Annotated in this window: 45 protein-coding genes; 23 read left to right on the top strand and 22 right to left on the bottom strand. The window is 59.7% G+C overall.

The features are described from left to right. Window positions 1–189: hypothetical protein (locus tag AC07XF_RS24040; protein ID WP_495028457.1), on the top strand; the 189-nt coding region annotated here is incomplete at its 5' end. Window positions 190–199: 10 nt separating this feature from the next. On the opposite strand, the gene AC07XF_RS24035 is transcribed toward AC07XF_RS24040, so the two are convergent. Continuing rightward, a complete protein-coding gene (locus tag AC07XF_RS24035; protein ID WP_495028456.1) occupies window positions 200–1,420 on the bottom strand; it encodes a CaiB/BaiF CoA transferase family protein in 1,221 nt (406 codons plus the stop codon). 13 nt (window positions 1,421–1,433) lie between these two features. Further along, a complete protein-coding gene (locus AC07XF_RS24030; RefSeq protein WP_007992884.1) occupies window positions 1,434–2,615 on the bottom strand; it encodes an acyl-CoA dehydrogenase in 1,182 nt (393 codons plus the stop codon). 157 nt (window positions 2,616–2,772) lie between these two features. Between AC07XF_RS24030 and AC07XF_RS24025 the strand changes: the two genes are divergently transcribed. The 11 genes from AC07XF_RS24025 to AC07XF_RS23975 all read left to right on the top strand — a co-directional run bounded on the left by AC07XF_RS24025 (window position 2,773) and on the right by AC07XF_RS23975 (window position 12,933). After that, on the top strand, window positions 2,773–3,672 hold the full coding sequence (locus AC07XF_RS24025; RefSeq protein WP_495028455.1) for a LysR family transcriptional regulator: 900 nt from the start codon (window positions 2,773–2,775) through the stop codon (window positions 3,670–3,672). 435 nt (window positions 3,673–4,107) lie between these two features. Further along, a complete protein-coding gene (locus AC07XF_RS24020) occupies window positions 4,108–5,229 on the top strand; it encodes a Re/Si-specific NAD(P)(+) transhydrogenase subunit alpha (RefSeq protein ID WP_495028454.1) in 1,122 nt (373 codons plus the stop codon). An 11-nt stretch (window positions 5,230–5,240) separates the two neighbouring features. Beyond that, on the top strand, window positions 5,241–5,597 hold the full coding sequence (locus AC07XF_RS24015; RefSeq protein ID WP_007992881.1) for an NAD(P) transhydrogenase subunit alpha part 2: 357 nt from the start codon (window positions 5,241–5,243) through the stop codon (window positions 5,595–5,597). Then, window positions 5,594–7,027 (top strand): NAD(P)(+) transhydrogenase (Re/Si-specific) subunit beta, encoded by a 1,434-nt coding sequence (locus tag AC07XF_RS24010; RefSeq protein ID WP_495028453.1) that lies wholly within the window; start codon window positions 5,594–5,596, stop codon window positions 7,025–7,027. The genes AC07XF_RS24015 and AC07XF_RS24010 overlap by 4 nt, the downstream gene beginning before the upstream one ends. Window positions 7,028–7,240: 213 nt before the next feature. After that, the gene (gene scpC, locus AC07XF_RS24005) at window positions 7,241–8,734 is read left to right on the top strand and encodes a succinyl-CoA:acetate CoA-transferase ScpC (protein WP_495028452.1); all 1,494 of its coding nucleotides are present in this window, start codon (window positions 7,241–7,243) and stop codon (window positions 8,732–8,734) included. A gap of 319 nt (window positions 8,735–9,053) precedes the next feature. Beyond that, a complete protein-coding gene (locus AC07XF_RS24000) occupies window positions 9,054–9,269 on the top strand; it encodes a DUF1127 domain-containing protein (protein WP_018927231.1) in 216 nt (71 codons plus the stop codon). Between the two features lie 258 nt (window positions 9,270–9,527). Beyond that, complete coding sequence (locus AC07XF_RS23995; RefSeq protein ID WP_495028451.1) at window positions 9,528–9,737, top strand: DUF1127 domain-containing protein; 210 nt, start codon at window positions 9,528–9,530, stop codon at window positions 9,735–9,737. A gap of 144 nt (window positions 9,738–9,881) precedes the next feature. Continuing rightward, entirely contained in the window at window positions 9,882–10,202 is a 321-nt protein-coding gene (locus AC07XF_RS23990; protein ID WP_204932536.1) for a DUF2388 domain-containing protein, read from the top strand. 107 nt (window positions 10,203–10,309) lie between these two features. Continuing rightward, entirely contained in the window at window positions 10,310–10,627 is a 318-nt protein-coding gene (locus AC07XF_RS23985) for a DUF2388 domain-containing protein (RefSeq protein WP_116262497.1), read from the top strand. Between the two features lie 27 nt (window positions 10,628–10,654). Continuing rightward, window positions 10,655–10,975, top strand: a complete 321-nt coding sequence (locus AC07XF_RS23980; RefSeq protein ID WP_495028450.1) for a DUF2388 domain-containing protein — start codon at window positions 10,655–10,657, stop codon at window positions 10,973–10,975. Beyond that, window positions 10,972–12,933: a DUF7844 domain-containing protein gene (locus AC07XF_RS23975; protein WP_495028449.1), complete on the top strand. Its 1,962-nt coding sequence runs from the start codon at window positions 10,972–10,974 to the stop codon at window positions 12,931–12,933. The genes AC07XF_RS23980 and AC07XF_RS23975 overlap by 4 nt, the downstream gene beginning before the upstream one ends. A gap of 116 nt (window positions 12,934–13,049) precedes the next feature. Here the strand turns inward: AC07XF_RS23975 and trpA are convergent, their stop codons facing one another. Together trpA and trpB are read right to left on the bottom strand one after the other, a co-directional pair. Next, the gene (gene trpA / locus AC07XF_RS23970) at window positions 13,050–13,862 is read right to left on the bottom strand and encodes a tryptophan synthase subunit alpha (protein ID WP_495028448.1); all 813 of its coding nucleotides are present in this window, start codon (window positions 13,860–13,862) and stop codon (window positions 13,050–13,052) included. Beyond that, on the bottom strand, window positions 13,862–15,097 hold the full coding sequence (gene trpB / locus AC07XF_RS23965; RefSeq protein WP_108231771.1) for a tryptophan synthase subunit beta: 1,236 nt from the start codon (window positions 15,095–15,097) through the stop codon (window positions 13,862–13,864). The genes trpA and trpB overlap by 1 nt, the downstream gene beginning before the upstream one ends. Before the next feature lie 124 nt (window positions 15,098–15,221). On the opposite strand from trpB, the gene AC07XF_RS23960 reads away from it, so the two are divergent. Next, window positions 15,222–16,115: a LysR family transcriptional regulator gene (locus tag AC07XF_RS23960; RefSeq protein ID WP_495028447.1), complete on the top strand. Its 894-nt coding sequence runs from the start codon at window positions 15,222–15,224 to the stop codon at window positions 16,113–16,115. On the opposite strand, the gene AC07XF_RS23955 is transcribed toward AC07XF_RS23960, so the two are convergent. Then, window positions 16,112–16,435, bottom strand: a complete 324-nt coding sequence (locus AC07XF_RS23955; protein WP_495028446.1) for an ElaB/YgaM/YqjD family protein — start codon at window positions 16,433–16,435, stop codon at window positions 16,112–16,114. The two genes, AC07XF_RS23960 and AC07XF_RS23955, sit on opposite strands and share 4 nt — an antisense overlap. Before the next feature lie 157 nt (window positions 16,436–16,592). Between AC07XF_RS23955 and AC07XF_RS23950 the strand changes: the two genes are divergently transcribed. Then, window positions 16,593–16,808, top strand: coding sequence for a dodecin (locus AC07XF_RS23950; RefSeq protein ID WP_495028445.1), 216 nt, complete (start codon window positions 16,593–16,595; stop codon window positions 16,806–16,808). Window positions 16,809–16,928: 120 nt separating this feature from the next. Then, a complete protein-coding gene (locus AC07XF_RS23945; protein ID WP_495028444.1) occupies window positions 16,929–17,150 on the top strand; it encodes a DUF1161 domain-containing protein in 222 nt (73 codons plus the stop codon). Window positions 17,151–17,271: 121 nt separating this feature from the next. Here the strand turns inward: AC07XF_RS23945 and AC07XF_RS23940 are convergent, their stop codons facing one another. The 3 genes from AC07XF_RS23940 to AC07XF_RS23930 form a co-directional block, all read right to left on the bottom strand. Further along, entirely contained in the window at window positions 17,272–17,547 is a 276-nt protein-coding gene (locus AC07XF_RS23940; RefSeq protein ID WP_003213368.1) for an HU family DNA-binding protein, read from the bottom strand. A 194-nt stretch (window positions 17,548–17,741) separates the two neighbouring features. After that, window positions 17,742–18,890: an NAD(P)/FAD-dependent oxidoreductase gene (locus AC07XF_RS23935; protein ID WP_495028443.1), complete on the bottom strand. Its 1,149-nt coding sequence runs from the start codon at window positions 18,888–18,890 to the stop codon at window positions 17,742–17,744. An 18-nt stretch (window positions 18,891–18,908) separates the two neighbouring features. Further along, the gene (locus AC07XF_RS23930; RefSeq protein ID WP_007995385.1) at window positions 18,909–19,079 is read right to left on the bottom strand and encodes a rubredoxin; all 171 of its coding nucleotides are present in this window, start codon (window positions 19,077–19,079) and stop codon (window positions 18,909–18,911) included. Window positions 19,080–19,280: 201 nt separating this feature from the next. Here AC07XF_RS23930 and AC07XF_RS23925 point away from each other — a divergent pair, with 201 nt between their 5' ends. Together AC07XF_RS23925 and ubiA are read left to right on the top strand one after the other, a co-directional pair. Further along, entirely contained in the window at window positions 19,281–19,844 is a 564-nt protein-coding gene (locus tag AC07XF_RS23925; RefSeq protein WP_495028442.1) for a chorismate--pyruvate lyase family protein, read from the top strand. Continuing rightward, complete coding sequence (ubiA, locus tag AC07XF_RS23920) at window positions 19,844–20,734, top strand: 4-hydroxybenzoate octaprenyltransferase (protein ID WP_495028441.1); 891 nt, start codon at window positions 19,844–19,846, stop codon at window positions 20,732–20,734. The genes AC07XF_RS23925 and ubiA overlap by 1 nt, the downstream gene beginning before the upstream one ends. Window positions 20,735–20,812: 78 nt before the next feature. Here ubiA and AC07XF_RS23915 read toward each other — a convergent pair whose 3' ends face one another. Continuing rightward, on the bottom strand, window positions 20,813–21,196 hold the full coding sequence (locus AC07XF_RS23915; RefSeq protein WP_495028440.1) for a COG4315 family predicted lipoprotein: 384 nt from the start codon (window positions 21,194–21,196) through the stop codon (window positions 20,813–20,815). Window positions 21,197–21,349: 153 nt separating this feature from the next. Here AC07XF_RS23915 and phoB point away from each other — a divergent pair, with 153 nt between their 5' ends. From phoB to AC07XF_RS23900, 3 genes are all read left to right on the top strand, one after another. Next, a complete protein-coding gene (gene phoB / locus AC07XF_RS23910; RefSeq protein ID WP_003229608.1) occupies window positions 21,350–22,039 on the top strand; it encodes a phosphate regulon transcriptional regulator PhoB in 690 nt (229 codons plus the stop codon). 75 nt (window positions 22,040–22,114) lie between these two features. Further along, window positions 22,115–23,401, top strand: coding sequence for a phosphate regulon sensor histidine kinase PhoR (phoR, locus tag AC07XF_RS23905; RefSeq protein WP_495028459.1), 1,287 nt, complete (start codon window positions 22,115–22,117; stop codon window positions 23,399–23,401). Window positions 23,402–23,524: 123 nt separating this feature from the next. Next, window positions 23,525–24,865, top strand: a complete 1,341-nt coding sequence (locus AC07XF_RS23900) for a hemolysin family protein (protein ID WP_007992853.1) — start codon at window positions 23,525–23,527, stop codon at window positions 24,863–24,865. A 166-nt stretch (window positions 24,866–25,031) separates the two neighbouring features. On the opposite strand, the gene AC07XF_RS23895 is transcribed toward AC07XF_RS23900, so the two are convergent. The 8 genes from AC07XF_RS23895 to AC07XF_RS23860 form a co-directional block, all read right to left on the bottom strand. After that, complete coding sequence (locus tag AC07XF_RS23895) at window positions 25,032–25,928, bottom strand: peptidoglycan DD-metalloendopeptidase family protein (protein WP_495028439.1); 897 nt, start codon at window positions 25,926–25,928, stop codon at window positions 25,032–25,034. Window positions 25,929–26,138: 210 nt separating this feature from the next. Beyond that, the gene (locus AC07XF_RS23890) at window positions 26,139–27,059 is read right to left on the bottom strand and encodes a response regulator (protein WP_495028438.1); all 921 of its coding nucleotides are present in this window, start codon (window positions 27,057–27,059) and stop codon (window positions 26,139–26,141) included. 167 nt (window positions 27,060–27,226) lie between these two features. Beyond that, entirely contained in the window at window positions 27,227–27,988 is a 762-nt protein-coding gene (phoU, locus tag AC07XF_RS23885; RefSeq protein ID WP_007992846.1) for a phosphate signaling complex protein PhoU, read from the bottom strand. A 114-nt stretch (window positions 27,989–28,102) separates the two neighbouring features. Beyond that, complete coding sequence (pstB, locus tag AC07XF_RS23880) at window positions 28,103–28,936, bottom strand: phosphate ABC transporter ATP-binding protein PstB (RefSeq protein WP_495028437.1); 834 nt, start codon at window positions 28,934–28,936, stop codon at window positions 28,103–28,105. A 165-nt stretch (window positions 28,937–29,101) separates the two neighbouring features. Then, window positions 29,102–30,772, bottom strand: a complete 1,671-nt coding sequence (pstA, locus tag AC07XF_RS23875; RefSeq protein ID WP_442096398.1) for a phosphate ABC transporter permease PstA — start codon at window positions 30,770–30,772, stop codon at window positions 29,102–29,104. A 15-nt stretch (window positions 30,773–30,787) separates the two neighbouring features. Then, the gene (locus tag AC07XF_RS23870) at window positions 30,788–32,821 is read right to left on the bottom strand and encodes an ABC transporter permease subunit (protein ID WP_495028458.1); all 2,034 of its coding nucleotides are present in this window, start codon (window positions 32,819–32,821) and stop codon (window positions 30,788–30,790) included. A 412-nt stretch (window positions 32,822–33,233) separates the two neighbouring features. Then, complete coding sequence (locus AC07XF_RS23865) at window positions 33,234–34,235, bottom strand: phosphate ABC transporter substrate-binding protein PstS family protein (protein WP_057398950.1); 1,002 nt, start codon at window positions 34,233–34,235, stop codon at window positions 33,234–33,236. Between the two features lie 242 nt (window positions 34,236–34,477). Continuing rightward, the gene (locus tag AC07XF_RS23860) at window positions 34,478–35,776 is read right to left on the bottom strand and encodes an MFS transporter (RefSeq protein ID WP_495028436.1); all 1,299 of its coding nucleotides are present in this window, start codon (window positions 35,774–35,776) and stop codon (window positions 34,478–34,480) included. Between the two features lie 364 nt (window positions 35,777–36,140). Here AC07XF_RS23860 and AC07XF_RS23855 point away from each other — a divergent pair, with 364 nt between their 5' ends. Continuing rightward, window positions 36,141–36,545 carry an acyl-CoA thioesterase gene (locus AC07XF_RS23855; RefSeq protein WP_007942704.1) on the top strand — a complete coding sequence of 135 codons (405 nt, stop codon included), beginning with the start codon at window positions 36,141–36,143 and terminating at the stop codon, window positions 36,543–36,545. Between the two features lie 69 nt (window positions 36,546–36,614). After that, window positions 36,615–37,514, top strand: coding sequence for a D-hexose-6-phosphate mutarotase (locus AC07XF_RS23850; RefSeq protein ID WP_495028435.1), 900 nt, complete (start codon window positions 36,615–36,617; stop codon window positions 37,512–37,514). Window positions 37,515–37,631: 117 nt separating this feature from the next. On the opposite strand, the gene AC07XF_RS23845 is transcribed toward AC07XF_RS23850, so the two are convergent. From AC07XF_RS23845 to AC07XF_RS23825, 5 genes are all read right to left on the bottom strand, one after another. Then, window positions 37,632–38,168 carry a DUF3299 domain-containing protein gene (locus AC07XF_RS23845; protein ID WP_108230924.1) on the bottom strand — a complete coding sequence of 179 codons (537 nt, stop codon included), beginning with the start codon at window positions 38,166–38,168 and terminating at the stop codon, window positions 37,632–37,634. 87 nt (window positions 38,169–38,255) lie between these two features. Further along, window positions 38,256–38,501: a GlsB/YeaQ/YmgE family stress response membrane protein gene (locus AC07XF_RS23840; protein ID WP_003229635.1), complete on the bottom strand. Its 246-nt coding sequence runs from the start codon at window positions 38,499–38,501 to the stop codon at window positions 38,256–38,258. 101 nt (window positions 38,502–38,602) lie between these two features. Further along, a complete protein-coding gene (locus AC07XF_RS23835) occupies window positions 38,603–39,685 on the bottom strand; it encodes a 5-(carboxyamino)imidazole ribonucleotide synthase (protein ID WP_495028434.1) in 1,083 nt (360 codons plus the stop codon). 11 nt (window positions 39,686–39,696) lie between these two features. Then, window positions 39,697–40,188, bottom strand: a complete 492-nt coding sequence (gene purE / locus AC07XF_RS23830) for a 5-(carboxyamino)imidazole ribonucleotide mutase (RefSeq protein WP_007971731.1) — start codon at window positions 40,186–40,188, stop codon at window positions 39,697–39,699. A 332-nt stretch (window positions 40,189–40,520) separates the two neighbouring features. Beyond that, the gene (locus AC07XF_RS23825) at window positions 40,521–41,438 is read right to left on the bottom strand and encodes a LysR substrate-binding domain-containing protein (RefSeq protein WP_495028433.1); all 918 of its coding nucleotides are present in this window, start codon (window positions 41,436–41,438) and stop codon (window positions 40,521–40,523) included. 180 nt (window positions 41,439–41,618) lie between these two features. Between AC07XF_RS23825 and AC07XF_RS23820 the strand changes: the two genes are divergently transcribed. Continuing rightward, window positions 41,619–43,043 carry an aspartate ammonia-lyase gene (locus AC07XF_RS23820; protein ID WP_046038891.1) on the top strand — a complete coding sequence of 475 codons (1,425 nt, stop codon included), beginning with the start codon at window positions 41,619–41,621 and terminating at the stop codon, window positions 43,041–43,043. The last annotated feature ends 218 nt before the right edge of the window (window positions 43,044–43,261 follow it).

Raw genomic sequence — 43,261 nt, 5'->3', positions numbered from 1 at the left:
CGAAAACTGCGTAACTCTTTGTTTATCAAGGAGTTTTCCGTTTCGACTGCGCCGGAAGTGGGGCGAATTATAGGCCTTCAGAATCTGCCGTCAAGCACTGATTTTGGTTTTCTATCAATAACTTGCAGAACGGGGGCAAACCACCTGATTACCTTCTATATAGAGGAGCAAAAACGCCCCTCTATATAGAAGAAGCCAATCAGAGAACACCCGAAGCCTTGAATGCAGACACTGCTCCAGCATCCAGGCCCAACACTCGCTGTAAAACCTCCAGCGTGTGCTCACCCAATAAAGGAGGCGCATAACGGTATTCAACTGGCGTCTCGGACAGTCGAATCGGGCTCGCCACCTGAGGCACCATTCCCGCCAGCGCATGCGGCAGCTCGATAGCCAACCCGCGCGCCTTGACCTGAGGATCGGCAAACATCTGCGCCAAGTCATTGATAGGCCCGCATGGCACGCCAGCCTGCTCCAGCAGCGCCACCCACTCAGCAGTGGTTTTGAACACCGTAGCCTGGCGGATCAGCGGAATCAGTACAGCCCTGTTTGCCACCCGCAGCTTGTTAGTCGCAAAACGCGGATCGTCCGCCCACTGAGGCTGCCCCGCGACTTCGGCAAACTTGCGGAACTGCCCATCGTTCCCGACGGTAAGGATGAAATCGCCATCCGCCGTAGGAAAATCCTGATAGGGCACGATGTTCGGATGAGCATTACCCAAGCGTTTAGGTGCATTGCCTGTCGTCAGGTAGTTCATTGCCTGGTTGGCCAGACAAGCCACCTGCACGTCCAGTAGTGCCATATCGATATGCTGACCACCACCGTCGTGATCCCGATGCGCAAGCGCAGCCAGGATCGCGACAGTCGAATACAGCCCGGTCAGGATATCCGTCAGCGCCACGCCAACCTTCACCGGCCCCGCACCTTCTTCGCCCTCAGGTCGCCCCGTCAGACTCATGAGACCACCCAGCCCCTGGATCATGAAGTCATAACCCGCACGCTTGGCGTAAGGACCGGTCTGGCCGAAGCCGGTGATCGAGCAATAGATCAGATCCGGATTGATCGCCTTCAGCGATTCATAGTCCAGGCCATAAGCCGCCAGACCGCCAACCTTGAAGTTCTCGATCAGGATGTCCGACTTGGCCGCCAACTCACGCACCAGCCTCTGCCCTTCAGGGCGCGTGAAGTCGATGGTGACCGATTGTTTGTTGCGATTGGCCGACAAATAATAGGCCGCCTCGCTGGTGTTTTCCCCATAAGCGTCTTTGAGGAACGGTGGCCCCCAGGCGCGCGTGTCATCGCCGTTACCCGGGCGCTCGACCTTGATCACTTCGGCGCCAAGGTCGGCAAGGATCTGCCCGGCCCAAGGCCCGGCCAGCACCCGCGATAAATCCAGTACCCGTAGATGCGAAAGCGCGCCCATCGACGTTCTCCTATTAATAGAACGCCTGGATGCCGGTTTGCGCACGACCAAGGATCAGAGCATGGACGTCATGGGTACCTTCATAGGTGTTCACCACTTCCAGGTTGACCAGGTGGCGAGCAACACCAAACTCATCGGAAATACCATTGCCGCCCAACATATCGCGAGCCATGCGAGCAATGTCCAGGGACTTGCCGCAAGAGTTGCGCTTCATCATCGAGGTGATTTCGACCGCCGCAGTGCCTTCATCCTTCATACGACCCAGACGCAGGCAGCCTTGCAGCGCCATAGTGATTTCAGTCTGCATGTCGGCCAGTTTTTTCTGGATCAACTGAGTGGCAGCCAGTGGGCGACCGAACTGCTGACGATCCAGGGTGTACTGGCGAGCGGTGTGCCAGCAGAACTCGGCTGCACCCAGCGCACCCCAGGAGATGCCGTAACGCGCCGAGTTGAGGCACGTGAAAGGACCTTTCAGGCCACGGACATCCGGGAAAATGTTCTCTTCCGGAACAAACACGTTGTCCATCACGATTTCGCCGGTGATCGATGCCCGCAGGCCAACCTTGCCGTGAATCGCCGGAGCGCTCAGGCCTTTCCAGCCTTTCTCCAGAACAAAGCCGCGGATGTCGCCGGCATCGTCCTTGCCCCAGACCACGAACACATCGGCAATCGGGCTGTTGGTGATCCACATCTTGCTGCCAGTGAGGCTGTAGCCGCCTTCCACTTTGCGCGCACGAGTGATCATCGAGCCCGGGTCGGAACCGTGGTTAGGCTCGGTCAGGCCGAAGCAGCCGATCCACTCGCCCGAAGCCAGTTTCGGCAGGTACTTCTGCTTCTGCGCTTCAGTACCGAATTCATTGATCGGCACCATCACCAGAGAGGACTGCACGCTCATCATCGAGCGATAGCCGGAGTCGATGCGCTCGACTTCACGGGCGATCAGGCCATAGCTGACATAGTTCAGGCCGCTGCCGCCGTACTGCTCGGGAATGGTTGCGCCCAACAGGCCGACTTCGCCCATTTCGCGGAAGATCGCCGGGTCGGTCTTCTCATGGCGGAAAGCTTCGAGGATGCGCGGCGCAAGGCTTTGCTGAGCGAATTGCGCAGCCGTGTCGCGAATCATGCGTTCTTCTTCAGTGAGCTGTTGATCCAGCAGCAGGGGATCGATCCAGTTGAAGCTAGCTTTACCGCCCATGAGTGTGTCCTCTCGAATCGGGTCAAATGACGTGGACTGATCCTAGGCCCGGATCGGCGCTACGGCAAACGAGGATTTCGCATACTGTTGTGCTATTTTCTCACTCCGAAACGTCGCAAAAGAGCCTTTATGCGATGTATTAGTGAGGTTGACGTACATGCGCAGAAAGATACCCAGCACCACCGCCCTGATCAGCTTTGAGGCAGCGGCGCGCCACGAGAGTTTCACCAAGGCAGCCCAGGAACTTTCGCTGACCCAAGGGGCGATTTGCCGACAGATCGCCAGCCTGGAGGAATTCCTCAGTGTGGAACTGTTCCGACGCTCGCGGCGCGGGGTCAAGCTGACGGAAGCCGGTCTCTCCTACAGCCGTCGAGTGGCCACTCAGCTCGACGCGGTAGAGCGCGATACCTTGTCGGTCATGGGCCAGCAAGGCACCAACGTGATCGAATTGGCCGTAGTTCCGACCTTCGGCACCCAATGGCTGCTGCCGCGACTCAAGGACTTCCAGCAAAAGCACCCGGAAGTGACGGTCAACCTGACCAACCGCACGCGGCCGTTCCTGTTCGCCGACACTGATTTTGATGCCGCAATCTACTTCGGTGACGCGGACTGGTCGGGTACAGAATCCCACAGGCTGATGGGTGAAAATCCGATGCCCGTATGCAGCCCCAACCTGCTCGGAAAAAAGATCAGTCTGACGCCCGGCGAAATCGCCGACTTACCTCTTCTGCAACAAACCACCCGCCCCTATGCCTGGCGCCAATGGTTCGACTCCCAACACCTGAATGTCCCGCGAGACATGACAGGTCCTCGCTACGAGCTATTCTCCATGCTCGCCCAAGCGGCCATGCACGACATGGGTATTGCCCTGATCCCGCCGTTCCTGATTCAACGAGAGCTGAAAGAGAAACGCCTGGTGATTGCCAACCCGCAAGCACTGTCCAGCATCAAGGCTTATTACCTGATGATTCCTGAGCGAAAGGTCGAATCGGCGTCTTTAAGGGCATTTCGAGACTGGCTGGTAAATCAGGCGCACAGCTACAGCCTAGAGGGATAAAGGCTCCCCAACATTACCTGACCTCGTAGTCAGTAAAAAACAAGCACTACAGATATAAGTATTTGTCGCATACCAGCAAACTGTATCGAGAAGTCGTACAAACGTCCCACAAGCGCCTGACCACGCGGCTTTGCGCCACTATTTCGATGCGATGTCGCATCATTCATACGGCCGATGTGTAATTTCTTGAATTTAAGCCAGAATCCTTGAAAAGCACGGTCTGCAAGGGATTGAGCCAGTTGGTTGCGACATTCGGTCACGGGGTGACTTGTAGTTAATTTTCCGTCACCCGTCATAATCCCTTGAAGGGCACAAAGTTCGCCTGCAAAATGCCGCGCCCCGCCCTGATTTGGCGGGATCGTGCTGATCGGCCGCCCCAGCCGCACCATCCGTAGTGCATGGGTTTACTCAATAAGATCACGCAGGAGATTTGACGTGCACATTGGTGTTCCTCTCGAAACCCAGACCGGTGAAACACGGGTTGCTGCAACCCCGGAAACCATCAAGAAGCTGATCAGCCAGGGTCATAAGGTCACTGTACAAAGCGGCGCCGGCGTTAATGCCAGCGTTGTCGACAGTGCCTATGAAGCGGCAGGCGCGACCATTGGCAGCGCCAATGACGCGTTTGGTGCAGAGCTGATTTTGAAGGTGGTCGCGCCCAGCGACAGCGAGCTGACGCTGATTAAAAGCGGCACCGTTGTGGTGGGGATGCTCAACCCGTTCAGCAATGAAACCATCGCCAAGCTGGCCGAGTGCGGCATTACCGCATTTGCCCTGGAGGCAGCGCCTCGCACCTCCCGCGCCCAAAGCCTGGATGTGCTGTCCTCGCAAGCCAACATCGCCGGTTATAAATCCGTGTTGCTGGCCGCGCACTACTATCCGCGCTTCATGCCGATGCTGATGACCGCTGCGGGCACTGTGAAAGCGGCGCGCGTGCTGATTCTCGGTGCCGGTGTGGCCGGTTTGCAGGCAATTGCCACAGCGAAACGCCTGGGTGCGGTCATCGAAGCGTCTGACGTGCGCCCTGCGGTAAAAGAGCAGATCGAATCCCTCGGCGCCAAGTTCGTCGACGTGCCTTACGAGACCGATGAAGAGCGCGAATGCGCCGTCGGTGTCGGTGGCTACGCCCGGCCGATGCCGGCGAGCTGGATGCGACGTCAGGCCGTGGCCGTGCACGAGCGCGCCAAACAGGCTGACATCGTCATCACCACCGCGCTGATTCCGGGCCGCAAGGCGCCGACACTGTTGAGCGCCGAAACCGTGGCACAGATGAAGCCCGGTTCGGTAGTCATCGACCTTGCGGCAGCCCAGGGCGGCAACTGCCCGCTGACCGTGGCGGACCAAGTGGTTGTCGAGAATGGCGTGACCATTGTCGGCCCGACCAACCTGGCTGCCGCAGTTGGAGCCGATGCCTCGGCACTGTATGCACGCAACCTGCTGGACTTCATGAAACTGTTGTTCGATAAAGAAGGACAACTGGTGATCAACCTTGAAGACGATATCGTCGCCGCGTGCCTGATGTGCCGCGACGGCCAGATCGTGCGCAAGAACGGCTGAGGATAAAAACAATGGAAGACATGCTGATCTCTCACGGTATCTACAACCTGATCATCTTCGTGCTGGCCATCTATGTCGGCTACCACGTGGTCTGGAACGTGACACCTGCACTGCACACACCACTGATGGCCGTGACCAACGCCATCTCGGCTATCGTCATCGTCGGCGCCATGCTCGCTGCCGCCCTCACCGTGACCCCGCTGGGCAAGACCATGGGCACCCTGGCCGTGGCCCTGGCCGCGGTCAACGTGTTTGGTGGTTTCCTGGTGACCCGGCGCATGCTGGAAATGTTCAAGAAAAAAGCGGCTCCAGCAAAAGCTCCGGCAGCCAAGGCCGAAGCAGTCAAGGCTGAGGTGCAGCAAGCATGAGCATGAACCTGGTTACTTCCCTGTATTTGATCGCCTCGGTCTGCTTCATCCAGGCGCTCAAGGGTCTCTCGCATCCAACCACGTCGCGTCGCGGCAACCTGTTCGGCATGCTCGGCATGGGCCTGGCGATCCTCACCACGGTCGGTCTGATCTACAAGCTCGGTGCCGAGCTGGCCCATGACGGTATCGTCTACGTGATCGTCGGCCTGCTGATCGGCGGCACCGTCGGTACAATCATGGCCAAACGCGTTGAAATGACCAAGATGCCCGAACTGGTCGCCTTCATGCACAGCATGATCGGCCTGGCAGCGGTGTTCATCGCCGTGGCTGCCGTGGTCGAGCCGCAATCGCTGGGCATCGTCCAGCAACTCGGTGACGCGATCCCGGCCGGTAACCGCCTGGAACTGTTCCTCGGTGCCGCCATCGGCGCTATCACCTTCTCCGGTTCGGTCATTGCGTTCGGAAAACTGGCTGGCAAGTACAAGTTCCGCCTGTTCCAGGGCGCACCGGTACAGTTTGGCGGTCAGCACAAGCTGAACCTGCTGCTGGGCCTGGCGACACTGGCCCTGGGCGTGACCTTCATGCTCACCGGCGACTACACCGCTTTCGGCGTGATGCTGGCGCTGGCCTTCGTGCTCGGCGTGCTGATCATCATCCCGATCGGCGGCGCCGACATGCCGGTGGTAGTGTCGATGCTCAACAGTTATTCCGGCTGGGCGGCAGCGGGTATCGGCTTCTCGCTGAACAACTCGATGCTGATCATTGCCGGCTCGCTGGTGGGCTCGTCCGGTGCGATCCTCTCGTACATCATGTGCAAGGCGATGAACCGTTCCTTCTTTAATGTATTGCTCGGCGGTTTCGGCAACACAGCCGACGCAGGTCCGGCAGGTGCCAAGGAGGCCCGCCCGGTGAAATCCGGTTCGGCTGACGACGCTACTTTCCTGCTGACCAACGCCGACACCGTGATCATCGTTCCAGGTTACGGCCTGGCGGTAGCACGGGCACAGCATGCGCTGAAGGAGCTGACCGAGAAGCTGACCCATCGCGGTGTGACCGTGAAGTATGCGATCCACCCGGTTGCCGGCCGTATGCCGGGACACATGAACGTGTTGCTGGCCGAGGCCGAAGTGCCTTACGACCAGGTGTTCGAGATGGACGACATCAACTCCGAGTTCGGTCAGGCCGACGTGGTGCTGGTGCTGGGTGCCAACGACGTGGTCAACCCGGCCGCGAAGAACGATCCGAAATCGCCGATTGCCGGCATGCCGATTCTCGAAGCGTTCAAGGCCAAGACCATCATCGTCAACAAGCGCTCGATGGCCAGCGGCTATGCCGGCCTGGACAACGAACTGTTCTACCTGGACAAAACCATGATGGTGTTCGGCGACGCGAAGAAAGTCATCGAAGACATGGTCAAAGCCGTCGACTAACCCTCTGCGGTACACAGAACGCCCCGACTCGTCGGGGCGTTTTTGTTTGCGCAAATCGTCGGACAAACTATTCTTTTATTACCGATCCGGTAACGGTGTTTTGCTTCAAAGGCCCGGAATAGACGCCTCGATTGCGACCTTGGTAGCGGGACAGAAGCCGACGCAATTCACTAGACTGCACGTCCTGCTACCTGTTACCCGAGATAACAATCCATGTACCGTGACCGTATTCGCCTGCCTTCGTTGTTGGAAAAAGTGATGAGTGCTGCCGACGCTGCCGCTCTGATTGAGGACGGCATGACCGTCGGCATGAGCGGCTTCACTCGCGCCGGCGAAGCCAAGGCCGTCCCCCAAGCGCTGGCCGAACGTGCCAAGGTCACGCCGCTGAAGATCAGCCTGATGACCGGCGCGAGTCTGGGCAACGACCTCGACAAGCAGTTGACCGAAGCCGGTGTATTGTCGCGACGCATGCCGTTCCAGGTCGACAGCACCCTGCGCAAGGCGATCAACGCCGGCGAGGTCATGTTCATTGACCAGCACTTGTCGGAAACCGTGGAGCAATTGCGCAACCAGCAATTGAAACTGCCGGACATTGCCGTGATTGAAGCCGTAGCGATCACAGAGCAAGGGCATATCGTGCCAACCACCTCGGTAGGCAACTCGGCCAGCTTCGCAATTTTCGCCAAGCATGTGATCGTCGAGATCAACATGGCGCACAACCCGAATCTCGAAGGTCTGCACGACATTTATATCCCGACCTATCGTCCGACCCGTACGCCGATTCCATTGGTCAAGGTCGACGACCGCATTGGCAGCACCGCCATCCCGATTCCAGCGGAAAAAATCGTCGCCATCGTGGTCACCAATCAGGCTGACTCACCTTCCACAGTGCTGGCGCCAGACGCTGAGACCCAAGCCATTGCCGACCACCTGATCGACTTCTTCAAGCAGGAAGTGGCCGCCGGACGCATGACCAACAAGCTCGGCCCGTTACAAGCTGGTATTGGCACCATTGCCAACTCGGTGATGTGTGGCCTGATCGACTCGCCGTTCGAAGACCTGACGATGTACTCCGAGGTTTTGCAGGACTCGACCTTCGACCTGATCGACGCAGGCAAGCTGAGTTTTGCCTCGGGCAGTTCGATCACCCTGTCGAGCAGGCGCAATGCCGACGTCTTCGGCAATCTGGAGCGCTATAAGGACAAGCTGGTCCTGCGCCCGCAGGAGATTTCCAACCACCCTGAAGTCGTGCGTCGCCTGGGCATCATCGGCATCAATACGGCGCTGGAGTTCGACATCTACGGCAACGTCAACTCCACTCACGTCTGCGGCACGCGGATGATGAACGGCATCGGCGGCTCCGGCGACTTTGCGCGCAATGCGCACCTGTCTGTATTCGTGACCAAGTCGGTTGCCAAGGGCGGTGCGATCTCAAGCGTGGTGCCGATGGTCAGCCATGTCGACCATACCGAACATGACGTCGACATCCTCGTGACCGAAGTAGGCCTGGCGGACTTGCGAGGCCTCGCGCCCCGGGAGCGTGCCCGGGTCATCATCGACAAGTGCGTGCATCCGGATTACCGCCAGGCGCTGAATGATTACTTCACCGCCGCATGCGCCATCGGCGGGCACACCCCGCACATCCTGCGTGACGCCCTCAGCTGGCACATCAACCTGGAAGAAACCGGGCAAATGCTGAAGAAGTAATTGGTACAGATAGCAGCTGACGCAAACACAGTTTCGTCAGCTTGCGCTTGCCTCCTTGCAATATGAAAAAAACTGTACTGCTGTACCGGTCATTTCCTACCGAAAACTCCTACCTCACTGGACCAAAACAACAAAAATGCACCGCAATGGTGCTGACAGGTACAGTTGCCTCAATTTCGACCAGTACACCGCCTATAAACAGTTAACTGAGCTCTCACAATACAGGTGAACTGTATCTACAGAGACTAGGCAAACGAGAGGATCATGGGCACCAGTTAAACCACTACCTAATCCCGCCACAAGCGGAAGGATGTCAACCATGGAACGTACACTCAGTTCCGAACTGTTCTTCGAAGACACTGCTGCAAAAACCCAGGCTTCCCTGCCTCTGCGCGTTATCGCCAACCTGATGCTGTGGCAGCGCCGCATCTCCAGCCGCCATCAACTGGCTCGCCTGGATTCGCGTCTGCTGGCTGACGCCGGGATTAGCGAAGCACAACGCTACGAAGAGCTGAGCAAGCCGTTCTGGCGCTAAGTTAGCGTCGCTGGCTCTGACCTCAAGGTCCACCGCCAGCAACCCGAATTGAAAAAACAAAACCCGTCGTGGGAAACCACGACGGGTTTTGTCGTTTTGGCCTGTCAAACCTGGTCTTACAGCAGGGAAACCTGAATACCAGTACAGTTTTCAAAAAACACAAACTTGATGAGTACAATATTGCCGCAGTGTGTCTGTAGCGGAATTTCGCCCGGTGTCAGCATGGAGCTCTCCACTTATAAGGACAGGGACCGCGCCATGAATAACTTACAGGATGTTTCCGTTTCCTCAGTTCAATCGAGACCTTGCCTGCATTGGCTTCGAGGGCTGTTGAAAGGGCTCTTTGCTGGCCTGGAAAGGGCGAGAACACGACGTTTACTGGCTCAGCTCGATGATCGTCAGCTATCGGATCTGGGCATCAGCTACGCCGACCGCCGCAATGAATTGGATAAACCGTTCTGGCGCTGACTTCCTGCTTGCATAGTCGGGGCTGTTCGAACTGATACACACAGGCCTAATATCAAACCAGAACGTGGCGAACGCCGAGTGTCTGGCGTCTGACTTTGCAGACACTGCGCCATTTTTCAACTGTTTTACCCAAAGGAGTTACCTATGTCCCGTCTTCGCCTGCTCAGTGCTGCGGCCCTGATTGCCGTGGCTGCCAATGCCCAAGCCAGCAGCTTCATCGTGACCACGGATGCTGTCGTCAATGCACTCAAAGCCACGTCCGATGCGACCACCGACGTCGTCTCTTCGTCGTTCAAGGATGACAAGATCGTTCTTGCGGCCCGAGACGACGCTGCCAGCTTTGTCGCCAGCGAAGGTTCCATCCGCGGCGTAAAACTGGAAAGCGCACTCGACCACATTCGCCACCAGGCGCCACAGTTGAGCGCAACCGACGCACAACTGGCGCAGGCAATCCTGACGATCTAATCGACTGCACAGGCATGGGGCACGCCCGACGTGCCCCAATGTTTCGGCACTGGCTCTAGAACGGGCCTTGCGCTAGGCTTTGGACTCACACTCAACTGTCGAGTCTCATGCGTTTTCCTTCAAGTCTCTTGATCACGCCAGTCTTTTTTACCCTTGGCTACTGTGGATCGGCCCACGCCTTTGACGCCTTCAACCTGTCCACCCAAGGCATCGTTGCCAGCGGTTACGCCACAAGTTTGGTGACCTCCGCCCCCTTCGACCATAAACTGCTGCTCGCCGCCCAGGATGACGCAGCGGCATTCATCGCCAGTGACGGCCAACTGAGAGGCGCACGACTGGAATCGGCCCTGCGGTATCTGCGCCGAACCCAGGCAAAACTTCATGCCAGCGACCTTGAACTGGCACAAGCAATTCTCGTCCAATAGTTATCCCTGTTTTTCTGGAGTCGTTCCATGCGTAACCCGCTGATTGCTGCCACCTTAGGCCTGCTGCTGTTGGCCGACGTGGCCCAGGCACATACTCTGGTTGCCACCAGTAACATGCTGATTCGTGCTACCCAGCGCACCCTCGATTTCACCTCCGACACCACCACGTCCATCCGCGATTCGAAGATCGTGCGCGAGGCCCAGGACGATGCCGCCAGTTTCGTTGCCAGCAATGGCGACATCCGTGGCGCTCACCTGGAATCCGCTTTCGACTTGCTGCGCACCCGCGTGCCCGAAGCTCGCGACGCCAGCGATCAGGCTCTCGCCGAAGCCATCCTCGCTCTGTGAAGCGCCCGGGTGCCTGGCTACTGGCCGTAGCTCTATTGCTGCTTGGCAACACGGCCCACGCAGGCCTTCAACTCAAGCTCAAGACCGAAGGCCTGAGCCCCGCGCAACAGCAAGCCAGCCAGGCTCTGCTCGATGAGGCCATGCAGGCACTGCCGCCACGCTTTATCGAGCAACTCGATCGACGCATCGACGTCGTCTGGACCGATGACATGCCGAGCAACGCCTACGGTCAGGCGTCACTGGTGTCGGAGCTCGATCTGAATCGCAACCTGCTGGCTGGTCTCACCGATGGCAGCGCCGCGACCAGGAAAACCCAGCGCCCCCATGGCACTGTGCGCCGGGAAATGCTGGCCACGGTGTTGCACGAACTGACTCACATCTACGATCGCTCGCGCCTGTGGCCGGATGCCGAACGCAAGCTGATTCAACGTTGTACCCAGCGCAACAACAGCTCTGGGCTGGTTGGCATTCCCGACCAATGCCGGGGCCAGTCCGGTCGGCGTTTTACCCTCAGTGACGACCCGCGCCTGCTCGACCTCGCCGGCTGGCAGCAATACGTTGGCCGTCGCGGCGAACGCGAACAGCACAACCGCCAGATTGCCCGCAGTCCGGATATCTACGAGACCAGCAGCCCAAAGGAATTCGTCGCGGTCAACATGGAGTATTTCCTCCTCGATCCGGGCTATGCCTGCCGCCGCCCCGCGCTGTACCGCTACTACAAGGAACATTTCGGCTGGGCGCCCACCGCCAAAGACACCTGCAACAAGACCTTCGCTTTCCTCAATGCCGGCAACGACTTCGCCAAGACTCCTTTGGGCCAGGTCGATCCGGAGCGGGTCTATGCCGTTGACTATCTGCTGGCCGAGGCTAACCAGAACCTGTTCAGCCGCTGGGGCCACAGCATGTTGCGCCTGGTGATCTGCGCGCCGGGCCGACCACGCGGACCGGATTGTCGACTGGACCTGGACCAGCATCTGGTGCTGTCGTACCGCGCCTTCGTCGGCGACGTACAACTGTCGAGCTGGGATGGCCTGGTCGGTAAATACCCGTCGCGGCTGTTTATCCTGCCGCTGTCCCAAGTCATCGACGAATACACCAAGACCGAATTGCGCAGCCTGGCCTCCGTGCCCCTGAACCTGTCGCGCAACGAGATCGAAGATGTGGTGGAACGTGCCGCCGAGATGCACTGGAGCTATGACGGCAACTACTTCTTCCTGTCAAACAACTGCGCTGTGGAAGAACTGAAGTTACTGCGCGGCGGCACCAACAACCCGCAACTGGTTGGGCTCGACAACATCATGCCCAACGGTTTGCTGGAAGTGCTGAAGGGCCGCGGACTGGCGGACACCAGTGTGCTGGACGATCCGCGAGAAGCCCTGCGCCTGGGTTATCGTTTCGACTCCTTCCGCGAGCGCTATCAGGCCATGTTCGAGATCCTGAAAAAGCAGTTGCCGATCAAACAGGACACCGTCGAAGACTGGCTCGACTTGAAGGCCGAACAGCGCCGGCAATGGTTCGAGCAGGCCGATTTGCGCACCAGTGCGGCGTTGCTTCTGCTGGAGCAGGCGAGTTTCCGTCAGCAGTTGTTGTTGGCCCAGGATGAAGTGAAGCAGCGTTATCTGGGCGCCCGCGAACTGAAAAACGGCGGCATGGACAAGGCCAACCAGACGCTCAAGGACATTCTCGCCAACAGTGGCTTCCTCAGCCGTCCGGCGGAACTGCTGGGCACCAGCGGTTATGGCTTGCCGCAGCCGAGCGAGTGGGAGCATCTGGAATCGGAAAGCAGCCAGCGCCAGAAGCAGCTCCTGGCGCTGTCCGGGGATCTGGACAAAGAAGTAAGAGCGTTGCTTGAACCGGACCGGGCCGCCGAAATGGCCGCCAACGAGGCCAACGTGAAGCAGATTGGTGAGCACTTGCGCAAACTGCACAAGGCATCAGGCGGGATAGAGTTGCCTTGATCCGTAACCTGTAGGAGCGAGCTTGCTCGCGAAAAGGCCATCAGTTTCAACATCCTTGTTGACTGATATACCGCCTTCGCGAGCAAGCTCGCTCCTACAGCGGGTCAGTGTTCAGCTCAACTGACGCGGGCTTTACGCACGCCGTCCGCCAGCGCCGAGCACAGGCTCAATACGCCGTCGACGGCCTGATCCGCGGTTACCGCATTGGCGATCTGGTCGATCAATGCCGAGCCCACCACCACACCATCAGCCAGACGTGCAATGGACGCCGCCTGTTCCGGAGTCCGGATACCGAAACCGATGCTGATCGGCAGGTCGGTATGGCGGCGCAGACGGGCGACCGCTTCTTCGACGTGTTCCAGCGTGGCGGCACCGGCGCCGGTCACACCGGCCACCGACACGTAGTAGACGAATCCGGAGCTGCCGTTGAGAACGGTCGGCAGGCGTACATCGTCGGTGGTCGGCGTGGTCAGGCGAATGAAGTCCAGGCCCGCTGCCTGCGCCGGGTCGCACAGCTCGCCGTTATGCTCCGGCGGCAAGTCGACCACAATCAAGCCATCAACGCCGGCCTCTTTGGCTTCGGCAATGAAGCGCGGTACACCGTACATGTGGATCGGGTTGAAGTACCCCATCAGCACCAGCGGCGTTTCGTTGTTGTCCTGGCGGAACTCGCGAACCATTTGCAGGGTTTTCGCCAGATTCTGTTTGGCACCCAACGCACGGATGTTGGCGAGCTGGATTGCCGGCCCGTCGGCCATCGGGTCGGTGAAGGGCATGCCCAGCTCGATCACGTCGGCGCCAGCCGCCGGCAAGCCTTTGAGGATTGCCAGGGACGTGTCATAGCCCGGATCGCCAGCGGTCACGAAGGTCACCAGGGCGGCGCGGTTCTGTTCCTTGAGTTCGGCAAAACGCGTTTGCAGGCGGCTCATCAGTGTTTCTCCTGCTTTGATGGCTCGTGTTGAGAGTGTTCCATGTGGTGCATCACGGTCTGCATGTCTTTGTCGCCACGGCCGGACAGGTTGACCACCATCAGGTGATCCTTTGGCAGGCTCGGTGCTCGCTTGAATACTTCAGCCAGGGCATGGGCGCTTTCCAGGGCCGGGATGATCCCTTCCAGGCGGCAGCACTGGTGGAACGCGGCGAGGGCTTCGTCGTCGGTCACCGAGGTGTACTGAACGCGGCCAATGTCGTGCAACCAGGCGTGTTCCGGGCCAATGCCCGGGTAGTCGAGGCCGGCAGAGATCGAGTGGGCATCAATGATCTGACCATCATCGTCCTGCAGCAGGAAGGTACGGTTGCCGTGCAGGACGCCAGGAACGCCGCCATTCAGGCTGGCCGCGTGCTTGCCGGTCTCGATGCCGTAACCGGCGGCTTCAACGCCGATGATCTCGACACTCTTGTCGTCGAGGAACGGGTGAAACAACCCCATGGCGTTGGAACCACCGCCAATGCACGCCACCAGGCTGTCCGGCAGGCGACCTTCCTGGGCTTGCAATTGCTCACGGGTTTCCTTGCCGATCACGGCCTGGAAGTCGCGGACCATTGCCGGGTAAGGGTGCGGACCGGCCACGGTGCCAATCAGGTAGAACGTGCTGTCGACATTGGTTACCCAGTCACGCAGGGCTTCGTTCATCGCATCCTTCAGCGTGCCGGTGCCGGCCACCACCGGGATCACCTCGGCGCCCAGCAGCTTCATGCGAAACACGTTGGCCTGCTGACGCTCGATGTCAGTGGTGCCCATGTAAATCACGCAATCCAGACCGAAACGCGCAGCGACGGTGGCCGTGGCCACACCGTGCATGCCGGCGCCGGTCTCGGCGATGATGCGCTTCTTGCCCATGCGCCGCGCCAACAGGATCTGGCCGATGCAGTTGTTGATCTTGTGCGCGCCGGTGTGGTTCAGCTCTTCACGCTTGAGATAGATCTTCGCGCCGCCACAGAACTCGGTCAGACGCTCGGCGAAATACAGTGGGCTTGGACGTCCGACGTAGTCGCGCTGGAAGTAGGCCAGTTCTTCTTTGAATGCAGGATCTTCCTTGGCCAACTCATATTCACGGGCCAGGTCGAGGATCAACGGCATCAGGGTTTCGGCAACGTAGCGGCCGCCGAACGCGCCAAACAGGCCGTTGGCATCAGGGCCGTTGCGCAGATTAGTCTGGGTCATGGGGCGCTCCAGTTGAAGGCGTGAAGTGATGCATAAAGAGATAGTGGGCTTCACTCTACCCCTGACGCCCCGGCCTGAAAACCGATAAGATCGCCGCAACCTGTCAGGAAAACTCACAGATCCCATGAGCCATGACCTTCCTCCGCTGAATGCGCTGCGCGCCTTCGAAGCCACTGCCCGCTTGAACAGCGTCAGTCAGGCGGCTGAACAGTTGCACGTCACCCATGGGGCCGTCAGCCGGCAATTGAAAGTCCTGGAAGAACACTTGGGCGTGAGTCTGTTCATCAAGGACGGTCGCGGCCTGAAACTCACAGATGCCGGGTTGCGTCTGCGTGACGCCAGCAGCGAAGCCTTCGAACGTCTGCGCAGCGTTTGCGCCGAACTCACACAAAGCACAGCCAATGCTCCATTCGTGCTCGGTTGCTCGGGAAGCCTGCTGGCGCGCTGGTTTATCCCGCGTCTGGGGAGACTCAATGCTGACCTGCCCGACTTGCGCCTGCACCTGTCGGCCGGAGAAGGCGATCTCGATCCGCGAAGACCGGGGCTGGATGCCTTGTTGGTATTTGCCGAGCCGCCCTGGCCGGCGGATATGCAGGTTTTTGAACTGGCCAGCGAACGTATCGGCCCGGTCATGAGCCCTCGTTTCGTCGGCTATGAACGGCTCAAGGAAGCGCCGGAAACTGCACTGCTGAACGAACCCTTGCTGCACACCACATCACGCCCGCAAGCCTGGCCGAACTGGGCGCAACCACGCGGCCTCGACGCCAGGGCATTGAAGTACGGTCAGGGATTTGAACATTTGTATTACTTGCTGGAAGCCGCCGTCGCGGGTCTGGGTGTGGCAATCGCCCCCGAGCCCCTGGTGACGGAGGACTTGAAGGCCGGCCGTCTGGTTGCGCCATGGGGCTTCAGTGAAACCCCGGCACAACTGGCGTTGTGGCTACCCAAGCGCGCCGCGGACGGGCGCGCCCGGCAACTGGCGCAGTGGCTCAGGAACGAACTGAGTCGAGCGGATTAATCACGCTTGCACAACAGATAAGCGGCCAGCAGGCCCAATGCGCCCACGGCGACACCGGCCGTTGTCCAGGGGTGTTCCTGTGCATAGTCCCGGGTGGCGATTCCGGTTTCGCGGGTTTTTACCTTGACCTCTTCATAGGCGTCGGCAAGCAGATGACGCGAGTGCTTCAAGGCATTCTCGGCGTTGCTTTTCAGGGTCTTGAGGGTTTTACGCGACTCGTCCGAGGCGTCGTCCTTCAGGCTTTCCAAAGACTTGAGCAGACTCTCGATCTCGGCTTCCATGCTTTGCAATGAGGCTTTGCGTAACGAGTTGCTGGCCATGGTGGCTCTCCTGCATTGGTGATGAGTGGCGTGTGTTGGTTGGGACTTCAGGGGTTCGAGAAAGTGCAGAAAATCTGAACTTCACCCACAGAACGGCCAACAGAAGAAATAGGAAAAATCACTGCTAGGCTGTAATTCACACGCCAAGGAGAACGCCATGTCTGACCATCACACCTACAAGAAAGTCGAGCTGGTCGGCTCGTCCACCAACAGTATCGAAGATGCGATCAACAACGCGCTGGCCGAAGCCAGCAAAAGTATCAAGTACATGGAATGGTTTGAAGTGACCGAGACCCGTGGGCACATCAAGGACGGCAAGGCAGCGCACTTTCAGGTGACCCTGAAAGTCGGGTTCCGGATTGCCAGCAGCTGACTTTGCGCTAGTCTTCTGAACTTGCACGCCGGCCGAATGCCATAGGGAATGGCAAAACGCTACTTGCGTGCGTCCGGCTGACAGCTGGTTACCCTATGATCCGACCAGGGAATGCGACCGATGAAGAAGTTTATGTTGGCGGTAGGTTTGTTGAGCCTTGTGGGGACCGCAATGGCGGGCGGCAAGTCATGCGAAGAACTGAAAGCCGAAATCGCAGCGAAACTCGATGCCAAAGGCGTTTCCGGTTATTCGCTGGAAATTGTCGATAAAGGTGCCGATGCCGGCGGGAAAGTTGTTGGTAAATGCGATGCGGGCGCCAAAGTGATCGTCTATAAAAAATAGGCCGATTCCCGCTTGAATGAAAAAGCCGACGCCATGGCGTCGGCTTTTTTATGGGCATTGATCAATCGGCGTGCCCATTTTTTACTGCGGCTCTCCCCAAGATCCGGGGAGGCTTTGGTGATTACGGATTAACACTGTCTTTCAACGATTTACCTGGCTTGAACGCAACGGTGTTGCTGGCCTTGATTTTGACGGGCTCACCGGTTTGCGGGTTTTTGCCGGTGCGGGCACCGCGATGGCGTTGCAGGAAGGTGCCGAAGCCTACCAGCGTCACGCTGTCTTTGCGGTGCAAGGCACCGGTGATTTCTTCAAGAACGGCGTTGAGAACACGGTTGGCTTGTTCTTTGGTGAGGTCTGCTTTTTCAGCAATGGCTGCAGCGAGTTCTGGTTTACGCATATGAGTGAAGCCCCTTTGACGGTTTGTTGTTGTTATGTCCGTGCTGCTCTCTGCGGAGCAGCGCCCAAAGCGCCGCAGATGCTCTACTCTGCGGCAGACGGGAGTGAGGATGGCACGCAGTGAGGCCCCGCGCCAGTATCGGCGCGGCCTTTGTTAGGGCAAAAGGGGGGTGATTCCGACAGAACGACCGGTATTTATGCCAGCAGGGCCGGAAGCTCTTTGTTCAGGGCCAGTTTTTCCATCACGGCCGCGCCTGTCAGGGCATAACCGAGCAGTTTGCCAGTGGCGTCACGGCATAAAACCTTGATGTCGGCGCCCTGCCCTTCGACAGTCCAAATGCCCTCTGCGCCCCGTGGCGGCGGGGACACCACCAACGGGCAGACCGGGGTTTTGACGGTGATCGGCATCGGGCCATAGGTGACGGCGGTCGGGTTGCCGGCAAGGGTTTGGGCCAGCGCTCGCGCACAGCTCATCAGGGGCATGACGTACAGCAGGTTCAGCCCATCGACCTCGGCACAGTCGCCCAGGGCGTAGATGTTGGCGTGGGAGGTTTTCAGGTGCCGGTCGACCATGACGCCACGGTTGACCTGCAACCCGGCCGCTGCCGCGAGGTCGACGCGTGGGCGCAGGCCAATGGCCGAGACCACCACGTCGCACGGGATTACCTGGCCATCGGACAGGTGTGCTTCCAGGCCATCGGCCACGCGTTGCAGGCGGTTGAGCACCGGCCCAAGGTGGAAGCGCGCGCCGAGGCTTTCAAGGCCAGCCTGCACGGCAGCCGCGGCCGCCGGGTGCAACAGGGTCGGCATGACTTGTTCGCACGGCGCAACCAGTTGCACTTCGTAGCCGCCCAGGGTCAGGTCGTTGGCAAACTCGCAGCCGATCAGGCCGGCGCCAAGCAGCAGCACGCGGCGCTTGCCGGCTGCTGCCGCACGGAAGCGTGCGTAGTCTTCCAGGTCGTTGATGGGGAATACGCAATCCGCCGCGTCGCCTTCAATGGGCACGCGCACGGTTTCGGCGCCCCAGGCCAGGATCAGATCGCGGTAGATCACTGCTTCTTCACCAATCCACAGGCGCTTGTGGCCCGGGTCGATACCGCTGATGCGCGTGTGGGTGCGTATTTCGGCCTTGAGTTGTTCGGCCATGGCGCCGGGTTCGGCCATGCTCAGGCCGTCGGCATCCTTGTTTTTACCGAAACCGGTGGAGAGCATCGGCTTGGAGTAGGAGCGCCCGTCATCGGCGGTAATCAAAAGCAGCGGGGTTTCGCTGTCGAGCTTGCGAAACTCGCGGGCGACGTTGTAGCCAGCCAGACCAGTGCCAATGATGACGACAGGTGCGTTCATTCCTTACTCCTCAATTGTTCAGGCAGCGATTTCGATCATTTCAAAATCCATCTTGCCCACACCGCAGTCCGGGCACAGCCAGTCTGCCGGGACGTCTTCCCAACGGGTGCCCGGCGCAATGCCGTCGTCAGGCCAACCGTCGGCTTCGTTGTAGATCAGGCCGCACACGATACATTGCCACTTTTTCATTCAGGTACTTCCTCAGGATTCAGGCGTTTTGCCGGCACGGACGGTCGATGGTTGAAGCGCTGCCGTCCGGCTCAGGGCGTTTTGTACTGATGGGGCCGGGCAGATGCAAGCCTGTTCGGCGCAACGGCAGGCCATTTCACTCAATATCGGTAGCTGACATGTTAAGCTCGCCGCCTCATTTGCTGCCAATAATGACTCATTGTGCAACACACAAAAGCCCCCTCTGCGCCCCTGCTCTGGCTCTCTCAAAGCCAACTGTCGCCCCTCCCCGACACGTCTATCCTCGACTGGTTGTTCGATTATGGCTCGCTGACCAGGCGCCTTATTCATCTGACGAATGATGCCTTCAGCGTCACACCGCTGTTCGAAGGCTGGCAGCCCTTGCGCGCCGACGAATGCGCAGCGCTGGACCTGGCCGAAGGCAGTGAAGGTTGGGTACGCGAGGTGTATTTGCGCGGTCACGGTGAAGCCTTGGTGTTTGCTCGCAGTGTCGCCGCGCGCAGTGCGTTGCAGGGTGACGGCTTGCACATGGACGAATTGGGTAGCCGCTCGCTGGGGGAACTGCTGTTTTGCGATCAGGCCTTTGAGCGCCGGACCATCGAGGTTTGTCATTACCCATCGGCGTGGCTGCCGAGCGAGGTGCGGGCGCCGGAACTGTGGGGCCGCCGCTCGCGCTTTGATCGTGGTGCGTTGAGCGTACTGGTGGCCGAGATTTTCCTGCCGACCCTGTGGGACGCCGCACGCGCCCAACCGGAGGACCGTTGATGTACCAAAGCCTGCTCAAGTCCTTGAACCGCTTGAACCCTCGGGCCTGGGATTTCATTCAGCTGACCCGCATGGACAAGCCGATCGGCATTTACCTGCTGCTCTGGCCAACGCTGTGGGCGCTGTGGATTGCCGGCAAGGGTTCGCCATCCTTGGCCAACATTGTGATTTTTGTCCTCGGCGTGGTGCTGACCCGCGCCGGCGGCTGCGTGATCAACGATTGGGCGGACCGCAAGGTCGACGGCCATGTGAAGCGTACTGAACAGCGGCCGCTGGTGAGCGGCAAGATCAGCTCCAAAGAAGCGCTGGTGTTCTTTGCGTTGCTGATGGGTGTGAGTTTCCTGCTGGTGCTGTGCACCAACGCTGCAACCATTTGGCTGTCGCTGGGCGGCCTGGCGCTGGCGTTCAGCTACCCGTTCATGAAGCGCTACACCTATTACCCGCAGGTGGTGCTGGGCGCGGCGTTTTCCTGGGGCATGCCGATGGCATTCACCGCTGAAACCGGTGAACTGCCGGCAGCCGCGTGGCTGTTGTACATCGCCAACCTGATGTGGACGGTGGGCTACGACACCTATTACGCGATGACCGACCGCGACGATGACTTGAAGATCGGCGTGAAATCCACGGCGATTCTGTTTGGCGAAGCGGACCGGGTGATCATCCTGACCCTGCAAGGGTTGGCGTTGGGTTGCCTGCTGCTGGCGGGGTCGAAGTTTGACCTCGGCGGCTGGTTCCACCTCGGATTGCTGGTGGCGGCGGGCTGCTTTGCGTGGGAGTTCTGGTACACCCGCGACAAGGACCGCATGCGTTGTTTCAAGGCGTTTTTGCACAATCACTGGGCGGGTTTGGCGATTTTCGTCGGGATTATGCTGGATTACGCGTTGCGTTGAAGCATCAAAAAGATCGCCGCCTTCAGCAGCTCCTGCAGAGCAACGAAGGCAGCGATCCAGTGCGGCAGGCTACAACCGTTACATATGCTCGTGAACGACGTGCCAGACGTCTTTTTTCTTGTCGCCCTTCATTTCTCCGGGTGCCTTGTCGTCCTTGTAGTAATACAGCGGCTTGCCGCCATAGGCCCATTGCATCATGCCATCGTCACGCTTGACGACTGTCCATTTACCTTCAGCCTTGGCACCCGCCGGCGCCATCATTGGTGGCCAGTACTCGGCGCACTCGCCGTTGCACATCGACTTGCCGCCCGCGTCCTTGTCGTACGTGTAGACCGTCATGCCTTTGTGATCGACCATCATGCCGTCTTTCATCATCGCCGGGTCGGCGGCCAAGGCCAGTGTCGGCAGCGTTAACGCAGCAGTGACCAGCAAAGCCTTCCAGGATTGAGCAATGTAGTTCATGGAAACCTTCCTTTTGTGGTTGTCAGGATTCGGAATTAGAGCTTAGCCCAGGATCCAGCCAATCGCCGGTCAACTAAAATACTGTCACACGACTGCAATAATTCCGTTATCTAATGCGGCGCAAGACAGTTAAATGACAAGAGGATTAAGGGCATGGTTGGCAGGAGCATTCTGATCGTCGACGACGAAGCGCCTATTCGCGAAATGATCGCCGTTGCGTTGGAAATGGCCGGCTATGACTGCCTGGAGGCTGAAAACTCCCAGCAGGCCCACGCCATTATCGTCGACCGCAAACCGGACCTGATCCTGCTCGACTGGATGCTGCCCGGCACATCCGGCATCGAGCTGGCCCGTCGTCTCAAGCGTGATGAGCTGACCGGGGACATCCCGATCATCATGCTCACCGCCAAGGGTGAAGAGGACAACAAGATCCAGGGCCTGGAAGTCGGCGCTGACGACTACATCACCAAACCGTTTTCCCCGCGTGAGCTGGTGGCGCGCCTGAAGGCTGTGCTGCGCCGTGCCGGTCCTACCGATGGCGAAGCGCCGATCGAAGTCGGCGGCCTGCTGCTGGACCCGATCAGCCATCGCGTGACCATCGACGGCCGTCCCGCCGAGATGGGCCCGACCGAATACCGCCTGCTGCAATTCTTCATGACCCACCAGGAGCGCGCCTACACGCGTGGTCAGTTGCTGGATCAGGTCTGGGGCGGCAACGTCTATGTCGAAGAGCGTACCGTCGACGTGCACATTAGACGCCTGCGCAAAGCACTCGGCGATGCTTACGAAAATCTGGTACAAACCGTGCGCGGCACTGGCTACCGGTTCTCAACCAAGGCCTGATGATCGCAGCGGTTCCACTTTCAAGGACGTATTTTTTTCGTGAACCAAAACTGGCATGGCACCCTGATTCGCCACATGCTGCTGCTGGTCACCGCCTGCCTGGTGATCGGCCTGATTTCCGGCTACTACGGCTGGAGCCTCGCCGCAGGCCTGGGTCTTTACCTGGCCTGGACCCTCAAACAGTTGCTGCGTCTGCACGAGTGGCTGCGCCTGCATAAACCCGATGAAGCGCCACCCGACGGCTACGGCCTGTGGGGCGAAGTGTTCGACAGCATCTACCACCTGCAACGCCGCGACCAACGGGTACGCGGGCGCCTGCAAGCGGTGATCGACCGGGTTCAGGAGTCCACCGCCGCGTTGAAAGACGCAGTGATCATGCTCGACACCGACGGCAACCTGGAATGGTGGAACCGCGCCGCCGAAACCCTGCTGGGTCTCAAGACGCCACAGGACAGCGGCCAACCGGTGACCAACCTGGTGCGCCATCCGCGCTTCAAGGAATACTTCGAGCAAGACAGTTACGCCGAGCCGCTGGAAATCCCTTCGCCGACCAACGACCGCGTGCGCATTCAGCTGTACATCACCCGCTACGGCAACAACGAACACCTGATGCTGGTACGTGATGTGACGCGCATCCATCAGCTGGAACAGATGCGCAAAGACTTCATCGCCAACGTTTCCCATGAACTGCGCACCCCGTTGACGGTGATCTGCGGCTACCTGGAAACCTTGCTCGATAATGTCGACGAGGTGAACCCGCGCTGGAGCCGCGCCTTGCAGCAGATGCAGCAACAAGGCGGACGCATGCAGACCTTGCTCAACGACCTGCTGTTGCTGGCCAAGCTGGAAGCCACCGACTATCCGTCGGACAACCAGCCGGTGCCGGTCGATTGCTTGCTGCAATCGATCAAGAGCGATGCCCAGCAACTGTCCGGCCAGAAGAACCAGCGCATTACCCTGGAGGCCGACCCGACGATTCTGCTCAAGGGCAGCGAAGCGGAGTTGCGCAGCGCTTTTTCCAACCTGGTGTTCAACGCGGTGAAATACACCCCGGCCGAAGGCAATATCCGCATTCGCTGGTGGGGTGATGACCAGGGCGCGCATCTGAGCGTGCAGGATTCCGGGATCGGCATCGACGCCAAACACCTGCCGCGCCTGACCGAACGCTTCTACCGCGTCGACTCCAGCCGCAACTCCAACACCGGTGGCACCGGCCTGGGGCTGGCGATCGTCAAACACGTTTTGTTACGGCATCGGGCACGGATGGAAATCAGCAGCGTGCCGGGCCACGGCAGTACCTTTACTTGCCACTTTGCCCCGGCTCAAGTCACCAAATCACGGGTTATCAGCACCGCCGATTGATACCGGCCAGCACGCGCCACTAGGCAACCGCCAAGTCAGCCGCTACATTGGCTGACTTGCGCCTGCCTTTCAGGTGCGGACTTTTCTTTCCTTTCGAATACACGGAACCAGCAAAACTCCATCATGGACCCTTCCCCTGGCTTGACCCTCGCTACAATTTTCGCCGACTTCGGCATGATTCTTTTTGCTCTGATCCTGGTTTTGCTCAACGGATTTTTCGTTGCGGCGGAATTTGCCATGGTCAAGCTGCGCTCGACCCGGGTCGAGGCCATCGCTGATAAAAACGGCTGGCGCGGGCACATCCTGCGCACCGTGCACAGTCAGCTCGATGCCTACCTGTCGGCCTGCCAATTGGGTATCACCCTCGCCTCCCTGGGCCTGGGTTGGGTCGGTGAACCTGCGTTCGCCCACCTCCTGGCACCCGTGCTGAGTGCCGTGGGCGTCGATTCCGCCGAAGTGGTCAAGGCGATTTCGTTCTTCACCGCGTTCTTCATCATTTCGTACCTGCACATCGTGGTCGGCGAACTGGCCCCCAAATCCTGGGCGATCCGCAAACCCGAATTGCTGTCGCTGTGGACCGCCGTGCCGCTGTACCTGTTCTACTGGGCCATGTACCCGGCCATCTACCTGCTCAACGCCAGCGCCAACCAGATCCTGCGCATCGCCGGCCAGGGTGAGCCCGGCCCGCATCACGAGCATCACTACAGCCGTGAAGAACTGAAACTGATCCTGCACTCCAGCCGTGGCCAGGACCCGAGCGACCAAGGCATGCGTGTATTGGCCTCGGCGGTGGAAATGGGTGAGCTGGAAGTGGTCGACTGGGCCAACTCCCGCGAAGACCTGGTGACCCTGGAGTTCAACGCACCGCTCAAGCAGATCCTGGCGATGTTCCGTCGCCACAAGTTCAGCCGCTACCCGGTGTACGACAGCGAACGCCAGGAGTTCGTCGGCCTGCTGCACATCAAGGATCTGCTGCTGGAACTGGCGGCGCTCGACCACATTCCCGAGTCGTTCAACCTTGCCGAACTGACCCGCCCGCTGGAGCGCGTGTCGCGGCACATGCCGCTGTCGCAGTTGCTGGAACAGTTCCGCAAGGGCGGCTCGCACTTCGCCGTAGTCGAAGAGGCCGACGGCAACATCATCGGCTACCTGACCATGGAAGACGTGCTGGAAGTGCTGGTGGGCGATATCCAGGACGAACACCGCAAGGCCGAACGCGGGATCCTCGCGTATCAGCCGGGCAAGCTGCTGGTGCGAGGCGATACACCGCTATTCAAGGTTGAACGACTGCTGGGCATCGACCTCGACCACGTCGAAGCCGAGACCCTTGCCGGGCTGGTCTACGAGAGCCTCAAGCGCGTTCCCGAAGAGGAAGAAGTGTTGGAAGTCGAAGGCCTGCGGATCATCATCAAGAAGATGAAAGGGCCGAAGATTGTTCTGGCCAAGGTGTTGATGCTGGATTGATTGCAGCTGTGGCGGCGAGCTCCCGTGGCGAGGGAGCTTGCTCCCGCTGGGCAGCGAAGCGGCCCCAAAACCACACATACCGTATTCATGGAGCTTACGACTGCTGCGCAGCCGAGCGGGAGCAAACTCCCTCGCCACAAAGCCTCTTACACCCTCCGCGCCGTGATCACTGCTTGCCCAACGCAAAGTTGGGCAGCGCACTTACCGGCTGGTTGAACTGGTATGGAATCGACACCAGCCCCAGCCCGGTATTGCGCTGCACCACGAAGTGCAAATGCGGACCTGTGCTGTTGCCGGTGTTGCCAGACAACGCCAATGCACTGCCGACCGTTACCCGCTGACCTTCCCGAACGCAGACCGAGCCTTTCTTCAAGTGCAGGTAAACGCCCATGGTCCCGTCATCGTGCAGCACCCGCACGAAATTGCCGGATGCATCGGTGCCGCGCCCGCTCTGGCGGTTCTCGGTTTTCACCACCACCCCGCCCCGCGCTGCAATGATCGGCGTGCCTTCGGGCATCGCAATGTCGATGGCGTAGCGGCTCTTGGGGCCAAAGTGGCTGTAGGGGCCATTGGCACCCTGACTGATCCGGAACGGCCCGCCACGCCAGGGCAACGGATACCGATAGCCCACGACGGCGCCTGTGGGGTCGCCCAGGGAGTACTTGAACTTCGGAACGTAGGCGAGCGGCCGTCCCGCTTTAGTCGCCGTGAGCTGTGCCAGACGAACACTGGTGCGTTGCGGTATCACGCGCCGAATCGTCTGCCCCGGCGCCCCGCTGGCGTTCTTCACCCCGGCGAAACTCAATTCGACCTCTACCGGTGCATACAGGTCATTGCGCACGTACACGCTGTGCACGCCTTTCTTCTTCATGATGATGAGGCGCACCTGACGCTCAAGGTGCTCGACCATGCCATCGCGAAAAACGAATACATGGGCGCCTTTGCTGGGGCGGTCGCTGTAGGAAACCACGCCATAGGCGTCTTTGGACTTGTAGATGGTCATCGCCACGGCCGAGGTGGCGACCATGAATAGGCCACATAAAAACAGCAGGCGCGTGAACATGGGCAAGGATTCTGTCGAGTGAGGCCTGGGATTGAGCCTAGCAGCTGCAATGGACCCGGGTAGTCGACAGATGTTTCAGAATGGGCCGTTCAGAAGATTTTTGACAAAGCCAATGACCCCTTCGCGAGCAAGCCCGCTCCCACATTTGGAATGCATTTCAAATGTGGGAGCGGGCTTGCTCGCGAAGACGGACTGACAGGCGATGTAGTATCAAGCGCCAGGAATGAAGTGCTTCTGCGCCGTACCCCGCGCAATCAGGCGCGAGATGTAATCAAGCTTCTGCGCATCCTGATCGACAAAGCGGAAGGTCAGTTGCAGCCAGTCGCTGTCGGGCTTCGGTTCGTGGGCCACGACGGCGTGCAGGTAGCCGTTGAGGCGGGCGACTTCGGCGTTGTCGCCCTGCTCCAGGTCCAGCACGGCGCTGTCGAGGATCTGCGGCAGGGTCTCGGTGCGCTTGACCACCAACAGGGCTTCCTTGAGGCTCAGGGCCTTGATCACGCATTGCGCGATGCCGTTCGGCAAGCGCAACTGACCCTGGCCACGACCACTGACGGATGCCGAAGAGGCCGCAGGAGCCTTGACCGGCGGGCTGTTGAGCAGGCCACGGGACGGAGCGGCAGTCGGAGCAGCGACAGGCGCGGCGGCAGGCGCGACCACGGCAGCCTTGCCGCCGGTCAATGCGCTCAGGGAGTCGTTACCGAATGCCGGACTCGTTTTGGTCGCGGCCACGTTGATCAAGGCGTCGAGTTTGCCGACCTTGTGCAGCGCCTGCTTGACCTTGGTGATCAGTTGCTCGTTGGTGAACGGCTTGCTGACATATCCGGATACTCCGGCCTGGATCGCCTGGACGACGTTCTCCTTGTCGCCACGGCTGGTCACCATCACAAACGGCATGGTTTTGAGGTTGTCCTGCTCGCGGCACCAGGTCAGCAGTTCGAGGCCGGACATTTCCGGCATTTCCCAATCGCACAGGACCAGGTCGAATGCTTCCTTTACCAGCATGGCCTGGGCCTTTCTGCCGTTGATCGCATCTTCGATCCGCATGCCCGGGAAATAATTGCGCAGGCACTTCTTCACCAGGTCACGAATGAACGACGCGTCGTCCACGACCAACACACTGACCTTACTCATCCATCACCCCTTTAAAAAATCCCGGCCAGCATACCGCTTTGCTGATGGCACATTGCCAAAAACCTTCAGTCACGCCGGACTTTTCGTTCGCGGGTGCTGCTTTTCGAATTCGTGTGCCGCAAACAAAAACGCCCGGCCAATAGGCCGGGCGCTTTACTTGGGCAACCTTACTTATCGTCAGTTTTGCCCGGAACATTAGCGGTTTCGCCACTGGTCCCTTCAACTTCTTCCTTCATGCGCTTGAGACCCAGGTGCCGCACGTCGGTGCCGCGTACCAGGTAGATCACCAGCTCCGAGATATTGCGCGCGTGGTCGCCGATGCGCTCCAACGAACGCAGCACCCAGATAATGCTCAGAACCCGCGAAATAGAACGCGGGTCTTCCATCATGTAGGTGGCCAGCTCACGCAGGGCGGTCTTGTATTCGCGGTCGATGATCTTGTCGTACTGCGCCACCGACAAGGCCAACTCGGCGTCGAAACGGGCAAAGGCGTCCAGTGCGTCACGAACCATGTTGCGCACCTGGTCGCCGATGTGGCGAACCTCGACGTAACCGCGCGGCGCTTCGCCTTCTTCGCACAGCTGGATGGCGCGACGGGCGATCTTGGTCGCTTCGTCACCGATGCGCTCCAGGTCGATCACCGATTTGGAAATGCTGATGATCAGGCGCAGGTCGGACGCTGCCGGCTGACGACGGGCCAGAATGCGCAGGCATTCTTCGTCGATGTTGCGTTCCATCTGGTTGATCTGGTCGTCGATCTCGCGCACCTGCTGGGCCAGGCCGGAGTCGGCCTCGATCAGCGCGGTCACCGCGTCGTTGACCTGCTTCTCGACCAGCCCGCCCATGGCCAGGAGGTGGCTGCGCACTTCCTCCAGTTCGGCGTTGAACTGCTGGGAGATGTGGTGTGTAAGGCCTTCCTTAGAAATCATGTTGTCTGCTCCGCAAAAGCTGTGAGCTGCAAGCTACGAGCTGCAAGCTGATTTGTGTCGTTACTCGGATCGCTTCTACTTGCCGCTTGTAGCTTGACGCTTGCGGCTGTACGGCTAGCCGTACCGTCCCGTGATGTAGTCTTCGGTCTGCTTCTTCGCCGGATTGGTGAACAGCGTATCGGTGTCACCAAACTCGACCAGCTTGCCCATGTACATGAACGCGGTGTAGTCGGACACCCGCGCCGCCTGTTGCATGTTGTGGGTCACGATCACGATGGTGAACTTGGATTTCAGTTCGTAGATCAGCTCTTCGACTTTCAGCGTGGAGATCGGGTCGAGTGCCGAGCACGGTTCGTCGAGCAGCAGCACTTCCGGCTCAACGGCGATGGTGCGGGCGATCACCAGACGCTGCTGCTGACCACCGGACAGGCCCAGTGCCGAGTCGTGCAGACGGTCCTTCACCTCGTCCCACAGCGCCGCGCCTTTCAACGCCCACTCGACGGCTTCGTCGAGTACACGTTTCTTGTTGATGCCCTGGATGCGCAGGCCGTAAACCACGTTTTCGTAGATGGTCTTCGGGAACGGGTTCGGCTTCTGGAACACCATGCCGACGCGACGACGCAGCTCGGCCACGTCTTCGCCCTTGCGGTAGATATTGCTGCCGTACAGGTTGATCTCGCCATCGACACGGCAGCCGTCAACCAGGTCGTTCATGCGGTTGAAGGTACGCAACAGTGTCGACTTGCCACAGCCGGACGGACCAATGAAGGCGGTCACGCGCTGTTTCGGGATGTTCATGCTGACGTCGTACAGCGCTTGTTTTTCGCCGTAGAACAGGCTCAGGCCCGGCACTTCGATGGCCACGGTTTCCTGCTCGAGGTTCAGGCTCTGTTTGTCGCGACCCAGCGCCGACATGTTGATGCCGTGGGTAGGTGTTTCGTGCTGCATGGGAGGCTCCCTGTGCTAACAAATTCGGTTCAGTGAGCCGCAGGCCGGGCCTGCGGTTACGCAATTCTTTTTGTAGGAGCTGGCTTGCCGGCGATGCTGACGACTGGGTCTGACAGGTTCACCGCGGTGACGCCATCGCTGGCAAGCCAGCTCCTACAGGGTTGATTAGCTGTCCAGCGCCTTGTACTTCTCGCGCAGGTGGTTACGGATGTACACCGCCGACAGGTTCAGCGTCGCGATCACCAGCACCAGCAGCAGCGCCGTGGCGTACACCAGCGGTCGTGCGGCTTCGACGTTCGGGCTCTGGAAGCCGACGTCATAGATATGGAAGCCCAGGTGCATGATCTTCTGGTCCAGGTGCAGGTACGGGTAGTTACCGTCCACCGGCAGCGACGGTGCCAGTTTCACCACACCCACCAGCATCAGCGGCGCCACTTCACCTGCGGCGCGAGCCACGGCGAGGATCATGCCGGTCATCATCGCCGGGCTGGCCATCGGCAGCACGATCTTCCACAAGGTTTCAGCCTTGGTCGCGCCGAGGGCCAACGAGCCTTCACGCACGGTGCGAGGAATCCGCGCCAGGCCTTCTTCGGTGGCCACGATCACTACCGGCACCGCCAACAGCGCCAGGGTCAACGAAGCCCAGAGCAGGCCCGGTGTGCCGAAGGTCGGTGCCGGCAAGGCTTCCGGGAAGAACAGACGATCGAGCGAGCCACCCAGCACGTAGACGAAGAAGCCCAGACCGAACACGCCGTAAACGATGGCCGGAACACCTGCCAGGTTGTTCACCGCGATGCGGATCACCCGGGTCAGCGCATTCTGCTTGGCGTACTCACGCAGGTACACCGCCGCCAGCACGCCGAACGGGGTCACGATCATCGCCATGATCAGGGTCATCATCACGGTGCCGAAGATGGCCGGGAAGATCCCGCCTTCGGTGTTCGCTTCACGCGGGTCGTCGCTCAGGAACTCCCAGACCTTGCTGAAGTAGAAACCGATCTTGGTGGTCGTGCTCATGGCGTTCGGCTGGTAGGCGTGAACCACTTTGCCGATGCCGATTTCGATTTCCTTACCGTTCGCATCGCGGGCGGTCAGGCTGTCGCGGTTGAACTGCGCATGCAGGTCGCTCAGACGTGCTTCGACGTCCTGATAGCGAGCGTTGAGCTCGGCACGTTCCGACTCCATGTCCGCTTGTGCGGTGGCGTCGAGTTTGCCTTCCAGCTCCAGCTTGCGACCATGCAAGCGGATGCGCTCGAGACCGGCGTTGATCGCGCCGATGTCGGTTTTTTCCAGGTTCTTGAGCTGCGCAGCCAGCTTGTTCACGCGGTCGACACGGGCCTGCAACTCAGGCCATGCGGCTTCGCCTTCAGCGATGACTTTGCCATCCTGTTTGACGTTGACCAGGTAACCGTAGAAGTTGCCCCACTCGCGACGCTCGATCGCCATCAGTTCCGGCGGTGTCGTCTGGTTGGTCAGCCACTCGCCGACGATCCAGGTGAAGTCGTTGCCGTTCAGGTCACGGTTGCCGACCTTGATCAGCTCGCGGGTCATGAACTCCGGGCCTTGATCCGGCACCGGCAAGCCGGCGCTCTTCAAGCGGGCACGGGGGACTTCTTCTTTCTGCACCACTTCGCCGATGACCAGGTGCTGGCCCTGGCCCGGTACGTCGTAGCTGGCGTGGATCAGATCCGCCGGCCAGAAGTGACCCAGGCCACGCACGGCAATCACTGCCAGCAGGCCAATGGTCATGATGACCGCGATGGACACCGCGCCACCGCTGATCCAGACGCCGGGGGCGCCGCTCTTGAACCATCCATTCAGGGAGTTCTGTTTCACAGACTTCTACCTTTCTTAAAGCGACGAGTATTTCTTGCGCAGACGCTGACGAATCAGTTCTGCGAGGGTGTTCATGACGAAGGTGAACAACAGCAGCACCAGCGCCGAGAGGAACAGCACGCGGTAGTGGCTGCCGCCGACTTCCGATTCGGGCATTTCCACCGCGACGTTGGCCGCCAGGGTGCGCAGGCCTTCGAACAGGTTCATTTCCATGACCGGGGTGTTACCGGTGGCCATCAGCACGATCATGGTTTCACCGACCGCACGGCCCATGCCGATCATCAGCGCCGAGAAGATGCCCGGGCTCGCGGTGAGGATCACCACGCGGGTCATGGTCTGCCACGGCGTGGCACCGAGGGCCAGGGAGCCCAGGGTCAGGCCGCGAGGCACGCTGAACACGGCGTCTTCGGCAATGGAGTAGATGTTCGGGATGACTGCAAAGCCCATGGCCAGGCCAACCACCAGGGCGTTGCGCTGGTCGTAGGTGATGCCCAGGTCGTGGGAGATCCACATGCGCATGTCGCCGCCGAAGAACCAGTTCTCCATGAACGGGCTCATGTACAGCGACAGCCAACCCACAAACAGGATCACCGGAATCAGCAGCGCACTTTCCCAGCCATCCGGGACTTTCAGGCGGATCGACTCAGGCAGGCGGCTGAAGGTGAAACCGGCAACCAGGATGCCGATCGGCAACAACATCAGCAGGCTGAAGATGCCCGGCAAGTGCCCTTCCACATACGGCGCGAGGAACAGACCGGCGAAGAAACCGAGGATCACCGTCGGCATCGCTTCCATCAGCTCGATCACCGGCTTGACCTTGCGGCGCATGCCAGGAGCCATGAAATACGCGGTGTAGATCGCAGCGGCAACGGCCAGTGGAGCGGCCAGCAGCATGGCGTAGAACGCGGCTTTCAGGGTACCGAAGGTCAGCGGCGACAGGCTCAGCTTGGGTTCGAAGTCGGTGTTGGCGGCGGTCGATTGCCAGACGTATTTAGGCTCGTCGTAGTTCTCGTACCAGACCTTGCTCCACAGTGCGCTCCACGATACTTCCGGGTGCGGGTTGTCGAGCAGCAGCGGGTGCAACTTGCCGCCGGCTTCCACGATCACGCGGTTGGCCCGTGGCGACAGACCGAAAATGCCCTGGCCTTCAGCAACCGGCTCCACCAGCAGAGTGCGGTGCGCGGTGCTGTGGAATACACCAAGCTTGCCGGAAGCGTCGAGGGCAACGAAGCCCTTGCGGCGTTCTTCGGCGGTGATTTCAACGATAGGCGTGGTGCCCATCTGGAAGGTGCGGATTTGCTTCAGGCGTTGTTCGCCATCGGGGTCGCGAGCCATGAACCACTGGGCCAGGCCACCTTTGGAGTCACCGATGATCAGCGAAATGCCGCCCACAAGCTGGGTGCTGGCGGTGACTTGCGCTTCACCGTCTTCAAGCAGTTTGTAGCGACCATTGAGGCTCTTGTCGCGCAGGCTGAATACGTCGGCCTGGGCACGACCGTTAATCACATACAACCACTGCTGACGCGGGTCGACGAAGATGTTCTTCACCGGCTCGTTCATCTGCGGCAGGTCGATGCGTTTCTGTTCGTTGGTGACTTCGCCGGTCATCATGTTTTCTTCGCTGGTCAGCGAGAGAACGTTGAGTTGCGAACCGGTGGCGCCAACCAGCATCAGGCTCGAATCGTTGGCGTTGAGGCTGACGTGCTCCAGCGCACCGCCGGTTTCGTTCACCGCGATTGGCGCTTCGCCATACGGGTATTCGACGGCCGGGGTGATGGTTTTCTTGCCTTCCGGGTAGCTGACTTTATAGGTGTGACGGAACACCAGGGCCTGGCCGTTGGACAGACCCACCACCACCAACGGGTGACCTGGCTGGTCTTCACCGATGGAGGTCACGGTGGTGCCGGCCGGGATCGGCAAATCGACGCGCTTCAGTTCGGCGCCACTGTCGATGTCGAAGAACAATGCCTGGCCCTTGTCGGAAACCCGCATCGCAACCTGGTTTTGTTCTTCCAGAGAGATCATCAGCGGCTTGCCGGCGTCTTGCATCCAGGCTGGCGTGATGGCGTCCTTGGCGGTCAGGCTGGCACCCTGGAACAGGGGCGCGACGACGTAGGCAAGGAAGAAGAAGATCAAGGTGATCGCGCCCAGTACAGCGAGGCCGCCAACGAGGACGTACCAGCGGGTCAGGCGATCTTTGAGCGCGCGAATGCGGCGCTTGCGTTGTAGCTCAGGCGTATTGAAGTCAATTCGCTTGGGGGGATTAGTAGTCATGTTGGAATTGGCCAGATCATTCATGCGCACACCCTAGCGATCCTGTATGACAGAAAGATGACAATGCAGTGACGCAACAAATCCGCCGCTAGCGGTAACCAGCAGCGGATAGAGAATTTGAGGTGTATTGGGGGCGGCTCCTGCCGCCCCCATGTGAGTCCGAGGGGTTCACCTCGGACTCAATTTGTTACTTTTTTGCGACTTCAGCGCCGCCTTCCGCGAGACCCAGGTCAGCCAGAGCTTTGGCAGCTACTTTGGCCGGCAGTGGGATGTAACCGTCTTTCACTACAACTTCCTGGCCCTGTTTCGACAGAACCAGCTTCACGAACTCGGCTTCCAGCGGGGCCAGAGGCTTGTTCGGGGCTTTGTTCACGTATACGTACAGGAAGCGGGACAGTGGGTACTTGCCGTTCAGGGCGTTTTCTTCAGTGTCTTCGATGAACTCGGTGGTGCCTTTCTTGGCCAGGGCCACAGTTTTCACGCTAGCGGTTTTGTAACCGATACCCGAGTAGCCGATGCCGTTCAGCGAGGAGCTGATCGACTGAACGACCGAAGCCGAACCTGGTTGCTCGTTGACGTTAGGCTTGTAGTCGCCTTTGCACAGGGCTTCTTCCTTGAAGTAGCCGTAGGTGCCGGATACCGAGTTACGACCGAACAGTTGAACCGGCTTGTTGGCCAGGTCGCCGGTCACGCCCAGGTCACCCCAGGTTTTGACTTCGGTTTTAGCGCCGCACAGACGAGTAGACGAGAACACTGCGTCGACTTGTTCCATGGTCAGGTGCTGGATCGGGTTATCTTTGTGAACGAAGATTGCCAGGGCGTCCACGGCAACCGGGATAGCGGTTGGCTTGTAGCCGTACTTCTGCTCGAAGGCAGCCAGTTCGGTGTCCTTCATCTTGCGGCTCATCGGGCCCAGGTTGGCGGTGCCTTCAGTCAGCGCAGGTGGCGCAGTGGCGGAGCCAGCGGCCTGAATCTGGATGTTTACGTTCGGGTATTCTTTTTTGTAGTTCTCAGCCCACAGGGTCATGAGGTTGGCCAGAGTGTCGGAACCAACGCTGGACAGGTTGCCCGACACACCAGTGGTCTTGGTGTAGCTCGGGATAGCAGGGTCAACAGCGGCAACCGCGTTGGCAGTCGCAACGCCAGCAGCGACAAAAGTCATTGCCGCCATCAAACGCTTCAGTTTCATGCCTTACTCCTAGCAGATAGGGTGTGTTAAGTCGGGGCCAAGTATCAGCAGGCCGTGTGAACACTCTATGGCTGAAATATGACAATTGGATGAAAGGCCAGCACTCAGTGTTTCCAGGTAATTCCGCGTTATCGTTCTTCGCGAGCAAGCCCGCTCCCACAGGGGATCTGCGGTGAACACAGAACCAATGTGGGAGCGGGCTTGCTCGCGAAGGCGTCAGTACAGTCGAGACAAAAGGTCGATCAACGCCCTTTTTTCCAGAGGTAGGCACCCACCACAATCCCGACCCCACACAGCACAGCCACATAATAAGCAGGCCCCATCGCACTTTCCTTGAGCAACAGGCTGACGATCATGGGTGTCAGGCCGCCAAAGATGGCGTAGGCCACGTTGTAGGAGAACGACAAGCCGCTGAAGCGCACCACAGGCGGGAAGGCCTTGACCATCACGTAGGGCACCGCGCCGATGGTGCCGACCAGCAGACCGGTCACCGCGTACATCGGAAACAGCCAGTCGGGATGATCGGCCAGGCTGTGGTAGAAGGTCCAGGAGCTGACCAGCAGTGCCGCGCAACCGAACACGAAGACCCGCCCGGCACCAAAACGATCCGCTAACGCACCAGCAATGATGCAGCCGAAACTCAGGAACACGATCGCCACACTGTTGGCCTGCAGGGAGGTGGTCGGCGAGAAGTGGTAGACCGTCTGCAATACGGTCGGGGTCATCAGGATCAACACCACGATGGCGGCGGACAACAACCAGGTCAGCAGCATCGAAATGGCGATGGCGCCCCGATGGTCACGCAGCACCGCCCGCAGCGGCACCTCTTCGGCCAGGGCCTTGCGAAGTTGCAGCTCGGCGAAAACCGGGGTTTCGTGCAGCCAGCGACGCAGGTACACCGCGAACAGGCCGAACACGCCACCCAGCAGGAACGGGATACGCCAGGCGTAATCCGCCACTTCCACCGGAGTATAAATGCTGTTGATCGCCGTGGCGACCAGGGAACCTAAAAGAATGCCCGCCGTCAGGCCGCTGGTCAGGGTGCCGCAGGCGTAGCCGACATGCCGCTGCGGCACGTGTTCGGAAACGAAGACCCACGCCCCCGGCACTTCACCGCCAATGGCCGCGCCCTGGATCACCCGCATCAACAGCAGCAGGATCGGTGCCCACAGGCCGATCTGCGCATAGGTCGGCAACAAGCCCATGATCAAGGTCGGCACCGCCATCATGAAGATGCTCAGGGTGAACATTTTCTTGCGGCCCAGCAGGTCGCCGAAGTGCGCCATCACGATGCCGCCCAGCGGCCGCGCGAGGTAGCCGGCGGCAAAGATGCCGAAGGTCTGCATCAGGCGTAGCCACTCGGGCATGTCCGCCGGGAAGAACAGCTTGCCCACCACCGTGGCGAAGAACACGAAGATGATGAAGTCGTAGAACTCCAGCGCGCCGCCCAAGGCAGACAGCGATAGCGTCTTGTAGTCGTTGCGGGTCAGCGGACGTGCGGGTTGGTCTGGCTGCGCGATGCTCGAGGGCGCTGTGGTCATGGCAAGGGCTTCTCTTATAGTCGGATCTGCAACCTCAACAACGCTGGCTGAGGTTTGGGCAGGTCCGGCACGATAGCAAATTGTTCGAAAAAGCACATAGAGGTGCGTTTTTGACGGTCAAAATGAGAACCGGACGGTCGTCGCGGAGTCTACCGACCGATATACTCGCAGCATCGCTCCGGTTTTTGAGGGGTTGCTGTGCGAAAACGCCTCTCAGGTTCATAGGCGATTTCGCAGAGTTTCCCTTTAGGCGCCTTATGGAAAACGTGACGAACGTAGTATGTTCGGTGCTGAATCGTTTTTCCCGAAGACGGCTACCACCAGCAATACCAACGAAGAGTCACGGGTCAGAGGCACCCCCGGCATGATAGAGCTCGAACAAGAAGATCCAATCCCGCAAGGCGACCTGGCCCTGCAAATCACTGCGCTCCCTCGCGAAACCAACGGCTTTGGCGATATTTTCGGCGGCTGGCTGGTGGCGCAGATGGATTTGGCAGGCACCGCGATGGCCAGCAAAGTCGCTGGCGGACGCGTTGCCACCGTTGCGATCGACCGCATGGCGTTTCTGGTTCCGGTAGCGGTGGGCGCCCAGCTCTCCTTTTATACCCAGGCCCTGGAAATCGGCCGCAGCTCGATCAAGATGATGGTCGAGGTCTGGAGCGACGATCCGTTGTCCAGCGAGTGGCGTAAAGTAACCGAAGCGGTCTTTGTGTTCGTTGCCATCGACGGCAGCGGTCGCACCCGTTCGGTTCCACCTCGGGCTCGCTGAAAGAACCTTTAAACCTGGTAGCCGTTTTGCGGTCGATAGTCGTCCACGTTACTGATCGAGAGCTGTCCCATGAGCACGCCCAATGTTGAAGCCGTAAAGCTGGATGAACTGAACTGCTGGCGCATCCGCCACGGTCAGGCCGAATTACTGGTGGCCCAGCAAGGTGCGCACATCCTCAGTTATCAACTGGCCGGCCAACCGCCGCTGATCTGGCTCAACGACGAGGCCGTGTTCAAGACCGGCAAGAGCATCCGTGCCGGCGTGCCGGTGTGCTGGCCGTGGTTCGGCAACTTCGACCGCAATCCGCAAAGCGTGCAGGCGATGCGTGTCAGCGATGAAGCGCCGTCGGCTCACGGCTTCGTGCGAGCGATGGATTGGGAACTGGGCGGCATCGAAGCCGAAGGCGAAAGCCTGAAGGTCGAATTCCTCCTGCCCTACCCCGAAGGCGGCTTTCCCGGCTGGCCGCACCAGGTGGACTTGACGCTGAGCATTCGCCTCGACGAACAACTGCACATCCATCTGACCAGCCACAATCGGGGCGCTGAATCCGTCAGCATCAGCCAGGCGCTGCACAGTTACTTTGCCGTCAGCGATGTGCGCGATGTGCACGTCGAAGGCGTGGACGGCCTCAACTACATCGAAACCCTGGACAACTGGAAAACCGTGACCCAGACCGGTGATCTGCGTTTTACCGGCGAGACCGATCGCATCTACCTCGACGCCCCGCCGCAGCTGAGCATCGTCGATCCGGCCTGGGAACGGCGCATCGTACTGACCAGCAGCGGATCAGGCACGGCGGTGATCTGGAACCCCTGGATCGACCGCGCCGCCGCGTTCAGCGACATGGCCGACGACGGCTGGCAGCGCATGCTGTGCATCGAGACGGCGAACGTGATGGGCGACGTAGTGAACCTGGTGCCGGGTGCCAGCCATACGCTAGGCGTGAGTGTCGGCAGCAACTCTCTCTAAGCAACACCACCAAACCAATGTGGGAGCGGGCTTGCCCGCGAAGGGGCCATAACATTCAACATCCTCGTTGCCTGTTACACCGCCTTCGCGAGCAAGCCCGCTCCCACATTTGCATCTCTACAAGTCTGACTCTTTTACGACTCTGACCTTCTGCGCATCCAGCGCATATGCCGCATCAGCCAGGTCATTGCTGACCTTCTCGATTTTCAGCGTGCCGGTGACCCACAGCGGCGTGTAGATATCGTTCAGCTTCAGGCCCTTTGGATAGCGCACCAGCACCAGTTGGTTGGGCGGTGGTGGCGGTACGTGAATGCAGGCGCCCGGGTACGGCACCAGGAAGAACAACGTACTGCGGCCCTTGGCGTCGGACTCCAGCGGCACCGGGTAACCGCCAATGCGGATGTTCTTGTCGTTCATCGACGCAACGGTCTTGGTCGAGTACATCACCGCCGGCAAGCCTTTGGCCTGCTTCATCCCACCCTTGTCGGTGAAAGTGCCATTGGCTTCGGGGGAGTTGTGGTCGATTTCGGGCATGGCCTCGAGGGCTTTCTGGTCCGACTTGGGCATCAATTCGAGCCAGTCGGTTTCCGGCAGTTCGCCGGCATGGGCAAGGCCAGAACCCAGTAAAACAAGAGTCAACAAAAGACGGCGCATGAAGGTGCTCGGTAAAGGGAAGAACAGGAAACGCCGAGCATTCTAGCCCTCCCAGCCGGTTTGGCAGAGAGGGCTTTGTCGCCTGGATCAGTTCTTTTTGATCAGCCCGTAGATCACCAGCAACACAATGGCGCCCACCAGCGCACCGATGAAGCCTGCGCCCTGGCCGGCCTGATAGATGCCCAGGGCCTGACCGCCGTAAGTGGCCGCCAGCGAACCGCCGATACCGAGCAGGATTGTCATGATCCAGCCCATGCTGTCATCGCCCGGTTTCAGGAACCGCGCCAGCAGGCCGACGATCAAGCCGATAAAGATGGTTCCGATAATTCCCATGGCATTTCCCTCTGATTGATTGGCTATAGCCTAGCCAGACTTTGGCATCCTGCCATGAGAGAACGGCGGTCCCTGAATGGTTCCGCCGTTGCCACATGAAACTATTCGGCGATGAGCGCTTCGACCTTGAGGATCTGCGCGGCCAGGGTTTCGCGGTCTGCACAACGCAGGTTGGCGTGCCCAACCTTGCGGCCGACCTTGAACGCCTTGCCGTAGTGATGCAAATGGCAATCGGCGATGGCCAGGACTTTCTCGGTCTCAGGCACTTTACCGATGAAGTTGAGCATCGCGCTTTCGCCGACCTTGGCGGTCGAACCCAGCGGCAGACCGGCAACGGCCCGCAAGTGGTTTTCGAATTGGCTGCACTCGGCGCCCTCGGTGGTCCAGTGCCCGGAGTTGTGCACGCGCGGGGCGATTTCGTTGGCCTTGAGGCCACCGTCGACTTCAAAGAATTCGAACGCCATCACGCCGACGTAATCCAGTTGCTTGAGCACACGGCTGGAGTAATCTTCGGCCAGGGCTTGCAACGGGTGATCGGTGCTGGCCACGGACAGCTTGAGGATGCCGCTGTCGTGGGTGTTGTGCACCAGCGGATAGAAGCGGGTTTCACCGTCGCGGGCACGCACGGCGATCAGCGAGACTTCACCGGTGAACGGCACGAAGCCTTCCAGCAGGCAGGCCACGCTGCCCAGCTCGGCGAAAGTGCCGACCACATCTTCAGGGGTGCGCAGGACTTTCTGACCCTTGCCGTCGTAACCCAGAGTACGGGTCTTGAGCACCGCCGGCAGGCCGATGGAGGCCACAGCGGCGTCCAGGTCGGCTTGGGACTGGATGTCAGCGAACGCCGGGGTAGGAATCCCCAAGTCCTTGAACATGCTCTTCTCGAACCAGCGATCGCGGGCGATGCGCAGGGCTTCGGCACTCGGGTAGACCGGGACGAATTGCGACAGGAAGGCCACGGTCTCGGCCGGAACGCTTTCAAACTCGAAGGTCACCAGATCGACTTCATCGGCCAACTGACGCAGGTGATCCTGGTCGCCATAATCGGCGCGCAGGTGTTCGCCCAACGCGGCTGCGCAAGCATCCGGCGCCGGGTCCAGGAAAGCGAAGTTCATGCCCAGCGGAGTGCCCGCCAGCGCCAACATGCGACCCAACTGGCCGCCACCGATTACACCGATCTTCATCGTCAACAACCTCAGGCGATGCGTGGGTCTGGATTTTCCAGGACGCTGTCTGTCTGCTCAGCACGGAAGGTTTTCAGCACCGCGTGGAACTGCGGGTGCTTGGCGCCCAGGATACTCGCCGACAACAGCGCCGCGTTGATCGCGCCCGCCTTGCCGATGGCCAGGGTGGCAACCGGAATGCCTGCTGGCATCTGCACAATGGAGAGCAGCGAATCGACGCCCGAAAGCATCGCGGACTGCACGGGCACGCCCAGCACCGGCAAGTGGGTCTTGGCTGCACACATGCCTGGCAAGTGGGCCGCGCCACCGGCACCGGCGATGATCACCTCGATGCCTCGTGCCTCGGCCTCTTCGGCGTACTGGAACAGCAGATCCGGGGTGCGGTGGGCAGAAACCACTTTCACCTCGTAGGGGATGCCGAGCTTTTCCAGCATATCGGCGGTGTGGCTAAGGGTGGACCAATCGGACTTGGAGCCCATGATCACGCCAACCAGTGCACTCATCGTCGTGCCTCTTCTCTCTGGGCGCCCGCAGGCGCGTCAAAAAACAACAAGCCACGCAGGATGCGTGGCTTGATTGTACGAATTATGGCCGGTCGTAACCGGCCGAAGGCCGCGCAGTATACCGCAATACGGCAGATAAACAGCCCCCGTTGCGACCATCTGTCATCTGCCGCAAAGCCCCGATTTTATTGACTTGAAGGTCAATGGAATACACCTCGAATTTCCTGTGGGAGCGGGCTTGCTCGTGAATGCGGTGGATCAATCAACATCGACGTTGAATGTACCGACCTCTTCGCGAGCAAGCCCGCTCCCACATTGGGTTTTCATCGGTTTCAGGAACCGGTCGTGCCCTGTGCCGCACCGCCTTCCAGCTTGCGCCACAACAACCGCACATTCGCCTTGCGCACCAGCGCACAGCGATACAGGCGAATTTCCAGCGGCACGTGCCATTGCGGGCCGCCGCAGATCACCAGTTCACCGCGCGCCAGCTCGGCACGCACGCTCAACTGCGGCACCCAGGCAATGCCCAGGCCTTCCAGGGCCATGCTTTTCAGGCTGTCGGCCATGGCAGTTTCGTAGATCGTGGTAAACCGCAGTTGACGCTGGCGCAACAAACCATTCACCGAACGCCCGAGAAATGCACCGGCGCTATACGCCAGCAACGGCACGCTGGCTTCACCTTCCAGGTCGAACAACGGCTTGCCGTCGGCGTCCGCCGCGCAGACCGGCAGCATTTCGGTGTGGCCAAGGTGCAGCGACGGGAAGATTTCCGGGTCCATCTGCATCGCCGCGTCCGGGTCGTAGAACGCCAGCATCAGATCGCAGCCGCCTTCGCGCAAGGCATGTACCGCATCGCCAACGTTGGTCGCGACCAATCGCGTGGCAATGTTCAAGCCTTCATTGCGCAACTGCGCGATCCAGCGCGGAAAGAAACCCAGCGCCAACGAGTGAGCCGCCGCGACCTGCATCACTTCACCCTGCCCGCCTTCCAGGTGATGCAGATGACGCAGCACTTCGCCGAGCTGTTCGACCACGGTGCGTGCGGTGACCAGAAACAATTGCCCTGCCGCTGTCAGTTCCACCGGCGTGCGCGAGCGATTGACCAGCGTCAACCCCAGCGCCGCTTCAAGACTGCGGATCCGCCGACTGAAGGCCGGCTGGGTCACGAAGCGTCGTTCCGCCGCTTGGGAGAAGCTACGGGTGGCGGCCAGGGCACTGAAGTCCTCCAGCCATTTGCTTTCCAGATTCATCACGTCCTCCCGGACACGCACCAATTTAGGTCACACGCTTGCCGTCAACGCGGCGTCACACGGGCATTATGCCGAATGTGCATAGGCTAGTGTTTAACAGCATTGGCCCAAAATTTTGCACAAGCCTAGCATTCACAGCGTTCCGGCACAGACCGGGTCCATATTGAGATGATTTCTATCATGTCCTCCGCTGCATCATTCCGCACAGAAAATGACCTGCTTGGCGCTCTCGAAGTACCCGCTCAAGCGTATTACGGTATCCAGACCCTGCGAGCGGTGAATAACTTCCGCCTTTCGGGTGTTCCGATTTCGCACTACCCGAAACTGGTTGTCGGCCTGGCCATGGTTAAACAGGCCGCTGCTGACGCCAACCGTGAGTTGGGTCACCTGAGCGAAGCCAAGCACGCTGCCATCAGCGAAGCCTGTGCACGTCTGATCCGCGGCGACTTCCACGAAGAGTTCGTGGTAGACATGATTCAAGGCGGCGCCGGCACTTCGACCAACATGAATGCCAACGAAGTGATCGCCAACATCGCGCTGGAGGCCATGGGTCACCAGAAAGGCGAGTACCAGTACCTGCACCCGAACGACGACGTGAACATGGCGCAGTCGACCAACGACGCCTACCCGACGGCGATCCGCCTGGGTCTGTTGCTGGGTCACGATGCTCTGCTCGCCAGCCTCGACAGCCTGATTCAGGCGTTCGCGGCCAAGGGTGAAGAATTCAACCACGTCCTGAAAATGGGTCGTACCCAGCTGCAAGACGCCGTACCGATGACCCTGGGTCAGGAATTCCGTGCATTCGCCACCACCCTGGGCGAAGACCTGGCACGCCTGAAGACCCTGGCACCGGAAGTGCTGACCGAAGTGAACCTGGGCGGCACCGCAATCGGCACCGGCATCAACGCCGACCCGCGTTACCAGCACCTGGCTGTTCAGCGTCTGGCAGTGATCAGCGGTCAACCGCTGGTACCGGCGGCCGACCTGATCGAAGCCACCTCCGACATGGGCGCTTTCGTGCTGTTCTCCGGCATGCTCAAGCGTACCGCGGTCAAGCTGTCGAAGATCTGCAACGACCTGCGCCTGCTGTCCAGCGGCCCACGTACCGGCATCAACGAAATCAACCTGCCGGCACGTCAGCCAGGCAGCTCGATCATGCCAGGCAAGGTCAACCCGGTTATTCCGGAAGCCGTTAACCAGGTGGCATTCCAGATCATCGGTAACGACCTGGCCCTGACCATCGCGGCCGAAGGCGGCCAGTTGCAACTGAACGTGATGGAGCCGCTGATCGCTTTCAAGATCTTCGACTCGATCCGCCTGCTGCAACGCGCCATGGACATGCTGCGCGAGCACTGCATCGTCGGCATCACCGCCAACGAAGCACGCTGCCGTGAACTGGTCGAGCACTCGATCGGCCTGGTCACCGCGCTGAACCCGTACATCGGCTACAAAAACGCCACCCGCATTGCCGGCCTCGCTCTTGAAAGCGGCCGCGGCGTGCTGGAACTGGTGCGCGAAGAAGGTCTGCTCGACGAAGCCATGCTCGCCGACATCCTGCGCCCGGAAAACATGATTGCTCCGCGTCTGGTGCCCCTGAAGGCATAACCCGACGCGTTACTTGTAGCACCGCTCACCAGGTCGAGGGACTAGACACCTCTCACCTTTTGAGGGCTTGGAGATCAATCTCCAGGCCCTTTTTTTTAACTATTTGCCAGTGAAAACCGTATGTCTGGGGACTGATCAATGTGGGAGCGGGCTTGCTCGCGAAGGCGGCGGCACATTCAACAGTGATGTGCCTGATACACCGCTTTCGCGAGCAAGCC

This window comes from Pseudomonas sp. GW821-FHT01C01 (assembly GCF_059422645.1).
Note: the sequence above shows the minus strand (reverse complement) of the source record. Positions and strands in the feature narration are given on the sequence as shown.

What these genes read in the sequence shown, in the direction of transcription:
- AC07XF_RS24035 (WP_495028456.1), bottom strand. Translation starts at nt 1,420, where the DNA reads ATGGGCGCGCTTTCGCATCTACGGGTACTGGATTTATCGCGGGTGCTG.
- AC07XF_RS24030 (WP_007992884.1), bottom strand. Translation starts at nt 2,615, where the DNA reads ATGGGCGGTAAAGCTAGCTTCAACTGGATCGATCCCCTGCTGCTGGAT.
- AC07XF_RS24025 (WP_495028455.1), top strand. Translation starts at nt 2,773, where the DNA reads ATGCGCAGAAAGATACCCAGCACCACCGCCCTGATCAGCTTTGAGGCA.
- AC07XF_RS24015 (WP_007992881.1), top strand. Translation starts at nt 5,241, where the DNA reads ATGGAAGACATGCTGATCTCTCACGGTATCTACAACCTGATCATCTTC.
- AC07XF_RS24010 (WP_495028453.1), top strand. Translation starts at nt 5,594, where the DNA reads ATGAGCATGAACCTGGTTACTTCCCTGTATTTGATCGCCTCGGTCTGC.
- scpC (WP_495028452.1), top strand. Translation starts at nt 7,241, where the DNA reads ATGTACCGTGACCGTATTCGCCTGCCTTCGTTGTTGGAAAAAGTGATG.
- AC07XF_RS24000 (WP_018927231.1), top strand. Translation starts at nt 9,054, where the DNA reads ATGGAACGTACACTCAGTTCCGAACTGTTCTTCGAAGACACTGCTGCA.
- AC07XF_RS23995 (WP_495028451.1), top strand. Translation starts at nt 9,528, where the DNA reads ATGAATAACTTACAGGATGTTTCCGTTTCCTCAGTTCAATCGAGACCT.
- AC07XF_RS23990 (WP_204932536.1), top strand. Translation starts at nt 9,882, where the DNA reads ATGTCCCGTCTTCGCCTGCTCAGTGCTGCGGCCCTGATTGCCGTGGCT.
- AC07XF_RS23985 (WP_116262497.1), top strand. Translation starts at nt 10,310, where the DNA reads ATGCGTTTTCCTTCAAGTCTCTTGATCACGCCAGTCTTTTTTACCCTT.
- AC07XF_RS23980 (WP_495028450.1), top strand. Translation starts at nt 10,655, where the DNA reads ATGCGTAACCCGCTGATTGCTGCCACCTTAGGCCTGCTGCTGTTGGCC.
- trpA (WP_495028448.1), bottom strand. Translation starts at nt 13,862, where the DNA reads ATGAGCCGCCTGCAAACGCGTTTTGCCGAACTCAAGGAACAGAACCGC.
- trpB (WP_108231771.1), bottom strand. Translation starts at nt 15,097, where the DNA reads ATGACCCAGACTAATCTGCGCAACGGCCCTGATGCCAACGGCCTGTTT.
- AC07XF_RS23960 (WP_495028447.1), top strand. Translation starts at nt 15,222, where the DNA reads ATGAGCCATGACCTTCCTCCGCTGAATGCGCTGCGCGCCTTCGAAGCC.
- AC07XF_RS23955 (WP_495028446.1), bottom strand. Translation starts at nt 16,435, where the DNA reads ATGGCCAGCAACTCGTTACGCAAAGCCTCATTGCAAAGCATGGAAGCC.
- AC07XF_RS23950 (WP_495028445.1), top strand. Translation starts at nt 16,593, where the DNA reads ATGTCTGACCATCACACCTACAAGAAAGTCGAGCTGGTCGGCTCGTCC.
- AC07XF_RS23945 (WP_495028444.1), top strand. Translation starts at nt 16,929, where the DNA reads ATGAAGAAGTTTATGTTGGCGGTAGGTTTGTTGAGCCTTGTGGGGACC.
- AC07XF_RS23940 (WP_003213368.1), bottom strand. Translation starts at nt 17,547, where the DNA reads ATGCGTAAACCAGAACTCGCTGCAGCCATTGCTGAAAAAGCAGACCTC.
- AC07XF_RS23935 (WP_495028443.1), bottom strand. Translation starts at nt 18,890, where the DNA reads ATGAACGCACCTGTCGTCATCATTGGCACTGGTCTGGCTGGCTACAAC.
- AC07XF_RS23930 (WP_007995385.1), bottom strand. Translation starts at nt 19,079, where the DNA reads ATGAAAAAGTGGCAATGTATCGTGTGCGGCCTGATCTACAACGAAGCC.
- ubiA (WP_495028441.1), top strand. Translation starts at nt 19,844, where the DNA reads ATGTACCAAAGCCTGCTCAAGTCCTTGAACCGCTTGAACCCTCGGGCC.
- AC07XF_RS23915 (WP_495028440.1), bottom strand. Translation starts at nt 21,196, where the DNA reads ATGAACTACATTGCTCAATCCTGGAAGGCTTTGCTGGTCACTGCTGCG.
- phoB (WP_003229608.1), top strand. Translation starts at nt 21,350, where the DNA reads ATGGTTGGCAGGAGCATTCTGATCGTCGACGACGAAGCGCCTATTCGC.
- phoR (WP_495028459.1), top strand. Translation starts at nt 22,115, where the DNA reads ATGCTGCTGCTGGTCACCGCCTGCCTGGTGATCGGCCTGATTTCCGGC.
- AC07XF_RS23900 (WP_007992853.1), top strand. Translation starts at nt 23,525, where the DNA reads ATGGACCCTTCCCCTGGCTTGACCCTCGCTACAATTTTCGCCGACTTC.
- AC07XF_RS23895 (WP_495028439.1), bottom strand. Translation starts at nt 25,928, where the DNA reads ATGTTCACGCGCCTGCTGTTTTTATGTGGCCTATTCATGGTCGCCACC.
- AC07XF_RS23890 (WP_495028438.1), bottom strand. Translation starts at nt 27,059, where the DNA reads ATGAGTAAGGTCAGTGTGTTGGTCGTGGACGACGCGTCGTTCATTCGT.
- phoU (WP_007992846.1), bottom strand. Translation starts at nt 27,988, where the DNA reads ATGATTTCTAAGGAAGGCCTTACACACCACATCTCCCAGCAGTTCAAC.
- pstB (WP_495028437.1), bottom strand. Translation starts at nt 28,936, where the DNA reads ATGCAGCACGAAACACCTACCCACGGCATCAACATGTCGGCGCTGGGT.
- AC07XF_RS23870 (WP_495028458.1), bottom strand. Translation starts at nt 32,821, where the DNA reads ATGCAAGACGCCGGCAAGCCGCTGATGATCTCTCTGGAAGAACAAAAC.
- AC07XF_RS23865 (WP_057398950.1), bottom strand. Translation starts at nt 34,235, where the DNA reads ATGAAACTGAAGCGTTTGATGGCGGCAATGACTTTTGTCGCTGCTGGC.
- AC07XF_RS23860 (WP_495028436.1), bottom strand. Translation starts at nt 35,776, where the DNA reads ATGACCACAGCGCCCTCGAGCATCGCGCAGCCAGACCAACCCGCACGT.
- AC07XF_RS23855 (WP_007942704.1), top strand. Translation starts at nt 36,141, where the DNA reads ATGATAGAGCTCGAACAAGAAGATCCAATCCCGCAAGGCGACCTGGCC.
- AC07XF_RS23850 (WP_495028435.1), top strand. Translation starts at nt 36,615, where the DNA reads ATGAGCACGCCCAATGTTGAAGCCGTAAAGCTGGATGAACTGAACTGC.
- AC07XF_RS23845 (WP_108230924.1), bottom strand. Translation starts at nt 38,168, where the DNA reads ATGCGCCGTCTTTTGTTGACTCTTGTTTTACTGGGTTCTGGCCTTGCC.
- AC07XF_RS23840 (WP_003229635.1), bottom strand. Translation starts at nt 38,501, where the DNA reads ATGGGAATTATCGGAACCATCTTTATCGGCTTGATCGTCGGCCTGCTG.
- AC07XF_RS23835 (WP_495028434.1), bottom strand. Translation starts at nt 39,685, where the DNA reads ATGAAGATCGGTGTAATCGGTGGCGGCCAGTTGGGTCGCATGTTGGCG.
- purE (WP_007971731.1), bottom strand. Translation starts at nt 40,188, where the DNA reads ATGAGTGCACTGGTTGGCGTGATCATGGGCTCCAAGTCCGATTGGTCC.
- AC07XF_RS23825 (WP_495028433.1), bottom strand. Translation starts at nt 41,438, where the DNA reads ATGAATCTGGAAAGCAAATGGCTGGAGGACTTCAGTGCCCTGGCCGCC.
- AC07XF_RS23820 (WP_046038891.1), top strand. Translation starts at nt 41,619, where the DNA reads ATGTCCTCCGCTGCATCATTCCGCACAGAAAATGACCTGCTTGGCGCT.